46 protein-coding genes and 1 riboswitch are annotated in these 42,493 nt (G+C 67.7%); of the genes, 34 read left to right on the forward strand and 12 right to left on the reverse strand.

The window, feature by feature from the left end; genetic code table 11:
• Positions 1-165 precede the first annotated feature (165 nt).
• From rplU to proB, 4 genes are all read left to right on the forward strand, one after another.
• Positions 166-477, forward strand: coding sequence for a 50S ribosomal protein L21 (gene rplU, locus AC07ZS_RS21295; protein WP_291127953.1), 312 nt, complete (start codon positions 166-168; stop codon positions 475-477).
• A 13-nt stretch (positions 478-490) separates the two neighbouring features.
• Positions 491-748, forward strand: a complete 258-nt coding sequence (gene rpmA / locus AC07ZS_RS21300; RefSeq protein ID WP_494800527.1) for a 50S ribosomal protein L27 — start codon at positions 491-493, stop codon at positions 746-748.
• Between the two features lie 142 nt (positions 749-890).
• Positions 891-1,964 carry an Obg family GTPase CgtA gene (gene cgtA, locus AC07ZS_RS21305; RefSeq protein ID WP_494800528.1) on the forward strand — a complete coding sequence of 358 codons (1,074 nt, stop codon included), beginning with the start codon at positions 891-893 and terminating at the stop codon, positions 1,962-1,964.
• 69 nt (positions 1,965-2,033) lie between these two features.
• Positions 2,034-3,164: a glutamate 5-kinase gene (gene proB, locus AC07ZS_RS21310; protein WP_494800571.1), complete on the forward strand. Its 1,131-nt coding sequence runs from the start codon at positions 2,034-2,036 to the stop codon at positions 3,162-3,164.
• Between the two features lie 20 nt (positions 3,165-3,184).
• On the opposite strand, the gene AC07ZS_RS21315 is transcribed toward proB, so the two are convergent.
• Entirely contained in the window at positions 3,185-3,724 is a 540-nt protein-coding gene (locus AC07ZS_RS21315; RefSeq protein ID WP_494800529.1) for a CNP1-like family protein, read from the reverse strand.
• Positions 3,721-4,362 carry an RNA pyrophosphohydrolase gene (locus AC07ZS_RS21320; protein ID WP_494800530.1) on the reverse strand — a complete coding sequence of 214 codons (642 nt, stop codon included), beginning with the start codon at positions 4,360-4,362 and terminating at the stop codon, positions 3,721-3,723. The genes AC07ZS_RS21315 and AC07ZS_RS21320 overlap by 4 nt, the downstream gene beginning before the upstream one ends.
• Before the next feature lie 182 nt (positions 4,363-4,544).
• Here AC07ZS_RS21320 and AC07ZS_RS21325 point away from each other — a divergent pair, with 182 nt between their 5' ends.
• Positions 4,545-6,290 (forward strand): proline--tRNA ligase, encoded by a 1,746-nt coding sequence (locus tag AC07ZS_RS21325; RefSeq protein WP_494800531.1) that lies wholly within the window; start codon positions 4,545-4,547, stop codon positions 6,288-6,290.
• On the forward strand, positions 6,287-6,916 hold the full coding sequence (locus AC07ZS_RS21330; protein WP_494800532.1) for a lytic transglycosylase domain-containing protein: 630 nt from the start codon (positions 6,287-6,289) through the stop codon (positions 6,914-6,916). Before AC07ZS_RS21325 ends, AC07ZS_RS21330 begins: the two co-directional genes overlap by 4 nt.
• A 15-nt stretch (positions 6,917-6,931) precedes the next feature.
• Here AC07ZS_RS21330 and AC07ZS_RS21335 read toward each other — a convergent pair whose 3' ends face one another.
• The 5 genes from AC07ZS_RS21335 to hemA form a co-directional block, all read right to left on the reverse strand.
• Complete coding sequence (locus tag AC07ZS_RS21335) at positions 6,932-7,936, reverse strand: AAA family ATPase (protein WP_494800533.1); 1,005 nt, start codon at positions 7,934-7,936, stop codon at positions 6,932-6,934.
• A 179-nt stretch (positions 7,937-8,115) separates the two neighbouring features.
• On the reverse strand, positions 8,116-8,439 hold the full coding sequence (gene grxD, locus AC07ZS_RS21340) for a Grx4 family monothiol glutaredoxin (protein ID WP_494800534.1): 324 nt from the start codon (positions 8,437-8,439) through the stop codon (positions 8,116-8,118).
• A 52-nt stretch (positions 8,440-8,491) separates the two neighbouring features.
• Positions 8,492-9,331: a peptide chain release factor N(5)-glutamine methyltransferase gene (gene prmC, locus AC07ZS_RS21345; RefSeq protein WP_494800535.1), complete on the reverse strand. Its 840-nt coding sequence runs from the start codon at positions 9,329-9,331 to the stop codon at positions 8,492-8,494.
• A complete protein-coding gene (prfA, locus tag AC07ZS_RS21350; protein WP_494800536.1) occupies positions 9,328-10,416 on the reverse strand; it encodes a peptide chain release factor 1 in 1,089 nt (362 codons plus the stop codon). The genes prmC and prfA overlap by 4 nt, the downstream gene beginning before the upstream one ends.
• Before the next feature lie 67 nt (positions 10,417-10,483).
• On the reverse strand, positions 10,484-11,782 hold the full coding sequence (gene hemA, locus AC07ZS_RS21355; protein ID WP_494800537.1) for a glutamyl-tRNA reductase: 1,299 nt from the start codon (positions 11,780-11,782) through the stop codon (positions 10,484-10,486).
• Positions 11,783-11,831: 49 nt separating this feature from the next.
• On the opposite strand from hemA, the gene AC07ZS_RS21360 reads away from it, so the two are divergent.
• Positions 11,832-12,101 (forward strand): hypothetical protein, encoded by a 270-nt coding sequence (locus AC07ZS_RS21360; RefSeq protein WP_494800538.1) that lies wholly within the window; start codon positions 11,832-11,834, stop codon positions 12,099-12,101.
• 9 nt (positions 12,102-12,110) lie between these two features.
• Here AC07ZS_RS21360 and ugpQ read toward each other — a convergent pair whose 3' ends face one another.
• The 5 genes from ugpQ to ugpB all read right to left on the reverse strand — a co-directional run bounded on the left by ugpQ (position 12,111) and on the right by ugpB (position 17,075).
• Positions 12,111-12,869: a glycerophosphodiester phosphodiesterase gene (ugpQ, locus tag AC07ZS_RS21365; RefSeq protein ID WP_494800539.1), complete on the reverse strand. Its 759-nt coding sequence runs from the start codon at positions 12,867-12,869 to the stop codon at positions 12,111-12,113.
• A complete protein-coding gene (locus AC07ZS_RS21370) occupies positions 12,866-13,870 on the reverse strand; it encodes a sn-glycerol-3-phosphate import ATP-binding protein UgpC (protein ID WP_494800540.1) in 1,005 nt (334 codons plus the stop codon). Before AC07ZS_RS21370 ends, ugpQ begins: the two co-directional genes overlap by 4 nt.
• Before the next feature lie 24 nt (positions 13,871-13,894).
• Complete coding sequence (ugpE, locus tag AC07ZS_RS21375) at positions 13,895-14,746, reverse strand: sn-glycerol-3-phosphate ABC transporter permease UgpE (protein WP_494800541.1); 852 nt, start codon at positions 14,744-14,746, stop codon at positions 13,895-13,897.
• Position 14,747: 1 nt separating this feature from the next.
• Entirely contained in the window at positions 14,748-15,629 is an 882-nt protein-coding gene (gene ugpA, locus AC07ZS_RS21380; RefSeq protein ID WP_494800542.1) for a sn-glycerol-3-phosphate ABC transporter permease UgpA, read from the reverse strand.
• 126 nt (positions 15,630-15,755) lie between these two features.
• Entirely contained in the window at positions 15,756-17,075 is a 1,320-nt protein-coding gene (gene ugpB, locus AC07ZS_RS21385; protein ID WP_494800543.1) for a sn-glycerol-3-phosphate ABC transporter substrate-binding protein UgpB, read from the reverse strand.
• A 185-nt stretch (positions 17,076-17,260) separates the two neighbouring features.
• Here ugpB and AC07ZS_RS21390 point away from each other — a divergent pair, with 185 nt between their 5' ends.
• The 27 genes from AC07ZS_RS21390 to AC07ZS_RS21520 form a co-directional block, all read left to right on the forward strand.
• Complete coding sequence (locus AC07ZS_RS21390) at positions 17,261-21,139, forward strand: DUF3683 domain-containing protein (RefSeq protein WP_494800544.1); 3,879 nt, start codon at positions 17,261-17,263, stop codon at positions 21,137-21,139.
• Positions 21,140-21,162: 23 nt separating this feature from the next.
• Complete coding sequence (locus AC07ZS_RS21395; RefSeq protein ID WP_494800545.1) at positions 21,163-21,576, forward strand: gamma-butyrobetaine hydroxylase family protein; 414 nt, start codon at positions 21,163-21,165, stop codon at positions 21,574-21,576.
• 16 nt (positions 21,577-21,592) lie between these two features.
• Positions 21,593-22,324 (forward strand): bifunctional demethylmenaquinone methyltransferase/2-methoxy-6-polyprenyl-1,4-benzoquinol methylase UbiE, encoded by a 732-nt coding sequence (ubiE, locus tag AC07ZS_RS21400; protein ID WP_494800546.1) that lies wholly within the window; start codon positions 21,593-21,595, stop codon positions 22,322-22,324.
• Positions 22,325-22,366: 42 nt separating this feature from the next.
• Positions 22,367-23,365, forward strand: coding sequence for a Tim44 domain-containing protein (locus AC07ZS_RS21405; protein WP_494800547.1), 999 nt, complete (start codon positions 22,367-22,369; stop codon positions 23,363-23,365).
• Between the two features lie 80 nt (positions 23,366-23,445).
• Positions 23,446-24,063 carry a ubiquinone biosynthesis accessory factor UbiJ gene (locus tag AC07ZS_RS21410; protein WP_494800548.1) on the forward strand — a complete coding sequence of 206 codons (618 nt, stop codon included), beginning with the start codon at positions 23,446-23,448 and terminating at the stop codon, positions 24,061-24,063.
• Entirely contained in the window at positions 24,060-25,625 is a 1,566-nt protein-coding gene (gene ubiB / locus AC07ZS_RS21415) for a ubiquinone biosynthesis regulatory protein kinase UbiB (protein ID WP_494800549.1), read from the forward strand. The genes AC07ZS_RS21410 and ubiB overlap by 4 nt, the downstream gene beginning before the upstream one ends.
• 153 nt (positions 25,626-25,778) lie before the next feature.
• Entirely contained in the window at positions 25,779-26,102 is a 324-nt protein-coding gene (locus tag AC07ZS_RS21420) for an FmdB family zinc ribbon protein (protein ID WP_494800550.1), read from the forward strand.
• 10 nt (positions 26,103-26,112) lie between these two features.
• Complete coding sequence (locus tag AC07ZS_RS21425; protein WP_494800551.1) at positions 26,113-26,790, forward strand: DUF502 domain-containing protein; 678 nt, start codon at positions 26,113-26,115, stop codon at positions 26,788-26,790.
• A 48-nt stretch (positions 26,791-26,838) separates the two neighbouring features.
• Positions 26,839-28,638 (forward strand): aspartate--tRNA ligase, encoded by a 1,800-nt coding sequence (aspS, locus tag AC07ZS_RS21430; RefSeq protein ID WP_494800552.1) that lies wholly within the window; start codon positions 26,839-26,841, stop codon positions 28,636-28,638.
• A gap of 135 nt (positions 28,639-28,773) precedes the next feature.
• Positions 28,774-29,094 (forward strand): ElaB/YgaM/YqjD family protein, encoded by a 321-nt coding sequence (locus tag AC07ZS_RS21435; protein WP_494800553.1) that lies wholly within the window; start codon positions 28,774-28,776, stop codon positions 29,092-29,094.
• A gap of 17 nt (positions 29,095-29,111) precedes the next feature.
• Positions 29,112-29,498 (forward strand): phage holin family protein, encoded by a 387-nt coding sequence (locus AC07ZS_RS21440; protein WP_494800554.1) that lies wholly within the window; start codon positions 29,112-29,114, stop codon positions 29,496-29,498.
• Entirely contained in the window at positions 29,495-29,782 is a 288-nt protein-coding gene (locus tag AC07ZS_RS21445) for a YqjK family protein (RefSeq protein WP_494800555.1), read from the forward strand. The genes AC07ZS_RS21440 and AC07ZS_RS21445 overlap by 4 nt, the downstream gene beginning before the upstream one ends.
• Positions 29,783-29,795: 13 nt before the next feature.
• Entirely contained in the window at positions 29,796-30,251 is a 456-nt protein-coding gene (gene nudB, locus AC07ZS_RS21450) for a dihydroneopterin triphosphate diphosphatase (RefSeq protein WP_494800556.1), read from the forward strand.
• Positions 30,248-30,976, forward strand: a complete 729-nt coding sequence (locus tag AC07ZS_RS21455) for an endonuclease/exonuclease/phosphatase family protein (RefSeq protein ID WP_494800557.1) — start codon at positions 30,248-30,250, stop codon at positions 30,974-30,976. Before nudB ends, AC07ZS_RS21455 begins: the two co-directional genes overlap by 4 nt.
• A 41-nt stretch (positions 30,977-31,017) precedes the next feature.
• Complete coding sequence (gene clsB, locus AC07ZS_RS21460; protein WP_494800558.1) at positions 31,018-32,283, forward strand: cardiolipin synthase ClsB; 1,266 nt, start codon at positions 31,018-31,020, stop codon at positions 32,281-32,283.
• A 10-nt stretch (positions 32,284-32,293) separates the two neighbouring features.
• A complete protein-coding gene (locus AC07ZS_RS21465) occupies positions 32,294-33,313 on the forward strand; it encodes a ligase-associated DNA damage response exonuclease (RefSeq protein ID WP_494800559.1) in 1,020 nt (339 codons plus the stop codon).
• Positions 33,310-35,097 (forward strand): ATP-dependent DNA ligase, encoded by a 1,788-nt coding sequence (locus tag AC07ZS_RS21470; RefSeq protein WP_494800560.1) that lies wholly within the window; start codon positions 33,310-33,312, stop codon positions 35,095-35,097. The genes AC07ZS_RS21465 and AC07ZS_RS21470 overlap by 4 nt, the downstream gene beginning before the upstream one ends.
• 62 nt (positions 35,098-35,159) lie before the next feature.
• A complete protein-coding gene (folE, locus tag AC07ZS_RS21475; RefSeq protein ID WP_494800561.1) occupies positions 35,160-35,891 on the forward strand; it encodes a GTP cyclohydrolase I in 732 nt (243 codons plus the stop codon).
• Between the two features lie 8 nt (positions 35,892-35,899).
• Entirely contained in the window at positions 35,900-36,325 is a 426-nt protein-coding gene (locus AC07ZS_RS21480) for a BLUF domain-containing protein (protein ID WP_494800562.1), read from the forward strand.
• Positions 36,326-36,397: 72 nt separating this feature from the next.
• Positions 36,398-37,279 (forward strand): EamA family transporter, encoded by an 882-nt coding sequence (locus tag AC07ZS_RS21485; RefSeq protein ID WP_494800563.1) that lies wholly within the window; start codon positions 36,398-36,400, stop codon positions 37,277-37,279.
• A 5-nt stretch (positions 37,280-37,284) separates the two neighbouring features.
• A complete protein-coding gene (locus AC07ZS_RS21490) occupies positions 37,285-38,130 on the forward strand; it encodes a DUF429 domain-containing protein (protein ID WP_494800564.1) in 846 nt (281 codons plus the stop codon).
• Positions 38,131-38,207: 77 nt separating this feature from the next.
• Positions 38,208-38,377: riboswitch (FMN riboswitch) on the forward strand.
• A gap of 89 nt (positions 38,378-38,466) precedes the next feature.
• Positions 38,467-38,979 carry a 6,7-dimethyl-8-ribityllumazine synthase gene (locus tag AC07ZS_RS21495; protein WP_494800565.1) on the forward strand — a complete coding sequence of 171 codons (513 nt, stop codon included), beginning with the start codon at positions 38,467-38,469 and terminating at the stop codon, positions 38,977-38,979.
• Between the two features lie 50 nt (positions 38,980-39,029).
• A complete protein-coding gene (locus AC07ZS_RS21500; RefSeq protein WP_494800566.1) occupies positions 39,030-39,857 on the forward strand; it encodes a helix-turn-helix domain-containing protein in 828 nt (275 codons plus the stop codon).
• An 80-nt stretch (positions 39,858-39,937) separates the two neighbouring features.
• The gene (locus AC07ZS_RS21505; protein WP_494800567.1) at positions 39,938-40,396 is read left to right on the forward strand and encodes a VOC family protein; all 459 of its coding nucleotides are present in this window, start codon (positions 39,938-39,940) and stop codon (positions 40,394-40,396) included.
• Between the two features lie 70 nt (positions 40,397-40,466).
• Positions 40,467-41,555, forward strand: a complete 1,089-nt coding sequence (locus AC07ZS_RS21510; protein WP_494800568.1) for an MBL fold metallo-hydrolase — start codon at positions 40,467-40,469, stop codon at positions 41,553-41,555.
• Between the two features lie 63 nt (positions 41,556-41,618).
• Entirely contained in the window at positions 41,619-42,032 is a 414-nt protein-coding gene (locus AC07ZS_RS21515) for a hypothetical protein (RefSeq protein ID WP_494800569.1), read from the forward strand.
• Positions 42,029-42,493, forward strand: a 465-nt coding sequence (locus AC07ZS_RS21520; RefSeq protein ID WP_494800570.1) for a preprotein translocase subunit YajC, incomplete at its 3' end; no start/stop codon positions are given. The genes AC07ZS_RS21515 and AC07ZS_RS21520, both read left to right, overlap by 4 nt.

Consider the following 42,493-nt stretch of genomic DNA (forward strand, 5'->3'; position numbering starts at 1 on the left):
GAGCTGATGCGGTGGGGGAGGGCGTGGGGATTATAGGAACCGTGTCCCGGTCTGCCTTGGTCGAAAGCCGGCAGCTTGCCGGTTTTTCGAGCACATGCTAAAATCTATGGCTCAGTGGAATTGGGTCCGCTGACTTCCATTCGTGGAATTTTTAAAGAGGTTCATATGTACGCGGTCATAAAAACCGGTGGCAAACAGTATCGTGTTGCTGCTGGCGAAAAAATTAAAGTAGAACAGATTGCTGCGGATGTGGGCCAAGAGATCGTGTTTGACCAGGTTCTGGCTGTCGGCAACGGCACCGAAATCAAGGTTGGCACTCCCTTGGTTTCCGGCGCAACGGTCACGGTCACGGTGTTGGCCCACGGCAGGCACGAGAAGGTCAGCATCTTCAAGATGCGCCGTCGCAAGCACTACCAGAAGCGCCAAGGGCACCGTCAGAATTTCACCGAACTGCAGATTGCATCGATCGCAGCCTGAGGAGTAAGTCAACATGGCACAGAAAAAAGGCGGCGGCTCAACGCGTAACGGGCGCGATTCCAAGCCCAAGATGCTCGGTGTGAAGGCGTTTGGTGGTGAGCTGGTCAGTGCCGGCTCGATCATCGTGCGTCAGCGCGGCACCAAGTTCCACCCCGGCATGAACGTCGGCGTGGGCAAGGACCACACCATTTTTGCAACGGTCGATGGCCACGTGAGTTTCGCCGTCAAAGGCGCGCTGAACCGTCACGTCGTCAGCATCACCCCCGTCTGATGGCGCGGGCCCCGGCGCTGCAGGATTGAGAGATCGGTGCAGTGCGGTGGGGCACAGGTGATCCGTTGAATGCAGAAGGCCCGCCTGTGCGGGCTTTTTGTTTGGCTCTCAATTTGCGGGTTCCTTCCCTGGAAAACATGTCATGAAATTTGTGGACGAAGCCACGATCGATGTCGCTGCGGGCGATGGCGGCAATGGCTGCGCATCTTTCCGGCATGAGAAGTACAAAGAGTTCGGGGGGCCTGACGGGGGCGACGGGGGCCGTGGCGGCCACGTGTATGCCGTGGCCGATGCCAGCCTGAACACCCTGGTGGACTTCCGGTTCACCCGCCGCTTCGAGGCGCATCGCGGTGAGCATGGCAAAGGGTCGGACATGTTCGGCGTCAAGGGCGACGACATCGTGCTCAAGATGCCCGTGGGCACCATCATTGCAGACGCCGAAACCGGGGATGTGCTGTTCGAGCTGCTGCAGCCCGGTGAGCAGGTGACCATCGCCAAAGGCGGGGATGGCGGCTTCGGCAACATGCACTACAAGAGTTCGACCAACCGGGCGCCGCGCCAGAAGACGCCCGGCTGGCCGGGTGAAAAGCGCAGCCTGAAGCTGGAGCTCAAGGTGCTGGCCGACGTGGGCTTGCTCGGCATGCCCAACGCGGGCAAGTCGACCCTGATTGCCGCCATTTCCAACGCGCGCCCGAAGATCGCCGACTACCCTTTCACCACCTTGCATCCCAACCTGGGTGTGGTTCGCGTGGGGCCGGAGAAGAGCTTCGTGGTGGCCGATGTGCCGGGCCTGATCGAAGGGGCCTCGGAAGGCGCAGGCCTGGGGCACCAGTTCCTGCGGCATCTGCAACGCACGCGCCTGTTGCTGCACATGCTGGATGTGGCACCTTTCGATGAAGGAGTCGATCCCGTCGCGCAAGCCAAGGCCATCGTGGCCGAGCTGAAGAAATTCGATCAGAAGCTGTACGACAAGCCCCGTTGGCTCGTGCTCAACAAGCTGGACATGGTGCCGGCCGAGGAGCGGGAAGCCCGGGTCAAGGACATCGTGAAACGCCTGAAGTACAAAGGTCCCGTCTTCGAGATTTCCGCTCTCACGCGCGAGGGTTGCGAACTGCTGGTGCAGAAGATCTACCAGCACATCGCCCAGGTGCATCAATCGATGCAGGCGCCCGTGGACGTGGATCCCCGTTTTGTGAATGGCCCTGATACCCCCTGATTTCGCCCCGGCTCGCCCATGGACATCGCCTCGACCCCACCGACCGTTGATTCAGTGAACGTGCATGGCATGGCCCCGGCGGCCGTGTTCAAGACGGCCCGGCGCATTGTCATCAAGGTGGGCTCCAGCCTCGTGACCAACGAGGGCCGTGGTCTGGATGAGGAAGCCATCGGGCAATGGAGCCAGCAACTGGCGGCTCTGGTGCAACAGGGGCGCGAAGTCATCATGGTCAGCAGCGGCGCGGTGGCCGAGGGCATGAAACGCCTGGGCTGGACCTCGCGGCCCAAGGAAATCAACGAGCTTCAGGCCGCGGCGGCCGTGGGGCAGATGGGCCTCGTGCAGATGTACGAAACCAAGCTGCGGGGTTGTGGCGTCGGCAGCGCGCAGGTGCTGCTCACGCACGCCGACCTGGCCGACCGCGAGCGATACCTCAATGCCCGTTCGACCCTGCTGACCTTGTTGCAGCTGGGTGTGGTGCCGGTGATCAATGAGAACGACACGGTCGTCAACGATGAGATCAAGTTCGGCGACAACGACACCCTGGGTGCCCTGGTGGCCAACCTGGTGGAAGCCGACGTGCTCGTGATTCTGACCGACCAGAAGGGCCTGTACACCGCCGATCCACGGCGCGACCCGTCCGCCGAGTTCGTTCATGTGGCCCGCGCGGGCGATCCGCGCCTGGAAGCCATGGCGGGCGGCGCGGGCAGCGGCATCGGCAAGGGCGGGATGATCACGAAGATCCTGGCCGCCAAGCGGGCCGCCGGTTCCGGGGCCTCCACGGTGATCGCCTGGGGGCGTGAGCCCGATGTGCTGCTGCGCCTGACGGCGGGCGAACCCATCGGCACCTGCCTTGTGGCCCAGACACCCAAACACCAGGCGCGCAAGCGCTGGATCTCCGACCACCTGCAACTGCGCGGCGCTGTCGTGGTGGACGACGGCGCGGTGGGCAAGATCGTGGGGGAGGGCAAAAGCCTGCTGCCCATCGGCATGACCGGCGTCGATGGTGAGTTCTCTCGCGGGGACGTGATCGCCGTGCGCGATGCGCGTGGGGTCGAAGTGGCGCGCGGACTGGCCAACTACGCGAGCAGCGAGGCCCGGCTCATCTGCCGCAAGTCATCGCAGGATTTCGAGCGTCTGCTGGGCTACGTGGCCGAGCCTGAAATGATCCACCGCGACAACCTGGTGCTGGCGCGCGGATAAAAACCGGGCGCCTGGCGCGCTCAGCGCGTGTCAGGGCGCCCGTTCTTGAGCGTGTGCAGGATTTTCTGCGGGTTGCCGTTGACGGTCCGACCTTCGCAGATGCCTTGCCGGGCCAAGATCATGGCCGGGCGGGTGAAGCCGGCAAATGACAGCGGTTGCCATTCTTCCTTGGCGTTGACGTTCCAGCTGGCCGCGTTGTTGTTCCAGCGTCCGTAGGTCTTGACCTCACCGGTCTGGCAGCGCACGCCCTGGTAGAGCACGTTGAGCGCCCCGCTGGAGCTGCGGGCGACCATCACATAGCGCACCACACCGTCTTCGCCCACGCTCAGGGTCTTGGGGTCGATGCCATAACTCAGCGCCGATCCCACCGACACCTCGAAGGCTTGCAGTTGATCGGTGCTGAACTTGGGTGGCGGCGCGACCGTGGCTTCCTGCCATGGTGGCGCGTCAGGGTCGGCATCCCGAAGCTGTGCTTGCGCTGGCAGGTTGAAGGAGAGAAGCGAAATCGCGGCGACCGCGATGGGCAGACATCGCGGCAACCGGTGGCGGAAAGAGGTCATTTGTGTTCGATGTGCGCAGCGCGAGAGCCGCTTTGCGGGTCGGGGTCGAAGCTGGCGCCGGGCGGCAACTCCAGGCCCGGAGGGGCCGCCGACAGGTTCGAGGGCTCCGGGGGGTCTTCGTGGCGGTGCCGCGAGCCGCCACGCAGGTAGCGGTTGCGGCTGTCGTTCTTGGGCAGGTAGCGGGAGAGTTCGGTGAGCGCCATTTCATAGACGCCCCGCTTGAACTCCACCACCACGTCCAGCGGCACCCAGTAGTCGTGCCAGCGCCAGGCGTCGAACTCGGGGTGGTTCGTCGCGCGCAGGTTCAGGTTCCAGTCCTGGGCTACCAGACGCAGCAGGTACCAGATCTGTTTCTGCCCCTTGTAGTGACCACGCGCATCGCGACGGATGAAGCGGTCGGGCACTTCGTAGCGCAACCAATCCCGCGTGCGCGCGACAATGCTCACGTGTTCGGGCATGAGCCCCACTTCTTCATGCAATTCGCGGTACATCGCCTGCTCAGGTGTCTCGCCTCTGTCGATGCCACCTTGCGGAAACTGCCAGGAGTGTGAGCGGATGCGTTTGCCCCAGAACACCTGGTTCCGCTGGTTGAGCAGAATGATGCCGACATTGGGCCTGAAGCCTTCTCTGTCAAGCATAATCAACCCCAAATTTTTAAACTGTGTTCATTATGCATCGCGGCATGCAAGTTGCGAAGTGATCACACACCTGTTGCACCTCCGGGCGCAGGTGGGCCGCCCCGGTCGCCGGACGCGCCGTTCTCCGGTTCCCACATCCCGATGAATCGCAACACTGCCTCGCGGCAGAACCCAGCTCGCCCATGAAAGCCTCCCAGTTCCTGATTTCCACCCTCAAGGAAGCCCCGGCCGACGCGGAAGTCGTCAGCCACCAGCTGATGACGCGCGCCGGCATGATCAAGAAGCTCGGCGCGGGCATCTACAGCTACATGCCGATGGGCCTGCGCGTGATCCACAAGGTCGAGGCCATCGTGCGCGAAGAAATGAACCGCGCTGGCTCGGTGGAACTCACCATGCCGGTGATCCAGCCGGCGGAGTACTGGCAGGAAACCGGGCGCTTTGACAAGATGGGGGCCGAGCTGCTGCGCATCAAGGACCGCCACGACCGCGACTTCGTCGTGCAACCCACCAGTGAGGAAGTGGTCACTGACATTGCACGCCAGGATTTCCGCAGCTACAAGCAGCTGCCCAAGAACCTGTACCAGATCCAGACAAAGTTCCGCGATGAGCGGCGCCCGCGCTTTGGCCTCATGCGGGGCCGCGAATTCATCATGAAGGACGCCTACAGCTTTGACCGGGACGAATCGACCGCCAAGCTGAGTTACCAGGTGATGGCTGGTGCCTACCGCCGCATCTTCGATCGCTTCGGTCTGCGCTACCGCGCGGTGGCGGCGGACAGCGGCGCCATCGGTGGTGACCTGAGTGAGGAGTTCCAGGTGATTGCTGCCACGGGGGAAGACGCCATCGTCTACTGCCCGGCGAGCGACTATGCCGCCAACATGGAAAAAGCCGAGGCGCTGGCGCCGGCGGGGCCGCGCCCCGCCGCGGCCAACCCCATGGCCAAGACGCCCACGCCCGGCAAGGCCACCTGCGCCGACGTGGCCACGCTGCTGGGCGTGCCGCTGGCCACCACGGTGAAGTCGCTGGTGCTGGCGACCGATGAGCTCAACGAAGCGGGCGAGATCGTGAAGAGCCAGGTCTGGCTGTTGCTGCTGCGCGGGGACCACGACATGAACGAGGTCAAGGTGGCCAAGGTGCCGGGGCTCAACGCCGGCTTCCGTTTCGCCACCGGTGCCGAGATCGACACGCACTTCGGCTGCAAGCCGGGTTATCTGGGCCCGATCGGCCTGAAGAAGCCTGTGAACCTGGTGGTCGACCGCGAAGTGGCCGTGCTGGCCGACTGGATCTGCGGTGCCAACGAGCCCGACTTCCACATGACCGGCGTGAACTGGGGGCGCGATCTGCCCGAGCCCACCCTGGTGGCGGACCTGCGCAACGTGGTCGAGGGCGACGCCTCACCCGATGGCAAGGGTGTGCTTGCCATCGAGCGTGGCATCGAGGTCGGCCATGTGTTCTACCTGGGCACCAAGTACAGCAAGGCCATGAACGCCACCTTCCTGGGTGAAGACGGCAAGCCCGCGCATTTCGAGATGGGCTGTTACGGCATCGGCATCACGCGCCTGCCGGCGGCCGCCATCGAGCAGAACCATGACGAGCGCGGCATCATCTGGCCGGACGCGCTGGCGCCGTTCACGGTGGTGGTCTGCCCCATCGGCATGGACCGCAGCCCGGAGGTGAAGGCCGCCGCCGAACAGTTGTACGGTGAGTTGCTGGCCGCCGGGGTGGACGTGATCCTGGACGACCGGGGCGAGCGCCCCGGTGCCATGTTTGCGGACTGGGAGCTCATCGGTGTGCCGCACCGCGTCACCATCGGTGACCGCGGCCTCAAGGCCGGGCAGGTCGAGTACCAGCACCGCCGTGATGCCGCCGCCACCCAGGTGGCGGTGGGCGATGTGGTGTCGCTGCTGAAGGGCAAGCTGGGCGCATGAAGCCGCTGGTCTGGTCGCGCCGCGACTGCCTGCTGGCCGCCGGCGCGCTGGGCCTGGGCTCCTTGGCGCCGGCTGCGCATGGCGGAGGCCAGCTGGAAGAGCCGCTGGCCGATTCGGTGCGCGGCGCCTTGAGCGCCGCGATCGCCAACAGCGCGCCGCCCGTGCCCGAATTCGCCGACCTGGAAAAACGCCTCGCCTACCTGCGCTGGCTGGGCGCGTCCAGCGACCGGCTGCAGCGCCGCAAGCCGGACTTCCAGACCCGCATCGAGTTTCTGCAGACCCTCTGGTACGAGACCCGCCGTGCGGGGCTGGACACCACCCTGGTGCTCGGGCTGGTGCAGGTCGAGAGCGCCTTCCGCAAGTTCGCCATTTCGCGCGTGGGCGCGCGGGGCTACATGCAGATCATGCCGTTCTGGTCGCGCCTGATCGGCGATGGTGACGCCAGCCGGCTCTTCAACATGCAGACCAACCTGCGGTTCGGCTGCGTGATCCTGCGCCACTACCTGGACCGCGAGCGCGGCGACACCTTTCTGGCGTTGGGTCGCTACAACGGCAGCCGGGGCCGGGCCGAGTACCCCAACGCGGTCTATGCCGCTGCCAGGAACTGGGCCCACCCTGACGCCTGAGCGCGCCGCGACCGCTTACTGCATGAAGCCGATGCGGCTCTTGCCCGCCCCCACACGTGGCAAGTCCTCGGGCTCGATGCGGTAGCGGTTGTCCAGCCGCGCATTGCCGAAGCCCGTGACGAGCGCCCGGCGCATTTCCCGCGGCGCGAGCGTCGCCAGCACATCCAGCACATCGTTGGCCGGTTCGGGATCGAAGCGCTGGCCCCAGTCGTGCTCGCCCAGGATGCCCCGGTACAGATGGGCCGCGATCTTGCGCGCGGCCTCGGGCGAAGGCGGTGCGATCTCGTACACGTTCATGCGGTTCATGATGGGTTCCGGGATGCCGCGCTCGTGGTTGGCCGTGGTGACCCAGATCACCTGGCTGGCGTCGATCGGCACTTCTGCGAACTCGTCGACGAAGCTCTGCGCCGTGTCGTGTTCCAGCAGGCTGTAGAGCGCGCCCAGCGGGTCGTACTGCGCGTCCGCGGCGGCCTTGTCGATCTCGTCCACCACGATCACCGGGTTGGCGTACTGCCCGTCCACCAGCGCCTCGAACACCTTGCCGGGCTTGGCGCCCTTCCATTGCGAGGACGAACCCGACAGCAACCAGCCGGCCGTCATGGAGCTCATGGGCACCAGGCTCATGCTGGTGCCGAGCAGGTCAGCAAGCTGGCGCGCGAAATGGGTCTTGCCGACGCCGGGCGGGCCCAGGAGGAGGATGGGGGTGACCTCCAGGCTGTCCCGGCTGTCCTGGCTCAGCGCCACGTGGCGCTTCACGTCGTCCAGCACCTCGACAAAATTGGGCAGCAGGTCGTAGAGCGGGGCCATGTCGGGCACACCCGAAGGCTTGACCGCGAAGCGCTGCGGGCCGCGTTCCAGCATGCGCTGCCAGGTGTTGCGAAGGCTTTCGTAGTCGCGTTCGTTGCCGCTGGCCTGAAGGTGGGCCAGTTTGCGCTCGACGTCGTCGGCGCTGAACACGCTGCGCATCTGGGCGATGGGCAGACCGAGGGAGGGTGAAGCGACCAGGCTGCGAGAGCTCATGCGATTCTCCTTGAGGTTCGGTGGCGATTTCATTCAAGCACACAACATGCCCGACCTCAATGCAGAAATGCCCGGCAAAGGCACCGCATACCGAAGCATGGGCACGAGGTGTGCGAAATCGCGCACCAGAAACGACAAGGCCACCCGAAGGTGGCCCTGGCTGGTGCAAGAGAAACGGATCAGGCTTCGCCGTTGATGACCTGCTGCAGTTCACCGGACTGGTACATCTCCATCATGATGTCCGAGCCGCCGATGAATTCGCCCTTGACGTAGAGCTGCGGGATGGTGGGCCAGTTGCTGTATTCCTTGATGCCCTGGCGGATGCCGTCGTCCTCGAGCACGTTGACCGTGGTCAGCGCCCGGGTGTCCACGCCGCAGGCCTTGAGGATCTGGATCGCGCGGCCGGAGAAGCCGCACATGGGGAAGCTCGCGCTGCCCTTCATGAACAACACGATGTCGTGGGATTTGACCAGCTGGTCGATTCGGTTTTGCGCGTCGCTCATGGCTGAAAGTCCTTCTGCGGAAGGGTCTGGAGAGACCCGGAAACGGTTGGCATTATCGCCGCTGCGGCCACTGGCCGCCGCTGCAGCGCTCAATGCCCGCGAGGTCGGTGCGGCTGCCGATCTGCTCGAAGCCCGCCGCCTGAAGCAGCGCACGCACGGCGCCAGCCTGATCGTGGCCGTGCTCCAGCAGCAGCCAGCCGCCCGGATTCAGGGCGGCGGGTGCGGTGACAACCAGGGCCCGGATGTCGTCCAGACCATCGGGGCCGGCGGTGAGCGCCGAGCCGGGCTCATGGCCGAGCGCCGCAAGATGGGCGTCGCCTTCGGCGATGTAGGGTGGGTTGCTGGCGATCAGGTCGAAGCGCTGTGCCGGCACGGCGGCGAGCCAGTTCCCGAGGTGGAAATCCACCGCCAGCCCCAGCCGATCGGCGTTCGCACCGGCGACGGCCAGCGCATCGGGGCTGGCATCCGTGGCCGAGACCACGGTGGCCGGCCGCTGGGCCTTGAGGGCCAGCGCGATGGCACCGCTGCCGGTGCCCAGGTCGAGCACGCGAGCGCCGGCAGGCAGACCGTCCAGCACGCCCAGCGCCCAGGTCACCAGGGTTTCGGTGTCGGGTCGTGGCACGAGCACGCGGGGATCCACCTGCAGGGTGAGGCCGAAGAATTCCTGATCGCCGCGCAGGTAGGCCATGGGCTCGCCGCGTTGCCGGCGCTGCACCAGGGCCGCAAGGCGGGCCGTCGCCTCGGCGTCTATCGTGTCGCCGTCGTGCGCCAGCAGCCAGGCACGGTCGTGGGGGCTGCGCTGCTGGGCCAGCAGCAGCAGCATCTGCGCGTCGATCCGGTCCAGGCCGTCGCGCTGCAGATTCGCCAGGGCCTCGCGCAGCGTGGTGTTCATGCGCCGTTGCGTTGTTCGAGTTCGGCCAGCAGCTCGACGCCGCGCGCGACCTGCAGTGCGTGGATCACCTCGTCCAGGTCGCCCTCCATCACCTGCAGCACCTTGTACAGCGTGAGGTTGATGCGGTGGTCGGTCAGCCGGCCCTGCGGGAAGTTGTACGTGCGGATGCGGTCGCTGCGGTCGCCGCTGCCGATCAGGCCCTTGCGGGTGGCGGCTTCGGTGGCCGCGCGTTCGCTGCGCTCTTTTTCCTGGAGGCGCGCGGTGAGCACCTGCAGCGCCTTGGCCTTGTTGCTGTGCTGCGAGCGGCCGTCCTGGCATTCGGCGGTGATGCCGGTGGGCAGGTGGGTCACGCGCACGGCGGAATCGGTCTTGTTGATGTGCTGGCCGCCCGCGCCGCTGGCCCGGAAGGTGTCGATGCGCAGCTCGCTCGGGTTGAGCTGCACCGCCTGGGTTTCGTCGGGCTCGGGCATCACGGCCACGGTGGCCGCGCTGGTGTGGATGCGGCCCTGGGTCTCGGTGGCGGGCACGCGTTGCACGCGGTGGCCGCCGGACTCGAAACGCAGCCGGCCGTAGGCACCGGGGCCGGCGATGCGCAACACCACTTCCTTGTAGCCGCCGAGCTCGCTGGGCGACTCGCTCACCGTCTCCACCTGCCAGCGCTGTTTTTCGGCGTAGCGCGTGTACAGGCGGGCCAGGTCGCCGGCGAACAGGGCCGACTCGTCGCCGCCCGTGCCGGCCCGGATTTCGACAAAGGCGTTGCGCTCGTCGTCCGGGTCCTTGGGCAGCAGGAGTTGCTGCAGTTCGGTGTCCAGCTGCGCCATGTCGGCCTCGGCGCTCTGGATTTCCTCCTGCGCCATCTCGGCCATGTCGGGATCGCCGAGCATCTCCCGCGCCGTGGCCAGATCGGCCTCGCGCTGGAGGTAGCGGTTGAACACCTCGACCACGGTGGTGGCCTCGGCGTGTTCGCGGCTCAGCGCGCGAAAGCGGTCCAGCTGGTCGACGACATCGGGCGCGGACAGGAGCGCATCGAGCTCGTGCAGGCGGGCTCGCTGGCGCAGCAGGGTGTCACGGACAAAGGGTTTCATGGTGGAGCGAAGGCCCGGCACGCCGGCACGGGCGCAGGCCCGCGACGCCGTGAGCGGGCCCGGTCAGCTAGTTTTGCGCGTTGCGCGGAGGTTTGGGCGGCTCGTCGCGCAGGAACAGCCGCGAGACGGTGTGCGCGGTGGCGGCGCGCGTGGCGCTGTCGCCGGTGTGCAGTTCGGCCAGGGTGCCGTGCAGCATTTTCTGCGTGAGGCCGCGCGAAAGCGCTTCCAGCACGGCCTCGACCGGCTCGCCCTTGGCCAGCAGGCGGCGCGCACGCGCCATTTCGACGGCGCGCCACTCGTCGGCCTGGGCGTTGATCTGCTGGATCAGTGGCACCACGCCGTGGGCCGGGTCGCGCTGCTCCATCCAGTGCATGAAGCTGAGCACGCCGGCGTCGATGATGGCTTCGGCCTGCGCCACGGCGGCCTGGCGGTGCTCCTTGCCGGTCTGCACCACGGTGGCGAGGTCGTCCACGGTGTAGAGGTACACATCGGGCAGGGCCTTGACCTCGACCTCGATGTCGCGCGGCACGGCCAGATCGACCATGAACATGGGGCGGTGGCGCCGCTTCTTGAGCGCGCGTTCCACGGCGCCCAGGCCGATGATGGGCAGCGTGCTGGCGGTGCAGCTGATGACGGCGTCGAACTCGTGCAGGCGGTCGGGCACGTCGGCCAGCCGCATCACCTGCGCGCCGAAACGGCTGGCGAGCTTTTCGCCGCGCTCCAGCGTGCGGTTGGCGATCGCCATGCCCTTGGGCGTCTTGGCCGCGAAGTGGGTGGCGGCGAGCTCGATCATCTCGCCCGCACCGACAAACAGCACCCGGATGTCGCGCAGGTCCTCGAACAGCTGCGACGCCAGCCGCACGGCGGCGGCGGTCATGCTGATGGAATGGGCGCCGATTTCGGTGGAGCTGCGCACCTCTTTGGCGACGGCGAACGAACGCTGGAACAGCTGGTGCAGGGTGGAGCCCAGGGCGCCGGCGTCGCTGGCGGCGCGCACCGCGTCCTTCATCTGGCCGAGGATCTGTGCCTCGCCCAGCACCATGCTGTCCAGGCCACTGGCCACGCGGAAGGCATGGCGGGCGGCCTGGTCGTCGCGCAGGATGTAGGCATGGTCGCGCAGCACCTGGCCGCTCACGCCGCCGGTCTGCGCCAGCCAGTCCAGGGTGGGGTCCACCGCCGACTGGTCGCCCGCGCCGTAGAGCTCGGTGCGGTTGCAGGTGGACAGCAAAGTGGCCTCGGGCTGGCGCGCCAGACTCTGGCGGTAACCGTGCAAGGTGGGCTGGATCTGGTCGAGCGCGAACGCAAAACGGCCCCGCAGATCGAGCGGAGCCGTGTTGTGGTTGATGCCGAGGGCCCAGACAGACATGGGGGTGATTATAAAATTGAACCCTTATGCATGCCGCAACCTGTCCCGAATGACGCCACTGGCCTTTTTGGTGCACGTCGCCGGCTTCATCGCTCCCGCCGTTTTTCTGGCCCTGGTGCTGTGGACGGTGCCGCGTTTTCGTCGCGCCGGCCGCGCCGCGAAAGGCGCCGGCCTGGAGGCCTTCATGCTGGTCGTGGCCGGTGTGGTGGTCCTGCTGGCCGGGCTGGTGGTTTTCGGCCGTGACGGGAAGATGGCCACCTACGCCGCCCTGGTGTTCGTGCAGGGCACCCTGGCCTGGTGGCTGCACCGCAAGCGCTGAGCGCCCGCTTCAGCGGCCGGGTGGGAACAGGTCGACCCGGTCGGTGATGATGCCGTCCAGGCCCAGATCCAGCAGCCTCTGCACGGCCCATTCGTCGTTCACGGTATAGGCCAGGGTGCGCAGGCCGGCATCGCGTGCCTGCGCCACGGTGGCGGCGTCCCATAAAGCGTGGTTGCACACGACCGCCACGCAGCCCAGTGATTGCGCCATGTCGCGCCAGCCCTCCCGCAGCGTGTCAAGCAACAGCCCGCGCGGCAAGTGGGGCGCGCTGTCCCGCGAGCCCTGAAGGGCATCTGGCTGGAACGAGGTGAGGAAGGGCGCGCGCTCCCTGTCGCCGGCCCAGAGCCGCGCGGCCGCCTCGGCCACGGCGCGTCCCGTGGCCCGCTCGGTGCCGGGCGTGGGTTTGATCTCGATGTTGAGCCAGTGGCCTTGCGCCTGGCAGTGGCGGGCCACGGCCTCCAGGGTCGCCAGGGGTTCGCCCGCGAACGCGCGCGAGTGCCAGCCGCCGGCGTCGAGCTGGCTCAGCTGGGCCCAGGGCCGTTCGCCTGCCACGCCCTGGCCGTTCGTGGTGCGCTCCAGGGAGGCGTCGTGCAGCAGGAACACCACGCCATCGGCGCTGAGCTTGGCGTCGCATTCGTACATGCGGTAGCCGTGCGATGCACCGAGGCGGAACGCGGCCAGCGTGTTTTCGGGCGCCAGCTTGCCGGCGCCGCGGTGGGCCACCCAGCGCGGATAGGGCCAGGGGGGCGGTGACGTGCCCTGGCTCATTGCCGCCGGCCGGTCTCGGCGTCGAACCAGTGCAGGCGATCCTCGCGCGGCTTCGCATGAATGGTGCTGCCGATCGCGGGGGCACCCTGGTCTTCGTGGGTGCGGATGATCATCGCTTCATCCCCCAGGCGGGTGTGGACCAGGCGCTCGGCGCCGAGCAGCTCCACCGTCTCGACCTTCAGGGTCCAGCCCTCGTTGCCGATGTCGATGTGCTCCGGGCGGATGCCCAGGATGCTGCCGGCGCGGCCCCCCGGCGCGTGCTTGAGCAGGTTCATGGGCGGCGAGCCGATGAAACTGGCCACGAAGGTGGTGGCGGGGCGCGTGTAGACCTCTTCGGGCGTGCCGAATTGCTCCATGTTGCCGGCGTTCATGACGATCATGCGTTCGGCCAGGGTCATGGCCTCCACCTGGTCATGGGTGACGAACAGCGAGGTGATGCCCAGCTCGCGGTGCAGCTTCTGGATCTCCAGCCGGGTCTGTGCGCGCAGCTTGGCGTCCAGGTTGGACAGCGGTTCGTCGAACAGGAACACCTGCGGCTGGCGCACGATGGCACGGCCCATGGCCACGCGCTGGCGCTGGCCGCCCGAGAGTTCGCGCGGCTTGCGCTCGAGCAGGTGGCCGAGTTCGAGGATCTTGGCGGCCTTGTCCACGCGCGCCCGGATTTCCTCCTTGGGCACCTTGGCGATCTTCAGGCCGTAGGCCATGTTGTCGAAGTTCGTCATGTGCGGGTAGAGCGCGTAGTTCTGGAACACCATCGCGATGTCGCGCTGGGCCGGCTCCAGGTTGTTGACCACGCGGTCGCCGATGCGCAATTCGCCGCCGGAGATCTCCTCCAGTCCCGCCACCATGCGCAGCAGGGTGGATTTGCCGCAGCCCGAGGGGCCGACGATGACGACGAACTCGCCATCCTGGATCTCGGCATTCACCCCGTGGATGACCTGATTGGCCTTGGGGCCGCTGCCGTAGCGCTTGACGATGTCGCGAAGTGAAAGAGAGGCCATGGTCTTGTTGCGGTCGGGTTGTTGTTACTTCTCGGTGTCCACGAGGCCCTTGACGAACCAGCGCTGCATGAGGATCACCACCACCGCCGGCGGCAGCATGGCCAGCAGTGCGGTCGCCATCACGATGTTCCATTCGTTGCCGGCGTCGCCGCCCGCGATCATGCGCTTGATCCCGATCACCACCGGGTACATCTCTTCCGAGGTGGTGACCAGCAGCGGCCACAGGTACTGGTTCCAGCCGTAGATGAACTGGATCACGAACAGCGCAGCGATCGAGGTGCGCGACAGGGGCACCAGGATGTCCTTGAAGAAGCGCATCGGGCCGGCGCCGTCCACCCGCGCGGCTTCCACGAGTTCGTCCGGCACGGTCAGGAAGAACTGCCGGAACAGGAAGGTGGCGGTGGCCGAGGCGATCAGCGGGACGGTCAGGCCCGCGTAGGTGTTGAGCATGCCCAGGTCGGACACCACCTGGTAGGTGGGGCCGATGCGCACCTCCACCGGCAGCATCAGCGTGATGAAGATCAGCCAGAAGCAGATGCCCTTGAACGGGAAGCGGAAGTAGACGATGGCGAAGGCCGATAGCAGCGAGATGGCGATCTTGCCGAAGGTGATGACGAGGGCCGTGACCAGGCTCACCCACATCATGCGCGCCACCGGCGCGCTGGAGCCCGGGCCGCTGCCGCCGCCGAACAGGGTGTCGCGGTACGTCTGCCAGAAGTTGCTGCCGGGCAGCAGGGGCATGGGGGCCTGCACGATGTCCTGTGCGGTGTGGGTGGATGCCACGAAGGCCAGGTACAGCGGAAAGCCGACGATGAGCACGCCCAGCACCAGGATCAGGTGCGACAGCAGCGTCAGGTAGGGACTGCGTTCAACCATGTCAGTACTGCACTTTCTTCTCGACGTAGCGGAACTGGATCACCGTGAGCACGATGACGATCACCATCAGCACCACCGACTGCGCGGCCGAACCACCCATGTCCATGGCCTTGAAGCCGTCGTGGTAGACCTTGTAGACCAGGATCGCGGTGTCGCGCCCCGGGCCGCCCTGCGTGGTCGCGTCCACGATGGCGAAGGTGTCGAAGAAGGCGTACACCACGTTGATCACCAGCAGGAAGAAGGTGGTGGGTGACAGCAGCGGAAACTGGATGCTCCAGAACCGGCGCCAGGGGCCGGCACCGTCGATGGCCGCGGCCTCGATCAGCGATTTGGGGATCGACTGCAAGCCCGCGAGGAAGAACAGGAAGTTGTACGAGATCTGCTTCCACACCGCCGCGATCACGATCAGCGTCATTGCATGGTCGGAATTGAGCATGTGGTTCCAGTTGAACCCGGATTGGCGCAGCATGTAGGCCACCACGCCGAGCGAGGGGGAGAACATGAACATCCAGAGCACACCGGCCACCGCCGGCGCCACCGCGTAAGGCAGCAGCAGCGCGGTCTTGTAGCCGAGCGCGCCTTTGACGATGCGGTCGGCGAAGATGGCCAGCACCAGCGAAATGCCGATGCCGAAGCCGGCGACCATCACGGAGAAGAAGGCGGTGGTCTTGAACGAGGCCAGGTAGCTCGGGTCGTTGAACAGGTTTCTGAAGTTCTCCAGACCCACCCACTCCTTCGAGAAGCCGAACGAGTCCTGCACCTGGAACGATTGCACCAGCGCCTGGCCCGCCGGCCAGAAAAAGAAGATGCTGATGATCGCCAGCTGCGGCGCCAGCAAGGCCCAGGGCAGCCACGAAGAGCGAAACAGAACGCGCTTTTCCATGTCCAGTCTTTCTCGGTCTTTCAAAAAGACAACCCGCCCCTGTGCAAACCGGGTGGTCTGCAGAGCGGCGGGTTATCGATGCCTCACCAGGGGTTCGGTGGGCATCATCGGGCTTCTGATCGGAATTTACTTGTTGGCGCGGGCAAAACGGACCAGTTGCTCGTTGCCCCGGACCACGGCGGTGTCCAGCGCTTCCTTGGGCGACTTCTTACCGGCCCAGATCTGCTCGGTTTCCTCGTCGATGATGGTGCGGATCTGCACGAAGTTGCCCAGGCGGATGCCGCGCGACTTGTCGGTGGCCTTGCGGATCATCTGCGTGACGGCCACGTCGGTGCCGGGGTTCTTGTTGTAGAAGCCGGAGGCATCCGTCAGCCTGTACGCGCCCGTGGTCACCGGCAGGTAGCCGGTGCGCTGGTGGCTGGCGGCCTGCACGCGGGTGTCGTTCAGGAAGTTCAGGAAGTCGGCGACGCCCTTGTACTCCGCCGGTTTCTTGCCGGCCATCACCCACAGGCTGGCACCGCCGATGGCGGTGTTCTGCGGCGCGCCCTTGACATCGGCGTAGTAGGGCAGGGTGGAGATGCCGTAGGCGAACTTGGCGTCCTTGGACACGCGGGCGTACAGGCCCGACGAGCCGGTGATCATGGCGCATTCGCCTGAGGGGAACGAGGCATCGGGCGCGTTGCCGCGGCCCTTGTAGACAAAGCTGCCTTCCTTGGACGCCTTGGCCAGGTTCTCGAAATGGCGCACGTGCAGCGGCGTGTTGATCAGCAGTTGCGCGTCGTTGCCGTCGAAACCGTTGTTCTTGGAAGCGAACAGCGTGTTGTGCCAGAGCGAGAAGCTCTCCAGCTGCGTCCAGCTGATCCAGCTGGTGGTGAAGGGGCAGGCGTGGCCGCTGGCCTTGAGTTTGGAGGCGGCGGCGAACACGTCCGGCCAGGTCTTGGGCGCCTTTTCGGGGTCCAGGCCAGCCTTCTTGAAGGCGTCCTTGTTGTAATAGAAGATGGTGGTCGAGCTGTTGAGCGGGTAGCTCAGCATCTGGCCGTTGGGCGCGGTGTAGTAACCCGCCACGGCCGACACGTACTCGGTCGGGTCGAACTTGAAGCCCGCGTCGTTCAGCACCTTGGCCGCGGGCACGATGGCGCCCTTGCTGGCCATCATGGTGGCGGTGCCGACCTCGAACACCTGCAGGATGTGAGGCGCGTTGCCCGCGCGGAAGGCGGCGATCGCGCCCGTCATGGACTCGTCGTAGGTGCCCTTGTACGTGGGCACCACCTTGTACTGGGACTGGCTGGCGTTGTACTGCTTGGCCAGGTCATTGACCCATTCGCCCAGCGCGGCGCTCATCGAATGCCACCACTGGATCTCGGTCGGCGCCTGGGCATGGACCGGGCCGCTCAGGAGTGCGGCGAGCGCCAGGGCGCCGGTCATGGGGAGAAAACGCTTGTGCATGGGGGTTGCTCCTTGAGGGGGTGATCGGAAACCGGAGGGGCTAGGGTAGGGTTTCCGTATGTCAAAACCATTGCACATGCGTTTCCCGGGTGTGACAACAGGGGTTTCCACAGGGGGGGTGGGTGTATGTTGCGCTGCGGTACCATTCTGGGTTCTTTACTGTCATGCTGGCGACTGCCACACACATGAACGCACCCACACCGCTTTCGTTGCTCGCCACCGCCACCGACGATGCGCCACGTTTGCGCGAGATCCCTTACAACTACACCTCCTTCTCGGATCGTGAAATCGTGCTGCGCTTGCTCGGTGAGCGCGCCTGGGGCTTGCTGGATGAGTTGAGAGGGGAGCGCCGCACCGGCCGTTCGGCCCGCATGCTGTACGAGGTGCTCGGTGACATCTGGGTCGTGCAGCGCAACCCCTACCTGCAGGACGACCTGCTCGACAGCCCCAAGCGGCGCCAGCAGCTGGTGGACGCCTTGCACCACCGGCTGGCCGAGGTGCAGAAGCGCCGCACACCGAACGACGACGCGGTGCGCGACGGCCTGGTGGCCGAACTGCTCACGGCGGCCCGCGCGGCGGTCGACCAGTTTGCCCGCTCGTTCCAGGACATGGCCGCGCTGCGCCAGCGCGCCACCAAGGCCCTGCGCCGTCTGACGGCCAAGGACAACATCAAGTTCGACGGCCTGTCGCGCGTCTCGCACGTGACCGACGCGACCGACTGGCGCGTGGAATACCCCTTCGTGGTGCTCACGCCGGACACCGAGGCGGAGATGGCCCGGCTGGTCAAGGGCTGTGTCGAACTCGGGCTGACCATCATTCCGCGGGGAGGCGGCACCGGCTACACGGGCGGTGCGATTCCGCTGACCTGGAAGAGCGCGGTGATCAACACCGAGAAGCTCGAGGCCATGACCGAGGTGGAATGGGTGAAGGTGCCAGGGCACGACAAGCCGCTGCCCACCGTCTGGACCGAAGCCGGCGTGGTGACCCAGCGCGTGTCCGACGCCGCCGACCGCGCGGGCCACGTGTTCGCAGTGGACCCGACCTCGGCCGAGGCCTCGTGCATCGGCGGCAACATCGCCATGAACGCAGGCGGCAAGAAAGCCGTGCTGTGGGGCACGGCGCTGGACAACCTGGTGTCGTGGCGCATGGTCACGCCGCAGGCCCAGTGGCTGGAAGTCACCCGGCTGGACCACAACCTGGGCAAGATCCACGACGCCGAGGTCGCCACCTTCGAGCTCCAGTACTTCGAGGCCGACGGCAAGACGCCGGTGCGCACCGAGCAGCTGGTGATCCCGGGCAAGACCTTCCGCAAGGAAGGCCTGGGCAAGGACGTGACCGACAAGTTCCTCAGCGGCCTGCCGGGCATCCAGAAGGAAGGCTGCGACGGCCTGATCACCAGCGCGCGCTGGGTGGTTCACCGCATGCCCGACCACGTGCGCACCGTCTGCCTGGAGTTCTTCGGCAATCCCAAGGACTGCGTGCCGTCCATCGTGGACATCAAGGACTTCATGTTCGGCGAGATGAAGCGCCCGGGCGGCGCCATCCTGGCGGGCCTGGAGCACCTCGACGACCGTTACCTGAAAGCCGTGGGCTACGCCACCAAGAGCAAGCGCGGCACCCTGCCCAAGATGGTGCTGATCGGCGACATCGTGGGCGACGACGCCGACGCCGTGGCGCGCGCCACCAGCGAGGTCATCCGACTGGCGAACTCGCGCAGCGGCGAGGGCTTCGTGGCCATCAGCGCCGAGGCGCGCAAGAAGTTCTGGCTGGACCGCAAGCGCACGGCGGCCATCAGCCGGCACACCAACGCCTTCAAGATCAACGAAGACGTGGTGATTCCGCTGCCGCGCATGGGCGAGTACACCGAAGGCATCGAACGCATCAACATCGAGCTGTCGCTGCGCAACAAGATCAAGCTGGCCGACGCACTCGAAGCCTTCTTCGCCCGTGGCAACCTGCCGCTGGGCAAGACCGACGACGCCAGCGACATCCCCAGCGCCGAGCTGCTGGAAGACCGTGTGCAGCAGGCCCTGGCCCTGGTGCGTGAGGTGCGCGCCCTCTGGGCCGGCTGGCTGAGCGACGTGGACGCGCTGTTCCCGCAACTGCAGGACCACCGCCTGCGGGCGAGCTGGAAGACGCAGATCCGCGCGCCGCTGCAGGCCATCTTCACCGGTGCGGCCTTCGGCCCCCTGCTGGCCGAATGCACCGCCATTCACCAGCGCGTGCTCAAGGGCCGCGTGTGGGTGGCTCTGCACATGCACGCCGGTGACGGCAACGTGCACACCAACATCCCCGTCAACAGCGACGACTACGAGATGCTGCAGACCGCGCACGAGGCCGTGGCGCGCATCATGGTGCTGGCGCGGCACCTCGACGGTGTGATCTCGGGCGAGCACGGCATCGGCATCACCAAGCTGGAATTCCTCACCGACGAGGAACTGCAGCCCTTCGCGGACTACAAGCAGCGGGTCGACCCCGAAGGCCGCTTCAACAAGGGCAAGCTGCTGCGCCAGGGCCCGGCCGGCGACGCCAGCCTGCGCAGCGCCGACCTGTCCAACGCCTACACGCCCAGCTTCGGCCTGATGGGGCACGAGTCGATCATCATGCAGCGCAGCGAGATCGGCGCCATCGCCGACAGCGTCAAGGACTGCCTGCGCTGCGGCAAGTGCAAGCCGGTGTGCGCCACACACGTGCCGCGCGCCAACCTGCTCTATTCGCCGCGCAACAAGATCCTGGCCACCTCGCTGCTGGTCGAGGCCTTCCTGTACGAGGAGCAGACCCGCCGCGGCATCAGCATCAAGCATTGGGAAGAGTTCGAGGACGTGGCCGACCACTGCACGGTCTGCCACAAGTGCCTGAGCCCCTGCCCGGTCAAGATCGACTTCGGCGACGTGACCATGAACATGCGCAACCTGTTGCGCAAGATGGGCCAGAAGAGCTTCCGCCCCGGCAACGCGGCGGCCATGTTCTTCCTGAACGCGACCAACCCCGAGACCATCAAGTTCGTGCGCGGCGCCATGGTGGGCGCGGGCTTCAAGGCCCAGCGCCTGGCCAACGACCTGCTCAAGCGCCTCGCGCGCAAGCAGACCGGTGCGCCCCCGGCCACCCTGGGCCCGGCGCCGATCAAGGAGCAGGTGATCCACTTCATCAACAAGAAGATGCCGGGTGGCCTGCCCAAGAAGACCGCCCGCGCGCTGTTGGACATCGAAGACAAGGACTACGTGCCCATCATCCGCAACCCCTCGGCCACCACGGCCGAGACGGAAGCGGTGTTCTACTTCCCCGGCTGCGGCTCGGAGCGCCTGTTCTCGCAGGTGGGCCTGGCCACGCAGGCCATGCTCTGGCACGCCGGCGTGCAGACCGTGCTGCCGCCGGGCTACCTCTGCTGCGGCTATCCGCAGCGCGGCAGCGGCCAGTTCGACAAGGCCGAGAAGATGATCACCGACAACCGGGTGCTGTTCCACCGGGTGGCCAACACGCTCAACTACCTGGACATCAAGACCGTGGTGGTGAGCTGCGGCACCTGCTACGACCAGCTGCAGGGTTACGAGTTCGACCAGATCTTCCCGGGCTGCCGCATCATCGACATCCACGAGTACCTGCTGGAAAAGGGCATCACCCTGCCGGCCGGGCAGGGCGGCTACCTGTACCACGACCCCTGCCACACGCCGATGAAGCTGCAGGAGCCGATGAAGACGGTCAAGGCGCTGGTGGGAGACAACGTGCTGGAGAGCAAGCGCTGCTGCGGCGAGTCGGGCACGCTGGGCGTGACCCGGCCCGACATCTCCACCCAGGTCCGCTTCCGCAAGGAAGAGGAAATCCAGAAGGGCGAAGCCGCGCTGCGCGCCGCGGGCACTGTGGGCGCGAACGACAACGTCAAGATCCTCACCTCGTGCCCGAGCTGCCTGCAAGGCCTGAGCCGCTATGGCGACGACCTCAAGAGCGGGCTGCTGGAAGCCGATTACATCGTGGTGGAGATGGCGCGCCAGATCCTGGGCGAAGAGTGGCTGCCCGCGTACGTCGCCAAGGCCAACGAAGGCGGCATCGAGCGCGTGCTCGTCTGACGCGCCCGATAACGGAGACTTTCATGGCCGGCCTCGACAAGAACACCCCTTCACCGCAGTCGATCACCCTGCACCAGCAGTCGCGGGTGCTGGAGATCGGCTTTTCCGACGGCAGCGAGTTCCGGATTCCCTTCGAGCTGATGCGGGTCTACTCCCCTTCGGCCGAGGTGCAGGGCCATGGCAAGGGCCAGGAGGTGCTGCAGACCGGCAAGCGCGAAGTGGGCGTGGTGGCGCTGGAGCCGGTCGGCAACTACGCGGTGCAGCCCACCTTCTCCGACGGCCACAGCTCCGGCATCTTCTCCTGGGACTACCTGTACTTCCTGGGCTCGAAGCAGGCCGACCTGTGGACCGAGTACCTTGAACGCCTGCAGGCCGCTGGCGTGGAGCGCGACGCCCCCATGCCAGACAAAGGCGGTCACGCCTGCGGCAGCCACTGAAGCGAGGAAATTTCACATGGCCTCCACCCATTTCGGATTCAAGACCGTCGACGAAGGCGAGAAGGCGCAGCGCGTGCGCAGCGTGTTCGATTCGGTCGCGCCCAAGTACGACGTGATGAACGACCTCATGTCGGCTGGGCTGCACCGCCTCTGGAAGCGCTACACCCTCACTGTGGCGAATCCGCAACCGGGCCAGCAGGTGCTCGACATCGCTGGCGGCACGGGCGACCTCTCGCTGGCCTTTGCCCGCAAGGTCGGGCCCACCGGCCGCGTGGTGCACACCGACATCAACGAAGCCATGCTGCGCGAGGGCCGTTCGCGCCTGCTGGACCTGGGCGTGGTGCTGCCCACCCTGGTGTGCGACGCCGAGAAGCTGCCGTTCGCCAGCGAGTCGTTCGACTTCGTTTCGGTGGCTTTCGGCCTGCGCAACATGACGCACAAGGAACTTGCACTGGCCGAAATGCATCGGACCCTCAAGCCGGGGGGCAAATTGCTGGTGCTGGAGTTTTCCCGGGTGGCGAAACCGCTCGAGAAGGCTTATGACTGGTATTCGTTCAACGTGTTGCCCAAACTGGGCAAGCTGGTGGCCAACGACGAGAGCAGCTATCGCTACCTGGCCGAGTCCATCCGCATGCACCCGGGGCAGGAAGCGTTGAGACAGATGATGCGCTCGGCCGGATTCGGCCATGTGGACGTGCACAACCTCAGCGCTGGGGTGGTGGCCTTGCACATGGGCATCAAGTGTTGAAGTGGTTTTTAGGGTTTTCTGTTGTTTGAAGGAGGCAAAGGCATGAACAAGTTGTGGTCGGTGTTGCTGGTGTTCGCGATGGCGCTGGGCACCCAGGATGTGTGGGCCAAGCGCATGGGCGGTGGCATGTCGTTCGGCAAGCAGTCGGGCAATGTGACGCAGCGCAACAGCGCGCCGCCGTCCCAGCAGGCCACGCCGCAACAGGCGCCGGCTCAGAACGCGGCGGCGGCCCGTCCGGCAACCGCCACGCCCGCTGCGGCGGCAGCGCCCAAGCGGCCCTGGGGTGCCATGCTCGGCGGTCTGGCTGCGGGTCTGGGCCTGGCCTGGCTGGCTTCTTCGCTGGGCCTGGGCGAGGCCTTCGGCCAGGTTCTGCTGTTCGCGCTGCTGGCCATGGTGGTCATGGCGGTGATCGGCATGGTGATGCGACGACGCGCGCCCGCCGCCCAGGCGGGTGGCATGGCGTACCAGGGTGCCGGCGCGACCGGCCACTCCCAGTACGAACCGGCCACGCCGCGCAGCTACAGCCCGCAGAACGTCGGCAACGACGCCTCCGCCCGGCCCTGGGAGCGCAGCGGCCCGGCGGCGCTGGACCACGCCCACCGCCCCTCGGGCGGCTCCATGATCGGTTCGGCCCTTGGCGGCAGCCAGAGCTGGGGCGTTCCGGCGGGTTTTGATGCCGAAGGTTTCCTCAAGGCCTCCAAGGCCAACTTCGTGAGCCTGCAGGACGCCTGGGACCGTTCCGACATCCCTGCGCTGCGCGCGATGATGACCGACAGCATGCTCGAGGAGATCCGCCACCAGCTGGCCGAGCGTGAGCAGGCCCGCGGCGGCGCCAACAAGACCGAGGTCGTGATGCTGGACGCACAGCTGCTCGGTATCGAGGAACTGCAGGGCGAGTACATGGCCAGCGTCGAGTTCTCCGGCCTCATCCGCGAGGACGCGTCGGCCGGCCCGAACCCGTTCCGCGAAGTCTGGAACATCACCCGGCCCAAGAACGGCCCCGGCGGCTGGCTGGTGGCTGGCGTGCAAGCGCTGCAGTAGGCGCCGAACAGGGCTGTCGCAGCCCGCCCGATGCACGCTCACGCCGTGCCTCGCGCTTTATCCGTCAAAATCGGGTGGTCATGAAAAATGAACCACCCGATTCTTCTTCCGGGGCCGGTGCGGCCGCCGCTCCCACGAACTTCCTGGAATCGCTGCTCGGCGCGATCCGTCCGCCCGAGTGGATGGTCGACGAGCTGCAGAACCGCGTGGTGCTGTTCCTCAACCACGTGCTGATCCAGGAAAAAGCGGCCCAGGACCGCCTGCGCCGCCAGAAGGGCAAGCCCGTGCGCGTCCAGTGGGGCGATTTCCACCTCACGCTCGCGCCCACCGCCGCCGGCCTGCTGGAGCGCTGCGCTCCCGGCGCAGCACCCGAACTGAGCGTCACGCTCACCCAGCGTTCTCCCCTGGCGTTGGCCCAGAGCGTGCTGGCCGGCCAGAAGCCGGGCGTGGACATCCAGGGCGACGTGCAGCTGGCCGCCGAGGTGGCCTGGCTGGTGGACAACGTGCGTTGGGACGTGGAGGAAGACCTGTCCCGCATCGTCGGTGATGCGCCTGCCCACACGCTGGCGCGTTTCGCCCAGTCGGCGGCCCAGGCGGTCAAGGCCTTTGTCGAGCGCCTGCCGGCCGGCCGCGCGGCACGCGCGACCCCGGATGGCGATGCGTCGGTGCCTCCGCGCGCCGACGGAACCGCGGCATGAGCCGGCTCTTCCGCGGCGCCTTCATCGTCTGGGTGGTGTTGCGCTACGGGCTGGACGAGCTGGTGCTCTCCAGCTTCGAGCGCCCGGCCATCCGCCTGCTCACCCGCATCGTCTCCATCGGCCGCAACCTGGATGCGCCGCGCGGCGCCCGCCTGCGCGAGGCCCTGGAGCGCCTGGGCCCGATCTTCGTGAAGTTCGGCCAGGTGCTGTCGACGCGGCGCGACCTGTTGCCGCCCGACATCGCCGACGAACTTGCACGCCTGCAGGACCGGGTGCCACCGTTCCCCAGCGAGGTCGCGGTCGCCAGCATCGAGCGCGCCTTCGGCAAGCCCCTGTCCTCGGTCTTCTCCCACTTCGAGCAGGTGCCGGTGGCCAGTGCCTCCGTGGCTCAGGTGCATTTCGCCACCCTGCTGGACGGCCGCCACGGCGGGCGCGAGGTCGCGGTGAAAGTGCTGCGCCCGAACATGCGGCCGGTGATCGACAAGGACCTCAGCCTCATGCGCATGATGGCCGGCTGGGTCGAACGGCTCTCGGCCGACGGCAAGCGCCTCAAGCCGCGCGAGGTGGTCGCCGAGTTCGACAAATACCTGCACGACGAGCTGGACCTGCTGCGCGAAGCCGCCAACGCCGCCCAGCTGCGCCGCAACATGCAGGGTCTGGACCTGGTGCTGATCCCGGAAATGCTCTGGGACTACTGCCACACCGAGGTGATGGTGATGGAGCGCATGGACGGCACGCCCATCAACCGCGTCGAGGCGCTGCGCGCCCAGGGCGTGGACATCCCCAAGCTGGCGCGCGACGGCGTCACCATCTTCTTCACCCAGGTGTTCCGCGATGGCTTCTTCCACGCCGACATGCACCCCGGCAACATCCAGGTCAGCACCGCGCCGGACACCTTCGGGCGTTACATCTCGCTCGATTTCGGCATCGTGGGCACGCTCACTGAGTTCGACAAGGAGTACCTGGCGCAGAACTTCACCGCCTTTTTCCGGCGCGACTACAAGCGCGTGGCCGAGTTGCACATCGAATCGGGCTGGGTGCCCGCGGAAACGCGGGTGGACGAGCTCGAATCGGCGATCCGCGCGGTGTGCGAACCCTATTTCGACCGGCCCCTGAAGGAAATCTCGCTGGGCATGGTGCTCATGCGCCTGTTCCAGACCTCGCGCCGCTTCCAGGTGGAGATCCAGCCCCAGCTGGTGCTTCTGCAGAAAACCCTGCTCAACATCGAGGGCCTGGGGCGCCAGCTCGACCCCGAGCTCGACCTCTGGAGCACGGCCAAGCCCTTCCTGGAGAAGTGGATGGTGGAGCAGGTCGGCCCGCAGAAGCTGCTGCAGCAGCTCAAGGCCGAGGCCCCGCACTACGCGAAGCTGTTGCCGGCTCTGCCGCGCCTGCTGCACGACTACCTGCAGCACAAGCCGCACGAGCTGCGGCGCGAGCTCGACACCCTGGTGGCCGAACAGCGCCGCACCAACCGCCTGTTGCAGGGCATCATTTACGGCGGCGTGGGCTTCGTGCTGGGGCTGATCCTGATGCAGGTGCTGCTGCGGGTGCGCCTCTGGTAGGTCGGGCCGCTGGGCGCCGACACCCGGCGCACGGGGGATACCCCCTCAATTTATAATGACGGGTTTTGTTCCACGTCCCGCACGGGAACGTCCGGCGCCGTCCGGGGGCGATTTCCACCCCCTGGCGCTCCCGCCCTCATTCAGGTCCACGCCATGCCTATTTATGCCTACAAGTGCGAGTCCTGCGGCCATGCCAAGGACGTGCTGCAGAAAATCTCCGACGAGCCGCTCAGTGTGTGTCCGGCCTGCGGCCAGGCCAGCTTCAAGAAGCAGCTGACCGCGGCCGGTTTCCAGCTCAAGGGCTCCGGCTGGTACGTGACCGATTTCCGCGAAGGCAACAAGACCGCCGCGCCCGCGCCTGCTTCAACGGGCGACGCAGCGGGCGCACCCGCCGCCGCACCTGCATCCGCCGCCCCGGCGCCTGCCGCTGCACCCGCGCCGGCGGCTCCGGCCAGCCCGCCGGCCAGCTCCACCTGAGCGCTTCCTGATGCCCTCCTTGCGCAAATGGCTGTTCTCGGGCCTTCTGGTCCTGGTGCCCCTGATCATCACCCTCTGGGTGCTGGAGTGGGTGGTCACCACGCTCGACCAGACCTTGCGCATCCTGCCCACGAGCTGGCAGCCCGATCAGCTGCTCGGGGTGCACATCCCCGGCCTGGGCGTGCTGTTCGCGCTCGTGGTCGTGCTCTCCATCGGCGCGCTGGCCTCCAACATCATCGGCAACAAGCTGGTGAGCTGGTGGCACGCCCTGCTGCACCGCATTCCGGTGGTGCGCTCCATCTATTCGGGCGTCAAGCAGGTCTCCGACACGCTGTTTTCCGAGAAAGGCAACGCCTTTCGCAAGGCCTTGCTGGTGCAGTGGCCGCACGAAGGCATGTGGACCATCGCTTTTCTCACCGGCTCGCCGGCCGGCGACGTGCTGACCCATCTGCAGTCCATGCCCGGCGGTGCCGAGCACGATGAGTTTTTCAGCGTCTACGTGCCCACCACGCCCAACCCGACCGGCGGCTACTTCGCCATGGTGCGCCGCAGCGCCTGCGTCGAGCTGCAGATGAGCGTGGACGAAGCGCTGACCTACATCGTGTCCATGGGCGTGATCGTGCCCGGCGGGCCGAAGAACCCGAACCTCAAGGTGGCCGCCGACGGCGCCATCACCGAAACCTCCTGAATGTTCCCCCTCGGGCCTGCCCGCGAACCTGTTGAAAGAAGAGTCGAAATGGCGATGCGTACCCACTATTGCGGTCTGGTGACCGAAGCCCAACTGGGCCAAACCGTTCAGCTGTGCGGCTGGGTCAACCGCCGCCGCGACCACGGTGGCGTGATCTTCATCGACCTGCGCGACCGCGAAGGCTATGTGCAGGTCGTGTGCGACCCCGATCGCGCCGAGATGTTCAAGACCGCCGAGGACGTGCGCAACGAGTTCTGCGTGCAGGTCACGGGCGTGGTGCGCGCGCGCCCGGCCGGCACCACCAACGACAAGCTCAAGAGCGGCCAGATCGAGGTGCTGTGCCACGAACTGAAGGTGCTCAACGCCTCGGTCACGCCGCCGTTCCAGCTGGACGACGAGAACCTGTCGGAGACCACGCGCCTCACGCACCGCGTGCTCGACCTGCGCCGCCCCTACATGCAGAACAACCTGATGCTGCGCTACCGCGTGGCCATGGAAGTGCGCAAGTTCCTCGACGCCAACGGCTTCATCGACATCGAGACCCCGATGCTGACCAAGAGCACGCCCGAAGGCGCGCGCGACTACCTCGTGCCCAGCCGCGTGCACGACGGCCACTTCTTCGCGCTGCCGCAATCGCCCCAGCTGTTCAAGCAGCTGCTGATGGTGGCCGGCTTCGACCGCTACTACCAGATCACCAAGTGCTTCCGCGACGAAGACCTGCGCGCCGACCGCCAGCCCGAGTTCACCCAGATCGATATCGAAACCTCCTTCCTGACCGAGGAGGACATCCGCGACATGTTCCAGGGCATGATCAAGACCGTGTTCCAGAACACGCTGGGCGTGGACCTGGGCGAGTTCCCGGTCATGGCCTACAGCGAAGCCATGCAGCGCTTCGGCTCCGACAAGCCCGACCTGCGCGTCAAGCTCGAATTCACCGAGCTGACCGACGTGATGGGCGACGTGGACTTCAAGGTCTTCTCCGCTCCCGCCACCATGAAGGGTGGTCGCGTGGTCGCCCTGTGCGTGCGCGGCGGTGCCGAGATGAGCCGCAGCGAGATCGACGCCTACACCGAGTTCGTGAAGATCTACGGTGCCAAGGGCCTGGCCTGGATCAAGGTCAACGACGCCGCCCAGGGCCGTGACGGCCTGCAGAGCCCGATCGTGAAGAACCTGCACGACAAGGCCGTGGCCGACATCCTCTCGCGCACCGGCGCGCAGAACGGCGACATCATCTTCTTCGGTGCCGACAAGGCCAAGGTGGTCAACGACGCCATCGGCGCCCTGCGCCTGAAGATCGGCCACAGCGAGCTGGGCAAGAAGAACGGCCTCTTCGAGAGCCGCTGGGCCCCGATGTGGGTGGTGGACTTCCCGATGTTCGAGCACGACGAGGAAGCCGACCGCTGGACGGCGGTGCACCACCCCTTCACCGCGCCGAAGGACGGCCACGAGGACTGGATGGTGACCGCGCCCGAGAAGTGCATCGCCAAGGGCTACGACATGGTGCTCAACGGCTGGGAGATCGGCGGCGGTTCCGTCCGCATCCACACCGCCGCGGTGCAGCAGAAGGTGTTCGACGCGCTCAAGATCACGCCCGAAGAGGCCCAGCTCAAGTTCGGCTTCCTGCTGGACGCACTGCAGTACGGCGCACCGCCCCACGGCGGCCTGGCCTTCGGTCTGGACCGCATCGTCACCCTCATGACCGGTGCCGAGTCGATCCGCGACGTGATCGCCTTCCCCAAGACCCAGCGCGCCCAGTGCCTGCTGACCCAGGCCCCCAGCCCGGTGGACGAGAAGCAACTGCGCGAGCTGCACATCCGTCTGCGCAACGTCGATCTGGCCAAGGCCTGAGGCGTCTGTAGGACATCTCCGAAAGGGGCGCCGAGTGCGCCCCTTTTTCTTGTATCAATGGGCTGATTGCATCGAACTGCCTTCAAGTTTCGCCATTCCTTCGGGGTAACATGGCCTTTTGAAAGGAGTCCTCTCATGCCCAAGATCCGTACGACCTCCCTCGATGGGAAGGAAAAACTCGTGGCCGACCTCCAGCGCGTGATCGCCGACGCCGAAGAGCTGATGCAGGCCACCGCCCACCAGACCGAAGGCAAGGTGGTGGAACTGCGTGACCGCATCAACGACAACCTGCGCGAGGCGCGCCACAAGCTCGCCGATGCCGAGGAAGCCATCAAGGAAAAGACGCTGGAAATGGCCCGCGCCACCGACGACTACGTGCACGAAAACCCCTGGTCCGCGATCGGTGCCGCCGCCGGTGTGGGCCTGCTGGTCGGTCTGCTCATCAGCCGCCGCTGATCGGGACGACCCGCTCCATGGCCACGCCGCAGCGTTTTTCTTCGTCCGTCCGGGGACTGGCTTCCACCGTGCTGGAGCTGGTGCAGATCCGGCTGGAGCTGTTCAGCATCGAAGCCCAGGAAGAGGTGCTGCGCGTCGGCGCGCTGCTGGTCTATGGCGCGGTGGCCGTGGCTTTCCTCAGCCTGGGGGTGGTGTTGCTGGCCCTGCTGATCACGGTGGCCCTGTGGGATACCCACCGCCTGCTGGCGCTGGGCATCTTCACCGGGCTGTTCCTCGTCACCGGGGGTGTAGCGGCCTGGCTGGCGCGTGAGCGCGTGCGTTCGGGCACCTACCTGTTCTCGGCCAGTGTCGAGGAACTGAAGCAGGACCGCGAGAGCCTGCGCGCCGCCAAGGAGGACGCTTGAACCCGCGTGCCGTTTTGCTGGCGAGGCGGCGGGAGCGGCTGGTGCTGCGCTCCCGGCTTCTTCGCCGGCAGATCACGCGGGAGCTGCAGGCGGTGCAGCCCGCGCTGACCTGGGTGGACCGCCTGCAGGACGCTGCGCTCTGGTTGCGCGGCAACCCGGTGATCGCGGCCGCCGGCAGCCTGCTGCTGGCCGTGTGGCGCCCGCGCCGGGCGGCGAGCTTCGGCATGCGCCTGTGGTCGGCCTGGAAGTTTGTGCAGGGCCTGCGCGGGTCCGTGCGCCGCTGAACCCGTTCGTCCCGTGAAGATCCCGCAATCGGTGCTGGTGGTGATTCACACCCCGGCATGGGAGGTGCTGCTGATCGAGCGCGCCGATGCCCCCGGTTTCTGGCAATCGGTCACCGGCTCCAAGGACACCGAGGCCGAGAGCTTCGAGGCCACGGCGGTGCGCGAGGTGTGGGAAGAGACCGGTCTTGATGCCCGTGCGCCAGGCCACGTGCTGCGCGACTGGGCGCTGGAGAACGTGTACGAGATCTACCCGCAGTGGCGCCACCGCTATGCGCCGGGCGTCACCCACAACACCGAGCACCTGTTCGGCCTCTGCGTTCCGCGGGCGGTGCCGGTGCGGTTGAGCGCGCGCGAGCACCGCAACCAGGTCTGGTTGCCCTGGGCGCAGGCGGCCGAACGCTGTTTCTCGCCCTCGAACGCCGAGGCGATCGGCTGGCTGCCCCGCCTTGGTGGCATGATTTGTCCATGAGCATCGTCAGGATCGCGACCTACAACATCCACAAGGGTGTGCAAGGCCTGGGGCCGGGGCGCCGGCTGGAGATCCACAACATCGCCCACGCGGTGGAGCAGTTCGACGCCGACATCGTCTGCCTGCAGGAGGTGCGGCGCCACAACCGCAAGCTCGAAAAGCATTTCACCCGCTGGCCCGAGCTGGATCAGGCGGGTTATCTCTCGCCCGAGGGCTATGAATCGGTCTACCGGACCAACGCGGTCACCCGCCATGGTGAACACGGCAACGCGCTGCTCTCGCGCTGGCCGGTGATCGACACCAAACACTCCGACGTCTCAGACCACCGCTTCGAGCAACGCGGCCTGCTGCACGTGCAGTTGCTGGTCGAGGGCGTCGATGTGCACGTGGTGGTGGTGCACCTGGGCCTGATCCACGCCAGCCGCGAGCGCCAGGTCCAGCGCCTGGGCGAGTACATCGCCACCGCCGTGCCGGCGAGCGCGCCGCTGGTGGTGGCCGGTGACTTCAACGACTGGGGGGCGCAACTGCTGCGACCCATGGCGGCCCTGGACCTGCGCACCTTCGAGGGCATCCGCCTGGCCACCTACCCGTCGCGCCTGCCGCTGCTGCACCTGGACCGCATCTTCGCGCGCGGCCTGCGGCCGGTCTCCGCCCATGTGCCGCACGGCCGGGTCTGGTCGCGCATGTCGGACCACCTGCCGCTGATCGCCGAGCTCGAGCTGTGAGCGCACGGCCCCCTCGCACCGCGAGCGCGCGGCACGCACCCATGCGAAGGGGCCACCAGCTGCTGTTGCTGCAGGGCGGGGTGGAGTTTTTCCCGGCGTTGGTCGAGGCCATGGACGCGGCGCGCATGGTCGTGCACCTGGAGACCTACATCTTTGAATTCGCGGGCGCGGCATTGAGCGTGGCCGAAGCACTGGAGCGTGCGGCGCGGCGCGGCGTCGTGGTGCGCCTGCTCATCGACGGCGTGGGCACGCCGATGGTGCCGCCGGAGTGGCAACGCAGGTTCGCCGAGGCCGGCGTGGTGATGCGCATCTACGCCCCGCTGGGCCGGCTCGGCCTGCTGGCGCCGCGCAACTGGCGTCGGCTGCACCGCAAGCTCTGCGTGGTGGACGGTGTGGTGGGTTTCTGTGGCGGCATCAACATCATCGACGACCAGGACGACGTGGCGCTTGGCCGGCTGACCGCACCCCGGCTGGACTTCGCGCTGCGCGTGGCCGGTCCGCTGGTGGACGACATGGTGGACACCATGGAGCAACTCTGGTGGCGCACGCTGGCCGCCCGCCGGGTGCGCCAGCGCGAATTCAAGGCCGCCTGGGATGCGCTGCGGTCCTCTCGCCCGGTGGGCGATTTCTCCCGCCTGCTGCAGAAGATCGAGGCCCTGGCCGAGGCGCAGGAGGACACCCGGGTGGAAGGCCCTTACGGCGAGGCCCTGTCGTCGCCGCTGGGGGTGGACGGGGCGCGCGCCACGCTGCTGCTGCGCGACAACGTGACCCACCGGCACGACATCGAGCGCGCCTACCTCAAGGCCATCGGCGAGGCGCGCCAGGAGGTGGTGATCGCCAACGCCTATTTCATCCCCGGGCGCAAGCTGCGCCGCGCGCTCACGCTGGCCGCCGCGCGTGGCGTGCGCGTGCGCCTGCTGCTGCAGGGCCGTTACGAGCACTTCCTGCAGTACCGAGCGGCGCGTCCGGTGTACCAGCGGCTGGTGGACGCCGGCATCGAGATCCATGAGTACGCACCCAGTGCCTTGCACGCCAAGGTGGCGGTGGTCGACCGGCGCTGGTCCACCGTGGGCTCCACCAACCTCGACCCCTTGTCCCTGCTGCTGGCGCGCGAGGCCAACGTGATGACCAACGACCGGCGCTTCTCCGGCCTGCTGCACAGCTACCTCGATGGCCTGGTGCAGCACACGGGCCAGTTGCTCGACACCGGTGCGCTCAACCGGCGCCCCTGGGCGCAGCGGCAGCTCGACCGCATCGCCTTCGCGGTCATGCGGATCACGCTGTTCGTGACGGGCCACCGATACTAGAACCGGCCCCATGCCCGACGACCTGATCGTCCAGCGGCCCGAAGGCCTGTATTGCCCGCCGGGCGACTTCTACATCGACCCCTGGCGCCGCGTGGAGCGCGCTGTCATCACCCACGCGCACGCCGACCATGCCCGCACCGGCCATGGGCATTACCTGGCCACCGCGGTGTCCGAAGGCCTGCTGCGCGCAAGGCTGGGATCAGGCATCGCCCTGCAAGGCCTGGCCTACGGCGAGACCGTGGAGCACCACGGCGTGCGCCTCTCGCTGCACCCCGCCGGCCACGTGCTGGGCTCGGCGCAGGTCCGGTTGGAGCACCGGGGCCGTGTGTGGGTGGCCAGCGGCGACTACCGCACCACGCCGGCCGGTGCCGTGCCCGACCGCACCTGTGCGCCCTTCGAGCCGGTGCGCTGCGACGTGTTCATCACCGAATCCACCTTCGGCCTGCCGATCTACCGCTGGCGGCCTGATGCCGAGCTGTTCGGCGAAATCAACCGCTGGTGGCAGGACAACGCCGAGACCGGCCGCGCCAGCGTGCTGTCCTGCTACAGCCTGGGCAAGGCGCAGCGCATCCTGGCCGGGGTGGACGCGTCCATCGGCCCGATCGTGTGCCACGGCGCGGTCGAGCCGCTGAACCGCGCCTACCGCGCCGCCGGCATCCCCCTGCCCGAGACCCTGCCGGTGGACGGCGTCAGCGACCCTGCTGTCCTGCGCCGTGCCCTCGTGCTGTGCCCGGGCTCCGCGCTGGGCACACCCTGGATCCAGCGCTTCGGCGATTTCTCCGACGCCTTCGCCAGCGGCTGGATGCAGGTGCGCGGGTGGCGGCGGCGCGGCGGCCTGGACCGCGGCTTCGTGCTCAGCGACCACGCCGACTGGCCGGGTCTGCTGGGTGCCATTGGCGCCAGCGGGGCCGAACGCGTCATCGTCACGCACGGCAGCGTGCCGGTGCTGGTGCGTTACCTGCAGGAGCAAGGGCTGCAGGCTGAGAGCTTCGACACCGAGTACGGCGACGAAACCGAGGCCGCCGCATGAAGCGCTTCGCGGCCCTGTTCGACGAGCTCGACGCGACCACCGCGACCCACGCCAAGGTGGCCGCGCTGCGCCGCTACCTGGCCGAGGTGGACGACGCCGACGCGGCCTGGGCGGTGTACTTCCTGGCCGGCGGCAAGCCGCGCCAGCTCATCCGAACGGCCCAGCTGCGCGCGCAGGCGATCGCCGACTCGGGCCTCCCGGAATGGCTGTTCGAGGCCAGCTACCAGGCGGTGGGCGATCTGGCCGAGACCATCGCGCTGGTGCTGCCCGCGCCGCCACAGGCCGGGGGCCTGCAGACCCGCCTGAGCGAGTGGATGGAAGAGCGGCTGCTGCCCCTGCGCGGGCAGGGGGACGAGGCGGTGGCCCTGGCCCTGGGGGCCTGGTGGCGCGAGCTCGATGCCGCCGGGCGCTTCCTGCTCGTCAAGCTGGTGGGCGGGGGCTTTCGCGTGGGCGTGAGCAAACTGCTGGTGCAGCGCGCGATCGCGGCGCACGCCGGGCTGGACGCCAAGCTGGTGGCCGCGCGCATGATGGGCTACACCGACAGCAAACGCCCGCCCACGCCGGCCCTGTACCGCGCCCTGGTGGCACCGGCCCACGCGAGCGGCGAGGCGCAGGGGGCGCGCGACCCGAGTCAGCCGTACCCGTTCTTTCTGGCCAGCCCGCTGGGCCCGGAGGCCGGTGGGGACCCCACGGGCCTGGGCCCGGCGAGCGACTGGCTGGCCGAGTGGAAGTTCGACGGCATCCGGGGCCAGATCGTCAAGCGCGCGGGGCAGGTGTGGGTCTGGTCGCGCGGAGAGGAGTTGATGAGCGAGCGCTTCCCCGAGCTGCAGGCGCTCGCGCAACGCTGGCCCGACGGCACCGTGCTGGATGGCGAGATCCTGGTCTGGGACGACCGCCCGGCCGCGCCCCGATTGCCGGGCAGCGAGCGACCGGGCGGCCCCGCGCCCTTCGCGCTGCTGCAGCAACGCATCGGCCGCAAGACGCTGAGCCCCAAGGTGCTGGCCGAGGTGCCGGTCGGCTTCATGGCCTACGACCTGCTCGAAGCCGGCCACGAGGACCTGCGCCAGGTGCCGCAACACGAGCGCCGCGGGCGCCTGGAGGCCCTGGCCGCCACGCTCAATGCCACGCCCGGCCCGCGCCTGTGGCTCTCGCCCCGGATCCCGGCCGACGACTGGGCCACGCTGGCCCGCTGGCGCGCGCAGGCGAGGGCGCTGGACGTCGAGGGCCTGATGCTCAAGCACCGCGAGAGCGCCTACGGCACCGGCCGCCAGAAACGCGCCGATGGCCCGGGCCTGCTCGCCTGGTGGAAGTGGAAGATCGACCCGCTGACGATCGACGGCGTGCTGATCTACGCCCAGGCCGGTCACGGCCGCCGAGCCTCGGTCTACACCGACTACACCTTCGCGGTGTGGAGCCGCCCGCCGGTGGACGCCGCCGAGGCGCAGGCGGTGGTCGAGGCGATCGCGCGGCGCCGCCCGGCCGACCCCGACGGCCTGCAGCTGGTGGCCTTCACCAAGGCCTATTCGGGCCTGACCGACGAGGAGTTCAAGGCGGTCGATGCGGTGATCCGCCAGAACACGCTGGAGAAGTTCGGCCCGGTGCGCAGCGTGCGGCCCACGCTGGTGTTCGAGCTGGCGTTCGAGGGCATCGCGCGCAGCGCGCGCCACAAGAGCGGGGTGGCGCTGCGCTTTCCGCGCATGCAGCGCGTCCGCGACGACAAGCCGCTGCACGAGGCCAACACCCTGCAGGACCTGGAGCAACTGCTGGCCGGCGGGGCCGGCTGAGGCCCCGGGAGCAAAGCCCCCAGGCCGGGTACCCCCGGGAGGACCGGTGTTAGCATGCCCCAATGCTGACGAAAACCGCATCCGACATGACCCCCGCAGCTCCCCCAGACGACGAAGGCGTGCCCGTTTCCGTCAAGATCCGTGAGCGCGTGAAGGCCGCGCGCCAGCGCTTCCACTCCAACGACAACATCGCCGAGTTCATCCAGCCCGGCGAGCTGGAGAAGCTGCTCGACGAAGTGACCGAGAAGATGCAGGGCGTGCTCGATGCCATGGTCATCGACACCGAGAACGACCACAACACCGGCGACACCGCGCGCCGCGTCGCCAAGATGTACCTCAAGGAGGTGTTCAACGGCCGCTACGTCAAGGCCCCGAGCATCACCGAGTTCCCCAACGCCGAGCACCTCAACGAGCTGATGATCGTCGGCCCGATCACCGTGCGCAGCGCCTGCAGCCACCACTTCTGCCCGGTCATCGGCAAGATCTGGATCGGCGTGATGCCCAACGAGCACACCAACGTGATCGGCCTGTCCAAGTACGCTCGCCTGGCCGAATGGATCATGGGCCGCCCGCAGATCCAGGAAGAGGCCGTGGTGCAGCTGGCCGACCTGATCCAGGAAAAGACCCAGCCCGACGGCCTGGCGCTGGTGATGGAAGCCAGCCACTACTGCATGGCCTGGCGCGGCGTGAAGGACATGAACAGCAAGATGATCAACTCGGTCATGCGCGGCGTGTTCCTCAAGGACCCCAACCTGCGCCGCGAATTCCTCTCGCTCATCCCCCGTCAATCCTGAGGCCCATCATGCTGGTACGCCTGCTCTACGTCAGCCGCGCTGTCGACAAGGACTGCGCCAAAGCCATCGAATCCATCCTGGAGTCGTCGCGCTCGCACAACCTGGGCAACGGCATCACCGGCGTGCTCTGCTACGGCGGCGGCGTGTTCCTGCAGGCCATCGAGGGCGGCCGCAACGCGGTGAACGGCCTCTACAGCCACATCGTGGCCGACCCGCGCCACACCGACGTCGTGCTGCTGCACTACGAAGAGATCACGGAGCGCCGCTTCGGCGGCTGGACCATGGGCCAGGTCAACCTCTCCAAGCTCAACACCTCCATCGTGCTGAAGTACTCCGAGCGCCCCGAGTTCGATCCTTACGCCGTCTCGGGCCAGGTGTCGCTGGCGTTGCTCGAAGAGCTGATGGCCACGGCCAGCATCATCGGTCGGGCCTGATCCGCTCCTGGGGCTTGAAGCCGCAGCCAGCCCGCCGGGCGCTGCGGCTTTCGCTTGTTTGAAACCACCACCATGTCGCTGAACGCGTTCTGTCTCATCGTGCTGGCCGGCCTGATCCACGCCGGCTGGAACATCGTCGCCAAGAAGGCCGCGGGCGACGCGCGCTTCGCCTTCTTCAACGCCTTTCTGATGATGCTGGTCTGGGCGCCCCTGGGCTGGTGGCTGGGCCGCGAGGAGGTGCCGCGCTGGGGTGCGACCGAATGGGGTTTCGTGGTCGCCAGCGGCGTGCTGCATGTCTTCTACTACGTGATCCTGCTGCGCGGCTACCGCAAGGCGGATCTCACCGTGGTCTACCCGATGGCGCGCGGCTCGGGGCCGTTGCTGTCCTCTTTGGTGGCCATCGTGTTCCTCGGCGAGCGCATTTCGGCCCTGGGTGCCGTGGGCATTGCAGGCGTGGTGGGCGGGGTGTTCCTGATCGCCGGCGGCCCGGGCCTGCTGCGCGCCGCGCACGACCCGGTGGCCCGCCGCCGCGTGCACAAGGGCATGGTCTACGGCGTGCTCACGGGGGTCTTCATCGCGGCCTACACGGTGGTGGACGGCTACGCGGTCAAGGTGCTGCTGATGTCGCCCATCCTGATCGATTACATGGGCAATTTCGTGCGCCTGGGCCTGCTCGCCCCCGCCGTGCTGCGCGACATCCCCACCGCCCGGCAGCTGTGGCGCGTGCAGTGGCGCTACGCGCTGCTGGTGGCGGTGGTCAGCCCCATCGCCTATGTGCTGGTGCTGTACGCCATGCGCGAGGCGCCGCTGTCGCACGTGGCGCCGGCGCGCGAGGTGTCCATGCTGTTCGCGGCGCTGATCGGCGGCCACCTGCTGGGCGAGGGCGACCGCGCGGCGCGCATCCTCGGTGCCCTGTGCATCGCGGCCGGCGTGACCGCACTGGCCCTGGGCTGAGGCGCATGAGCGACGCCGTGGGCTTCCAGCTGCTGGGCTGCGACTTCAGCAGCGCACCGAGCCGGCGCAAACCCATCACGTTGGCCGTGGGGCGGGCCGACCGCGGCCGCGTGGTGCTCGACGGCGTCGAGCACTTCGAGACCCTCGACGCCTGGAGCCAGCGTCTGGCAGCACCCGGGCGCTGGGTGGGCGGCTTCGATCTGCCGTTCGGCCTGCCGCGCGAACTGATCACCACGCTGGGCTGGCCGACCGATTGGGCGGCCTGCATGGCGCACTACGAGGGCCTGAGCCGCGAGGCGATCCGCGAGGCCTTCGCCGCTTTCTGCGATGCGCGGCCGGTGGGCGGCAAGTTCGCGCACCGCGCCACCGACGGGCCGGCCGGCTCCAGCCCGAGCATGAAATGGGTCAACCCGCCGGTGGCCTTCATGCTGCACGCGGGCGTGCCGCGCCTGATCGCCGCCGGGGTCACCCTGCCGGGTCTGCACGAGGGCGACGGCAACCGCGTGGGGCTGGAGGCCTACCCGGGTCTGCTCGCGCGCAGCGTGCTGGGCACGGTCTCGTACAAGAGCGACGACAAGGCCAAGCAGACACCCGAGCGCCTGATCGCGCGCAAAACGCTCATCAACGCGCTGGAGAACGGCCAGGCCCCGCTGCTGCAGGCCGTGGGCCTGCGCCTGCGGCTCACGCATGCCCAGCGCGACGCACTGGCCGACGACGCGAGCGGCGACCGTCTGGACGCCGTGCTCTGCCTGCTGCAGGCGGCCTGGGCCGAGCAGCAGCACCGCGCCGGCGTGCCGCGCTGGGGGCTGCCGGTGTTCGACCCGCTCGAAGGCTGGATCGTCACCGCCTGAAGGGGCATGTACCCGCGCGACAGCGCGGGATTTCGACCCTGTCTAGAATCCGTCGGGTCCGGCCCCGTGCCGGACACAAGCGTTCTCAGGGCGGGGTGAAACTCCCCACCGGCGGTGATGGCGGCGTGGCAACACGACCGCACGAGTGCCGCGAGCGCCCACGCGCCGGCCCGCCCGGCGCATGGGGTCAGCAGACCCGGTGAGATCCCGGGACCGACGGTCACAGTCCGGATGAAAGAGAGCGCGAGCCAGGCACTCCCGTGCGCGCCTTGCGCGCGCGGTGGTGCGTGCGCTTGTGCGCCCTGATTTGTTGGCCCCTCCTTTTCTGAGGACACCATGAATCAGACCGAGTCTTCCCACCACCTCCACCTGCCTGCCGGCCTGCGCTTCGCGTTCGTCGAGGCGTCCTGGCACGCCGACATCGTGCACCAGGCGCGCGATGCCTTCTTCGCCGAAATGGCGCAGGGCGGCTTCGGCGCCGACGCCATCGACGTGTTCGACGTGCCCGGCGCCTTCGAGATCCCGCTGCACGCCCAGCGCCTGGCCCGGTCCGGCCGCTACGCCGCCGTCGTCGGCAGCGCACTGGTGGTCGACGGCGGCATCTACCGCCACGACTTCGTTTCGCAGACCGTGGTGCAGGCGCTCATGGACGTGCAGCTCGACACCGGCGTGCCGATGATCTCGGCCGTGCTCACGCCGCACCACTTCCACGAACACGCCGAGCACCGCAAGTACTTCCTGCGTCATTTCGCCGTCAAGGGCACCGAGGCCGCGCAGGCCTGCCTGCAGACCGTGGCCGGCCTGCGCCGCCTGGACGCGCTGCTGAGCCCGACCGCCGTCGCCGGCTGAGCCTGGCGCCTTGAGCGCGCGGGGGCGATGGGGTACAACCGCCGTTCACCATGTCGCTCCAACGCCTGCCGTCGCCCGCCTTGCGCCCTTTCGTGGTGCAGGTCTGGGCGAGCGACGACCCGGGCGGCGCGCGCTACGACACCCCGTGGCGCGAGCACGCCTTGCCCTCCGGGGCCATGCACCTGGTCATCCGGCTGTCCGACCACCCGCTGCGCATCGCCGACGCCGGGAGCGGGCAGGGTGCGCAGCCGGTGGCTTCGGCGCTGGTGGGTGGCATGCGCTCGCGGTTCTACCTGCGGGAGCTGCAGGCCCCGTCCTGTTCCGTGGGTGCGGTGTTGCGGCCTGGTGCGGCCGAATGCCTGTTCGGCGGGGTGACAGCCGACGAGCTGGCCGAGCGCCACACCCCGCTGGACGCCCTCTGGGGTGCGGCGGCGCACCGGCTGCGCGAGCGGCTGTTGGCCCTGCGCACGCCGCAAGACCGGTTGGCCGTGTTCGAGGCCGCGCTCGCGGCGCGCCTGCCCCACGTGCACGGCCTGCATCCCGCTGTGGCCGGCGCGCTGGCGCAGTTCCAGGGTGGGGTGTCGGTGGCGACCGCGGTGCGTGACAGCGGTTTCAGCCACCGCCGTTTCCTGGCGCTGTTCCGGCAGGGCGTGGGCCTGGCACCCAAGACCTACCTGCGCGTGCTGCGTTTCCAGCGGGTGTTGCCGATCCTGCGCTTGGAGCCTGCGTTGCCCCTGGCGGCGCTTGCCGCGGACCTGGGTTACAGCGACCAGTCGCATTTCAACCGCGAGTTCCTGGCCTTCAGCGGCGTCACGCCGCTCGCTTACCGTGTGCGCATGGGGGCCGACACGAACCACCTGCCGATGGGTGGCGGCTGAGGTCAATTTTTTTCTATACGGCCGCGTGAGGCCCGCGGAAGATGCGGTCCCTGTCCCTTCCTGTCCAGCGAGGTGAAGCCATGAAGATCGAAGAAGTGTTCGCCTACCTTTGCGTATCCGACGCGAAGGCCGCCATCGCGTTCTACGGGAACGCCTTCGGCGCCACCGAGAAGTTCCGCCTCACCGAACCGAGTGGCCGCGTTGGCCACGCCGAGATGGCCTTCGGCCCGATGACCGTCATGCTCAGCGACGAGTACCCGGAGTACGGCATCCGATCGGCCACGGCCATCGGCGCCACGCCGGTGTCCATCCACCTGCACGTGGACAACGCCGACCGCATGATCGAGCAGGCCCTGAAGGCCGGGGCCACGCTGGAGCGCGAGGCGCAGGACGCGTTCTATGGCGAACGCTCCGGCGTGGTGCGCGACCCCTTTGGCCATCGCTGGCTGATCGGCCACGCCATCGAGGACGTGTCCACGGACGAGATGCAGCGCCGCTACACGGCGCTGATGAACACCGACGACACGGCGCGAGATTGAAACCGGGCGGCCTCGACACCGCCCCGCAAGGCGGGCACCATGCGCGGGTTCCATCCACGCCAAGCCCACCATGAACCCGTTGCCGCACCTTGCCGCTGTCTTTTGTCTGCTGATGGCCTCTGTCGGCCTGTTCGCCGGTTGCGCCGCCAGCGATTCCGTCCGCCCGGCCTCGGCCCAGCGCGGCGAAGATGGGCTCTTTCGCAATGCGCCCGACCCGAGCACCCGGCCCACCGAGGGCGCCTGGAAGATCTGGAGCCGCTTCCTGTTCGAGACCCCGGTGGGCGCCGTCCCGCTGGACCCGATCCCCGTGCGCCGCCTGGACCGGGCCACGCTCGACGCGCTGGACCCGGTGGCCAACCACATCGTGCGCCTGGGCCATTCGTCGCACCTGCTCAAGTTGCAGGGCCGCTACTGGCTGATCGATCCGGTGTTCAGCGAGCGAGCGTCTCCGGTGCAGTGGCTCGGCCCGAAGCGGTTCCACGCGCCGCCGCTGTCGCTGGACGAGTTGCCGCCGATCGACGGGTTGATCCTCTCGCACGACCACTACGACCACCTGGATCAGGCCACCATCGAGGCCCTGCGCGAGCGCGTGCAACGCTACTTCGTGCCGCTGGGTGTGCGCGAGCGCCTGCAGGGCATGGGCGTGGACCCCCAGCGCGTGCAGGAATTCGACTGGTGGCAGGAGACCCGGCACGCGGGCGTGCAACTCACCGCCACACCGGCCCACCACTTCTCGGGGCGCACGCTCTGGGACCGCAACAGCACGCTGTGGGCCTCGTGGTTCATCCAGAGTGGCCAGGAGCGCATCTTCTTCAGCGGCGACTCGGGCTACTTCGCGGGCTTCAAGGCGATTGCCGAGCGCCTGGGCCCCATCGACATCGCCCTGCTGGAGAACGGTGCCTACGACAGCTACTGGCCCTCCGCCCACATGTCGCCCGAAGAAACCGTGCAGGCGTTCAAGGACTTGCGGGCGAAGCAGCTGTACCTGGTGCACAACAGCACCTTCAACCTGGGTTTTCACACTTGGCACGACCCCATGGACCGCGTGGCCGATATCGCCGAACGCGAAGGCCTGCCTCTGGCCACGCCGGAGATCGGCGAGGTGCTGACGCTGGGCCGTCCGCGCCAGAACCAGCGCTGGTGGAAAGGCCTGCGCTGACGTGTCCGCCCCCATCGAGCGCCCGAGCCGGTAAGCTGTCCTCCGTGTTTCAGGAGGACTCCCATGTACCCTTGGCTCTTTCTGTGGGCGCCGCAGCTGCAGCTGCCCTTCAGCGGCGATGTGGCGCAACGCATCGAACCGCGCACCCAGTGGTTTTTTGACGGCATCGACACCGCCTCGGGTGATCCGGTGATCGAACGCAAGGCCTTCGAGGTGGCGACCTACGGGCGTCAGCTCGGGTTGATCACCGAGCTGCTGCTCGACATGGCGGCTCAGACCCCGCCGCGCACCCCGGCCGGCCGCCAGGCGCGCCAGCGGCTGCAGAAGATTCAGGCCGAGATCGAGCGCATCAAGACCGAGGATGCGGCGGCCCAGGTGGCGATGGTGGAGGCCGGCCTGCGCCGCCTCAGGACCCGCCACCGGCCCGAGTACGAAGCCCTGCGCGCGCGCCTGCAGCAGGCCCTGGACGCGCCTTGAACCTGACCGACATGGGCGCGTTGCCGCTCACCCTGCTGGCCTCGCTGGCCGTGGCCATCGTGCTGCTGGTCGTGCGCGTGCTCGTGATGCAACGGGTGCAGCAGCGCCGCCAGCGCGAGAACCGCCAGGAAACCGAGCGCTTGAAATCACTGGTGGCGGCGTACCGCGCGCTGGCGGGGTCGTTCTCGCCGGCCACGGTCGAGCACGCGACGCAGATGGAGGAAACGCTGGCCGAGATCGTGCTGTTCGGCTCGCTGCCTCAGGTCGAATTGGCGGCGGCCTGCGCCACCGCGCTCAAGCGCGGCGAATCGCCCGACTTCCAGCCCCTGGTCGAAGCCTTGCGGTCCGACCTGCGCCGCCAGCTCGGGCTCGAGCCCATCCCGATCACCCTGCTGTTGCCGACCTCGGGGCCGGGCCGCGCAGCACCTCGCGGGCGGGGCGACGGTGAAGGGGGCGGCGGC

The sequence above is a fragment of the Hydrogenophaga sp. GW456-12-10-14-TSB4 genome (assembly GCF_059424305.1).

What these genes read in the sequence shown, in the direction of transcription:
- rplU (WP_291127953.1), top strand. Translation starts at nt 166, where the DNA reads ATGTACGCGGTCATAAAAACCGGTGGCAAACAGTATCGTGTTGCTGCT.
- rpmA (WP_494800527.1), top strand. Translation starts at nt 491, where the DNA reads ATGGCACAGAAAAAAGGCGGCGGCTCAACGCGTAACGGGCGCGATTCC.
- cgtA (WP_494800528.1), top strand. Translation starts at nt 891, where the DNA reads ATGAAATTTGTGGACGAAGCCACGATCGATGTCGCTGCGGGCGATGGC.
- proB (WP_494800571.1), top strand. Translation starts at nt 2,034, where the DNA reads ATGGCCCCGGCGGCCGTGTTCAAGACGGCCCGGCGCATTGTCATCAAG.
- AC07ZS_RS21315 (WP_494800529.1), bottom strand. Translation starts at nt 3,724, where the DNA reads ATGACCTCTTTCCGCCACCGGTTGCCGCGATGTCTGCCCATCGCGGTC.
- AC07ZS_RS21320 (WP_494800530.1), bottom strand. Translation starts at nt 4,362, where the DNA reads ATGCTTGACAGAGAAGGCTTCAGGCCCAATGTCGGCATCATTCTGCTC.
- AC07ZS_RS21325 (WP_494800531.1), top strand. Translation starts at nt 4,545, where the DNA reads ATGAAAGCCTCCCAGTTCCTGATTTCCACCCTCAAGGAAGCCCCGGCC.
- AC07ZS_RS21330 (WP_494800532.1), top strand. Translation starts at nt 6,287, where the DNA reads ATGAAGCCGCTGGTCTGGTCGCGCCGCGACTGCCTGCTGGCCGCCGGC.
- AC07ZS_RS21335 (WP_494800533.1), bottom strand. Translation starts at nt 7,936, where the DNA reads ATGAGCTCTCGCAGCCTGGTCGCTTCACCCTCCCTCGGTCTGCCCATC.
- grxD (WP_494800534.1), bottom strand. Translation starts at nt 8,439, where the DNA reads ATGAGCGACGCGCAAAACCGAATCGACCAGCTGGTCAAATCCCACGAC.
- prmC (WP_494800535.1), bottom strand. Translation starts at nt 9,331, where the DNA reads ATGAACACCACGCTGCGCGAGGCCCTGGCGAATCTGCAGCGCGACGGC.
- prfA (WP_494800536.1), bottom strand. Translation starts at nt 10,416, where the DNA reads ATGAAACCCTTTGTCCGTGACACCCTGCTGCGCCAGCGAGCCCGCCTG.
- hemA (WP_494800537.1), bottom strand. Translation starts at nt 11,782, where the DNA reads ATGTCTGTCTGGGCCCTCGGCATCAACCACAACACGGCTCCGCTCGAT.
- AC07ZS_RS21360 (WP_494800538.1), top strand. Translation starts at nt 11,832, where the DNA reads ATGACGCCACTGGCCTTTTTGGTGCACGTCGCCGGCTTCATCGCTCCC.
- ugpQ (WP_494800539.1), bottom strand. Translation starts at nt 12,869, where the DNA reads ATGAGCCAGGGCACGTCACCGCCCCCCTGGCCCTATCCGCGCTGGGTG.
- AC07ZS_RS21370 (WP_494800540.1), bottom strand. Translation starts at nt 13,870, where the DNA reads ATGGCCTCTCTTTCACTTCGCGACATCGTCAAGCGCTACGGCAGCGGC.
- ugpE (WP_494800541.1), bottom strand. Translation starts at nt 14,746, where the DNA reads ATGGTTGAACGCAGTCCCTACCTGACGCTGCTGTCGCACCTGATCCTG.
- ugpA (WP_494800542.1), bottom strand. Translation starts at nt 15,629, where the DNA reads ATGGAAAAGCGCGTTCTGTTTCGCTCTTCGTGGCTGCCCTGGGCCTTG.
- ugpB (WP_494800543.1), bottom strand. Translation starts at nt 17,075, where the DNA reads ATGCACAAGCGTTTTCTCCCCATGACCGGCGCCCTGGCGCTCGCCGCA.
- AC07ZS_RS21390 (WP_494800544.1), top strand. Translation starts at nt 17,261, where the DNA reads ATGAACGCACCCACACCGCTTTCGTTGCTCGCCACCGCCACCGACGAT.
- AC07ZS_RS21395 (WP_494800545.1), top strand. Translation starts at nt 21,163, where the DNA reads ATGGCCGGCCTCGACAAGAACACCCCTTCACCGCAGTCGATCACCCTG.
- ubiE (WP_494800546.1), top strand. Translation starts at nt 21,593, where the DNA reads ATGGCCTCCACCCATTTCGGATTCAAGACCGTCGACGAAGGCGAGAAG.
- AC07ZS_RS21405 (WP_494800547.1), top strand. Translation starts at nt 22,367, where the DNA reads ATGAACAAGTTGTGGTCGGTGTTGCTGGTGTTCGCGATGGCGCTGGGC.
- AC07ZS_RS21410 (WP_494800548.1), top strand. Translation starts at nt 23,446, where the DNA reads ATGAAAAATGAACCACCCGATTCTTCTTCCGGGGCCGGTGCGGCCGCC.
- ubiB (WP_494800549.1), top strand. Translation starts at nt 24,060, where the DNA reads ATGAGCCGGCTCTTCCGCGGCGCCTTCATCGTCTGGGTGGTGTTGCGC.
- AC07ZS_RS21420 (WP_494800550.1), top strand. Translation starts at nt 25,779, where the DNA reads ATGCCTATTTATGCCTACAAGTGCGAGTCCTGCGGCCATGCCAAGGAC.
- AC07ZS_RS21425 (WP_494800551.1), top strand. Translation starts at nt 26,113, where the DNA reads ATGCCCTCCTTGCGCAAATGGCTGTTCTCGGGCCTTCTGGTCCTGGTG.
- aspS (WP_494800552.1), top strand. Translation starts at nt 26,839, where the DNA reads ATGGCGATGCGTACCCACTATTGCGGTCTGGTGACCGAAGCCCAACTG.
- AC07ZS_RS21435 (WP_494800553.1), top strand. Translation starts at nt 28,774, where the DNA reads ATGCCCAAGATCCGTACGACCTCCCTCGATGGGAAGGAAAAACTCGTG.
- AC07ZS_RS21440 (WP_494800554.1), top strand. Translation starts at nt 29,112, where the DNA reads ATGGCCACGCCGCAGCGTTTTTCTTCGTCCGTCCGGGGACTGGCTTCC.
- AC07ZS_RS21455 (WP_494800557.1), top strand. Translation starts at nt 30,248, where the DNA reads ATGAGCATCGTCAGGATCGCGACCTACAACATCCACAAGGGTGTGCAA.
- clsB (WP_494800558.1), top strand. Translation starts at nt 31,018, where the DNA reads ATGCGAAGGGGCCACCAGCTGCTGTTGCTGCAGGGCGGGGTGGAGTTT.
- AC07ZS_RS21465 (WP_494800559.1), top strand. Translation starts at nt 32,294, where the DNA reads ATGCCCGACGACCTGATCGTCCAGCGGCCCGAAGGCCTGTATTGCCCG.
- AC07ZS_RS21470 (WP_494800560.1), top strand. Translation starts at nt 33,310, where the DNA reads ATGAAGCGCTTCGCGGCCCTGTTCGACGAGCTCGACGCGACCACCGCG.
- folE (WP_494800561.1), top strand. Translation starts at nt 35,160, where the DNA reads ATGCTGACGAAAACCGCATCCGACATGACCCCCGCAGCTCCCCCAGAC.
- AC07ZS_RS21480 (WP_494800562.1), top strand. Translation starts at nt 35,900, where the DNA reads ATGCTGGTACGCCTGCTCTACGTCAGCCGCGCTGTCGACAAGGACTGC.
- AC07ZS_RS21485 (WP_494800563.1), top strand. Translation starts at nt 36,398, where the DNA reads ATGTCGCTGAACGCGTTCTGTCTCATCGTGCTGGCCGGCCTGATCCAC.
- AC07ZS_RS21490 (WP_494800564.1), top strand. Translation starts at nt 37,285, where the DNA reads ATGAGCGACGCCGTGGGCTTCCAGCTGCTGGGCTGCGACTTCAGCAGC.
- AC07ZS_RS21495 (WP_494800565.1), top strand. Translation starts at nt 38,467, where the DNA reads ATGAATCAGACCGAGTCTTCCCACCACCTCCACCTGCCTGCCGGCCTG.
- AC07ZS_RS21500 (WP_494800566.1), top strand. Translation starts at nt 39,030, where the DNA reads ATGTCGCTCCAACGCCTGCCGTCGCCCGCCTTGCGCCCTTTCGTGGTG.
- AC07ZS_RS21505 (WP_494800567.1), top strand. Translation starts at nt 39,938, where the DNA reads ATGAAGATCGAAGAAGTGTTCGCCTACCTTTGCGTATCCGACGCGAAG.
- AC07ZS_RS21510 (WP_494800568.1), top strand. Translation starts at nt 40,467, where the DNA reads ATGAACCCGTTGCCGCACCTTGCCGCTGTCTTTTGTCTGCTGATGGCC.
- AC07ZS_RS21515 (WP_494800569.1), top strand. Translation starts at nt 41,619, where the DNA reads ATGTACCCTTGGCTCTTTCTGTGGGCGCCGCAGCTGCAGCTGCCCTTC.